Raw genomic sequence first — 57178 nt, 5'->3', positions numbered from 1 at the left:
ATTACCGGAGAAGCAGATGGACTCATGCCTTCGGGCAGGGGCGGATCCGTTGAGTTGCAAACCACACAGGCCCGTCCTTTTCTTTTCGGGACAACCACCGGCTGTCCACGCTGTGATGTTTTGCCACGTGACTTATAGCATTTCTATGGCATCTCTCTAAGTGTTGGACGACACTTAGACAAACGCCATAGAAAGGTTAAGAGCCGGGTCCCAAAAGCTGCCCCTGATACCATGAACGTATCCGGAATCAGCCTCACTATCCTGATCTGCATGGCACTGCTCGTATCAGGCGTTTCTGCACTGAATGTCGAAAAAACAAGAGATTATTCCGTGACCCCTGCAGGGAATCTTCATATACCCTCACTAAAACCCCTTGTCACCTCAACAATCACTCAGGGGCAGGTCGTTGCATATTCCCGGGTTGTTTCCCCGGGTACATCTTCAATGATCACTGATCTCAACTGGGGAAATCCGGCGAACTCGCTTTCCCTCACCATTGTCGCACCGGATGGAGTGCTCGGCCCGTTTTATGATTCCTCGGACGGGACAATTAACGGGAGAATTGCACTGAGTATTTCAAGTCCCACCGGACTGGCACCGGGGACCTGGACGTTTTACATTGAAGGGTACCACGTAACCGGGTCTCAGACATACAGTTTCGTTACGTATTGATTGAAGAGTATAACACAATCTTAATCTCTATTTGCATATAAAATAATGGTGATGGAAACGCGGAAGATCCGGTTTATCCTCATAGCCGGCACCCTTATTTTACTTGTTCTGAATTCGCCCTGTGTCGCAGCCGGAAAATATATTGTCACACCGGTCGCGGACCCGGTTCAGGTAACTGCAGTTCCCGTGGATCCCGTTCCGGTTTCATTCTGGAATCTTTCTCTCTATGAAATGATCATTTTTCTCATATTGATGATCTCTCCGGCTCTTCTTTTCCCGGTGGAACTTCTCCTTTTTTTAAAGGCTTTCACCATTCTGGGCTACCGGAAGATCGAACGCGATGCGATCTTGCACAACGAAAACCGGCGGAGGGTCTTTGATGCCGTGAAAGCGAACCCGGGCATTTATTTCAATGTTCTTTCCCGCTTAACCGGCGTCAACCGGGGTACCCTGAAATATCATCTCGTGATATTGAAACTTAATAAAAAAATTTCTACGCTGAATACCTGTGGATCCGAACGATATTTTGAAAATAACGGGTACTATACCGATCTCGAAAGAATATTATTCCGGCGTTTGCGTGAGGAAACAACCAGGAAGATCCTTGAACTTGTATTTGAGAAACCCGATATTTCACAGAAAGAAATTGCCGAATGGATTGGAATATCTGTTCCTTCTGTCTCATGGCATATGGCAGCGCTCAACCGTGAAGGAATTATCATAGCACGGAAGATCGGGAGACAGGTACAATACCGACTTAGTACAACTGCAGATCCGGTTTTACGGAAGTACTGTGAGAAGTCGGCTTTGTGAGCCCTCTTACGATTACCGGCTGGTCCTAAACACTCTGCGATTTCTTTGGACCCCGGTTGCGTTCACAAGTACAAGCCTAGGCGGTCCGCCCGCCACCAGACACCCGGCCTGCTCTTTCCGATCAAAGAGGGTCCGCCCCCTCATCAAAAAAATTCAGCGAGTCCCTCACAGAAATTTTTTTCCAAAAAATTTTCCGGCAATGAAAAAAAACCTAAAACTTTTTTCCAAACTTTTTTCCGCGCCAAAAATAATTTTCAAAAAACTTTTCAGAAAAATTTCACAAAAAATTTCCCGGCCCGGCCACAACAAAACCCGGCACCGGAATCCCCATCACTCACGCCGAAACCCCCTCCAGAACCCCCTTTTTCCCGATCCACACCACCCCCAATCCAGCCCCTATACGCGCCCCGATTCCCGGAAATATCCAAACGGAGCCCTATACGCGCCCGGATTGGGATCCGCCAACCCCCTGTTTGGTGCGAAACTCCTGGAAGTTTTTCATAAACACGGGGTCCGGATGATCTTTTCACGTCGGCAAACGACGAACTGTTGATAGTTATCCGACGTAAATCTGCAATCCTGCGGCCGTACCCGGAAGGTCCAAAACAGGGGTTCTTTTCATTTTCATGTGCCCAAGTCCAGCTGAAATGGAGATCGGCCTCCAAAATGCGTCTGTGAAGGTTTTTATAACTCGATGGAAAATGCCCGGTTTGGCTTAAATCATGGGTTATACACGTTTTCCGGAAAAACTTGTACAACATGGGGTGCTTTTTGCACATAATTCCGGAAATGTCCCTCCCGGAAGGGTAATCCGGGGCCGTAACGAGCCCGGATTAGGGGGTGGGGAGGTATGCAGTTTTCAGGGAGGCGAATAGTTCCACACCCCTCACTTCATGGGCGGGAGGTTTTGATGTGCTCCCGCAAAACCCGGGTAGCATAGCACTTCGTAGTACCGTCCGGTATATTTGAATTCCTGGGATGTATTCAAAGGATCGCACTTCGGGCCGGGACTGTGTTTACAGGATAAGTTCCGGAATTCGTAATACTGGTTCTGGTCGGTGAAGCCTCCAACATACCGGTGGCCATTGTACCAGTCAATTATTTTCGGCCCGTATCGATCACCGGCAGGAAGCGTTGCGGTGCTCTGTAATACTTTTTCAATTTCCGGGAAATCCGCGAGCTCGTCAGGAGTAAGATGGACCATCGTGGCGTTTGGCATGAAGTAATCCGGCTGGACTTCGTCGACAACATAACCGGAACATTCTGGTTGAGCCGGTGCCGGGATAACAGGTGTTGGCTGAAGGGTGAGCTGAAGGTCTTGCGATTGATTCTGGCGAAGATCTTCTGGCGGAAGATACGCATGGTATACAAAATAACTTCCGGCAATTACCAGGATAACCAGGCAGACCAGGACCACCGGATAATAAGCGTTCATTTTTAATTTTTCCATCGAATGACACACTCCTTCATTCCCGGATTAAAAAATACTTTTCCGGGGATATTTACCGGGGTATCTGTTCGTTAATGAACCCGGGCAACCACCGGTGTCATGTTAACCACACCTGCCGGAATTCTTTCGCTGACCGTGACCTGATAGCTGGCACCATCCATGGAATGTTGCATACCTTCGAAGGCATACAGTTCCAGATTGAACGTAAGCGCATCCGTTCCCGGATGGAGGGGTCGGATCGTATCCGGGATGTACACGATAGTTGAATAATCCCGGGAGGGGTTATCTCCCTTATCCGGTTGCGAATAGGGCGATGCAACGTAAGGAAGTACCGGTGAGAGTGATTCGCGGGTGATATTTTCTATCTTCGTTCCGTACGGATATTTCTGGTCAAATACTGCGTGAATGTCCGTCAGGTTCCGCCCAACGCTTTCGAACGCCAGCATCTTCCCGAACCTTGTCATAACGAGAACGGTCTTCCAGCTGCCAAATGTCTGGTACTGAAGATCATCGTCCGCGAATACCTGTTGATTGTCCCGTACCGGAAGCGGAACGATCACATCGGTGATCAGACCCGGCTGATAATTATTCAGGCCTTCGATGTCTACAGAATACTTATAGAGGCCCGGGCTGTTGTTGATATAGGCTATAGCGCCAATCCAGACAATGCCAAAAAAAACAAAAATACCAATAATTCCAAAAAAGATCGTTTTCATGTTGATGTCTTTCATTTTTTTCACACATTGTTGCCTGCAGTTATCAGGATGAGCTGGATTATTGGTGTCTCTCTGTTTATCAAACTGGTATAGATCATTGTTTGGATGTCCTGTCGGGGTTTTCCCGGTAAACATATTGGCGATGCATCGGTTGTCAATGACCTTATTTCGGTTTACAGGATTTTCCGTACCCAGAGAATTCCGAAGAGAAGTGAAACCAGAATAACGGAAACCGGAACCGGAGCAGGTCGTGTCCGGGTCAGCACATCGGAATTACTCTTCACATCCGGTATAGTCAGATTGTGGGATCGCTGATAATCATAATTGTTCAACGATTGGATCCGTTCCAGCACCTGGTTTTCTGTCTCATTCAGTTTCGTGCCGGGGCTGCCATTCATGAATTGAATTTTAATTTCAGATCCCCCGTAATAGGGATAGCCGGAAGATCCCGGTAACGTGATACGCTCAACAGGGTATTTCTCCCAGATATCCGCCAACGCGGATTTCAGACGTTTTTTTTCATCCACCGTGATGTTCGTACCATCTGTATCATATCGTAAAGCATCCAGAGATCCCAGCAGGTTCTGTTTTCCTTCGTCGGTCAAAATCAGAATATCAAATGACGATGTAGCACTCTTGATTGCAGGATCAATCGAGATAACATCCACAGGAACGAAACCATTGGTATCATTTTCAGGAAATGCCCGTTCTGCATCCTGAATTGCAGCATGGGAGAATGGGATTATCATAATACTGAGGAATACCAGGAAAACCAGGATTATTTTCTTTTGATGGAGTTTGATCATTAGATTAATTCACCCCAATATAAAAATTAATATTTTTTAATATATTGGCCTATCCCTTAATAAAATACCCGACACGATGACAGCGAAAACTACAAACGCTATCGGGAGTGATGACTGCGTCGGGACCTCTGCAGGCGCTGTAACATTTACGAAAAACACTCGTGAATAGGGGGATTCTATGCCGCTTGCCCCGGCGGCATCAAGGGTAAATGAATAATTGCCCGGTGTGAGACTGCGATCTGCATGAACGCTGAGTTGTGCAGGATAACTCTGGGCACTCCTGGAAACAAATTCCGCAGGGGTTACGGTCACATTGAGGGAGGTATCCGAGATGTTATACGATACATTGCCTATTCCCTGGCCCCGGGAGAACTCTAACGGAATACTATAACTCTCGCCGGTCTGGAGATCGAATGCCGTATCATTTTCCGGGATTGTCAGACGATCGCTTTCAACGGCAGGCAACCCGGGTATGAACGCACCGCCTCTGATACTCACGGAATCATCGCCATAATTGAACGTGTCGTTCTGCAGGGTAATATTCAGGTCGATATTAATCTGATATGTCGAAATTCTGTATATGGGAGAATTGAGTTTTTTCGGCGATGCAAATGCCTGGCCGGTAACTACGTGCAGCCGGGAATGGTAGACATGGCCCGGTTCGACCGTGAATACTGACGGAACCATGCTGGCCGTTAGTTCGTCATCGGGAACGTAGCCGAAAAAATCATAGGCTGAAACATTGCAGGTTACCGTTCCCGGGCCATATCCCCGGCTGTAAAAGAGGTAATCAATATCGTAGGTTGTGTTCGGCTCCGCGTATACGTCAGAAGTAGTGAACGCTCCGATCGGAGCGGTATACACATCGCTGGTTGAAACGGCAGGGGTTGTATTACTCACCGGAGTGGAGGTCACAGGTGAAGATGCAAGCGGAGAAGCGACTCCTGCACTACCCATTCCGAAAAAAAAGAAGATTGCCAGTACCAGGCAGATTCCCACCGTGTATTTTTCTACCATTGTCCTCATTTTCCCCCCATTAATTCTGGGTTATCAACTGGACGTCTGAGGGATTAGTCACAATAACGACATTTACGTGTGAGCTAATTGCAGCAGGCATACCGGTAGCAATCCATTTTTGCAAATTGATCGAAACCGGATTACCGTTTAACGTATATGTCATACCGTAAAATTCACTATTGTGGATCATGGTATCTTTACTGGAAATATTGTATGCTTCATATGCCCCACCATAGACACTTAACCCGGAATCTTTAGGGACGAGATCAGTACTCAGTGATGATGAAGCGCCATGCGTCGCATCACTCGTGATTATCGTCCACGAGCTGGATGCGGAATTCCATGAGATGATACCTTTTATGATATCACCCTCCTGTACCACAGACCGGCTTCCTGTGAGGTAATTGCCATTCGTATTATAGGGGCCAGCCCACGAGGCAATTGTCCATGTATTGAGGTATCCTCCCTGACTCCATTCAAGAACTGGCTGAAGAATGGCATTATAATTAGCATTTTTCCTCTGTCCCTGGAATGCATTAAATAAAAACTGGGTGCGATATTTGGCTGAGGTTCCTTTTGTTGCTGGAGCTGCCGGGACTTTCCAGTATGCGGTAAAGGAATCCATTTGAGTGTTATAATCTTCCTTTTTCGCGGATTCAATCCATCCATTAAACTCTCCAGGAAGGTTTCCTGCAGGAATAACTTTTGCATTTATTCCAAGGGAATTCGCATTAGCAGGATTGCTATATGTTTGAGAATTACTTTGTACCGTTAATATTTTTTGATTATTCTGATATGCAGTAAAATTATTCCCACCATTGATGACATCGGTGTTTGAGGGTACATTAAAGATATGTGTCGCTGGGACAACTCCCCCGGCGGGAACGGGAAGATTTGCGGCCTTTCGATCATCAGCCCAATACCGGGGTTGTCCATCAGCGCCATACACTACAGTTACTGGGATATCACCGTTCATATCCTGTTCAACCTTACCCCCCCAAGGAATAGAACTGTCAGTACCTGCTACAGCATTCGTTGTGCTCTGGTGAACCAGATTGAGGGAATTCGTTATCACAATCTCTTTTACCGGTACGACGTCATTACTCGGTTGCGATCCAAGAGCAATCTGCCCGGTGGCTGTTTTGGCAAAATAATTCCCGGACTGCAATGAACTTACCACGGTGGCATTTACGAAGTAGGACGCTGTAACATTTTTGACATTCCAAAGAGGAATGAATGTTCCTTCAGCTTTGCATTCCATTGTATCCGTACATGTAGTCGGTTTTCCGATGTAGACAAGAGCACCACTGCCTGACCCATGTCTCCAGATACTGGGAGTAAGTGTGACCGATAAAGTATCTGTTGATGACGTTACAACAACGGAGTATCGCAGTACTGCATCTTTACTCGTTAAGTTCGTCGATATCTGCAGGTTCGAATTTACTTCACTCCCAGCGGATGTCTGATTATTTTCATTATTAATGGATTTGTCGGCATTTGTCGCGCTCACCATCGGTACCATCGCCATCGCTGCCAGCAGCAATGCCAGCAGGACGACGCTCCATGTGCGTAGTTGCATTTTTTCATTCCTCCTATTTTCATACGCTACGCTCGCAAGGCACGGGAAAACCTTCATAGGAATGGAAGATAATGATCTCATGCCTACGGGCGGGACCGGGTCCAACGAAGTTAGTCGCTTGGTGGACCCGTCCTTTACTTTTCGGGACAACCACCGGCTGTCCACAATGAGCGATTTATATTCGTGGTATTTATTCTTTCTAACGCAGTCATCTACCTGTCAGGTTCCGGAAAAAACGGAAAAGCGCCGGCCTGCAAAACACGAATTGAATTATCTGAATTTGTTGAATTCCTGCGATCGCCGGCCAGGCTCTCATCATCGTTTGAAAAAAGAGATCTAATACACTTCTTCGTGCGAACCGATATCGATCAATACCACCCGGGTCTGGTACGTCCCTCCTCTGGAGTCACCGGCCCGGCCACTACTTTCCAGAAATCCAGAGTGGGTATTTCCCTTGTTTTAAGAAAAACGCGGGGTATTGGGAAACTCCTCTTCCCGTACACAAACGATATAATAATTCCCCACAAAGATCGCATATCACGCGAGGATAAATGGGCAAAGAAACCGGAATTATTGCTGAAGAAACCGTCCCTGATCCGGTGGATCTGTTTTCGCGAAACAATGGAGAACCGATTCCTGCGACGGTTAGTACCCCACTCACTATCGAACCTATCCGGTTGAAAAAGAAACCAACCTCCAGGCAAATCAAATCTATCCGGGAAGATCTCCACGATCGTGCCCTGATTTCTGATCTACGGAATGAAGGCACCGTGAGCCTCACAGAACTGAAAAAACGACTGATGTAAATTTATTATTATTCATTCAAGTCGATAAGTAGATCCTGAGCTGTTCCCTGTCGGCAATAATTTTCCCGGACATTCTTCTTTGCCTCATGTGCCCGGACAACAAGAATTGAACGTTTGCTTTCAATTTGTTCCCGGACATGCATCCCGATTGCTTCATGCATCCGCTCTTCTGTCTCCTCGCGGGTCTTTCCGGTTGCGATACAGCCTGGGAAATCCGGAGAATATGCTGAAAAATTCTTTCCCGCTTTTTCAATTATTATCACGTAGTTGTGCATGCCCTGTTTCTCAAACATTCCGGTAAAATTCATCGACACCGACTTTTGCCAGCCGGAGCACGCCCCGGAGTGTCCCCGGTTTCAGCTCGTCATGAAGGGGAACTACGGTACCGGTCTTCCCGGCAGGTGTCATCTTTGATAGCCTCACGTAACTGCCCGCTCTTCCGGAAACAGAAAAACCGAATATATTGCATAAAATTCTGATTGTCAATTCGCCGGAAACCGGCTTATGATGAGGCAACCGATGACACCTCAAAAGTTGTGAGGATTGCCCGCTTCTTTTTCGTTAAAGGAAACTCTTCCAGATAGAGTTCGGTTGCTTCTTTCAGGTTACTGACCGCCTCTTCCACGGTTATTCCCTGGCTGACCGTACCTGCCTCGGGGCATTCTGCCACGTACATATCATCTTCTTTGTGAAGTACGGCGGTGAATGTGGACATAATCTCTCTCAAATCTCATTGGGTTATCTGATCCTAAAATCTTTGTTGAAGCAGATGGACTTGCGGCGTGTATCAAGCGGCAATCGATCTCCGGCCCTGGCTCCGCAAAATATTTCGTGACCCCCCTCACCCCACCACCACCAGCCACCCGGCAAAGATCAGAATCTGGATCACGGTCAGCGGGACCCCGACCTTCATGAATTCAAAGAAGGTCAGCGTCTCACCCTGCTTCTCCGCGTTCTGGATGATGATCACGTTGCTCGCCGCACCAAGAATCGTGAGGTTGCCGGCAAGCGTGCTGCCGGCCGCAAGTGCCATCAGCTGTGCCGTGCCGCTTCCGGCCTGCATCACGAGCGGCTGGAAGAGCGCAACGAACGGGACATTGGAGATGAACTGGCTGACGATCACGCTCGTGCCAAGGAGCAGCGGGACGGACGAGAGCATCGCGCCGCTGACGAGCGACTGGAAGTAACCGGTCTGCCAGACGCTCTCCATCAGGACAAACATCGCGGCAAAGAAGACGAGCGTGCACCAGTCGATGGCCCGGAGGATAGCAAACCGTTTCTCCGAGAAGAGGAGGATGGGGAGAGCAGCACCGATCGCGATCAGCGGCAGGGTCACGAGCATTGAGCCGGAGACGAGCGATGCAATGATATTGACGGCCGCGAGCAGCAGGATGATCGCAAGGGAGATCTTTACAAGACGTGTGAGCCGTTCGTCACCGGGAGTTGCGGGCATGATCGCGTACTCCTGTGCCGGGAATTCCGTACGGTAAAACAACCGCAGGATCGCGTACGCAGCGATGAGGCTGAGGATGGTCGGCACCGCGAGATAAAGCGCGAACGTGACGAACGGCGAGGCCATGTGGCTGTTGATCGCAACGAGCAGGTTCTGCGGGTTCCCGATCGGGCTCATCACGCTACCGGTGGTGATCGCAATTGCGAGTGCGAGCAGGAGAAGTTTTGGGGAGATCTTCCGGTCAGCAGCAAGCGCAAGCACCAGCGGTGTCCCGATCACGGCAAGCGTATCGTTCATCAGCACTGCCGAACCGATCCCCATGCCAAAGAGAACGAACAATACCACCTGGCCGGGGTTTTTTGCCCGGGAAAAAAAACTACGGGAGATTTCCGCTAAGTAGCCGCTCTTCACCAGCGCCTCCCCGACAATGAACATGCCAAAGAGGAAGATCATCACGTCCGCATCGACTGCGTGGAATGCCTGGGTGGGTGAGATCTGCCCGGTCAGGAGTACCGCCAGTGCTCCTCCAAGCATGATCTGCCATATTTTCAGGTGGAACCTGCCGATCTGCCGGACCGCGATAAGGAGGAAGACCGCAGCAAGTACGATAACGGGAAGATACGTATATCCGGATTCTCATTCCGGGGAGAAGAGTATTGGCATTCACGTGCAGATGGTGGCGGATCACGACTCATCGCCGTACGTTTGAACCGGCAAAAAAGACAGACTATCCTGATCCGTCACTGCGGGTGATCCACGCTCCAGTGCAGGAGCATCCCGGTCTCGATCTTCCGGGCTTCCAGCAGGGTGAGCCTGCAGAACTGGGACTCGTGGAGGAACCCCTCCCCGTCAGTAAGGGTGGGGGCATCTTTACCGCCAATGATGATATTACCGATATAGGAGTAAATCTCATCGACGAGATCGGCAGCGATCAACCCCGCAATCAGGGTTCCGCCGCCTTCGACCATGATGCGCTGGATGCCCATTGTTCCCAGTTCCTCCATGAGCTGCGGCAAGTCCACTTCCTCATCTCCCGCGATGATCACGGTGGCCAGTTTTTTAAGATGTTCGAGCTTTTTTGGATCTGCTTTCCGGGAGACCGCGATCACACGCTTCCCGGTGCCCTTGCGGAAGATCGCTGCATCCGGGGATATCCGAGCCCTGCTGTCCACAACAATGCGGATCGGATGCTCGTCCGCCCCCCGTTTTATCCGGTTATTCCGGCATTCCTCCGCCTTGACCGTCAAAGACGGATCATCGGCAAGAACCGTACCGATTCCCACCATGACCGCATCGCTCCCGGCCTTGAGCCGGTCGACACGGTTGAAATCCTGGATTCCGGATATCTTCACCTGCCTGCGTTCCCGGGTCGAAAGCTTACCGTCAGCGCTCATCGCAACATTGACAATAATATGGGGCCGCATGTCAGATCGATTTTTGCTGTGCCTGTTATATCAAACCACTGGTATCTTTCAGAAATCCTCTGAAGTCAACCGGGCTCCGCTCATGGAGACCTGAATCTGTTATCTCATTCCTGAACCGGTATCCCTCATCTCCTCTGGTTCATAGTGTATCTTCAAATAAAAAGAACGCCAAATGCGTCAAACACTGTTATGGCCGAGAAAATAATCCGGATCTTTCGCTACTCTATCACCGAGACGGACCTGGTGCGGATCTGTGTCATTACCTCACTTGCTATCTCGTGCATGCTGATCACGGCCATCTCGTTCTCCCGATCATTCAGCATGATCAACTACCAGCTCTTTTTCATACCCATCGTCTACGCCGCCTATTGCTACCCGAAGCGGGGGCTCTTCGTTGCCGGGATCTGCGGCATATCATTCCAGGCGATCGGCTATTATTACAGTTATCCGGATTCTGTTGCCATGGTGGGTGTCACCATGGAGGCGATCCTCTTTGTCCTGATCGCAGTTATTATCGCATATTTCATCGATCTGATCCAGGCCGGTGAAGCCCGATACAGGACAGTCTTTGAGTACTCCCAGCTGGGGATTGTCCTGTTCGACAGCTCCAGCTTCTCTATTCGCCAGATCAATGACAAATTTGCCGCCATGCTCAACTATACCCCGGATGAAATTGCAAAAAAATCATTCCTTGACCTCCTGCTGACATCCCGGGAGAAAGAACGGTTTTCTGAACGGATCGCAAAAGATGATGCCGCATCGGATTTTGAAACACGGTTTGCATCAAAAGAAGGTGATGCCTGCTGGGTCAACCTGTCCTGGAGCAGCATCGATGAAAAGACCGTCAGTTGTTCTGTTATGAATATCAATGCCCGGAAACTCGCGGAAAAACTGAACAATGATAACATGATGAAATACCGGCAACTGACGGAACATTCCCCGACGGGCATTCTCATCATCCAGAACGGCTTCATCCGGTATGCAAATCCCTCATTTATTACTTTTTCCGGGTACGAACTTTCGGAAATCACGGGCAGGTCGCTTGACCTGTTTATAGATCCTCTCGACCGGGAACTCTTCATTTCCTTCTCAACCAGATGGAACCAGAAGATGCCAGTATCAGACGATGAGGAGTTCCGGTTCGTGGCAAAAAACGGCGGGATGCGTATCGGCGCACTCTACACTACGCCCATCCGGCATATGGATTCCCAGGCCACGCTCATCAATATCGTTGATATCTCGGAAAAGCAGCGCCTTGAGGATAAGATTCACCAGGACAATGAACGTCGCAGGGGAATTATCATAACCGTAGCCCACGAGTTGCGTACGCCTCTCCAGCCTATCCTGGGATATCTCAACCTGCTCATCTCCGATCCGGCCGGGTTTGGCATCATTGATGATACCAAAAAAATCCTTGAACGGTGCCTTGTCAGCGTGGACCGGGAACGCCAGATCATCAACCAGATGCTCGATCTCTCGGTGCTGGAGAGCGGGAAACTGCAGCTGAGCTGTTCGACTTTTTCCCTTGCGACCCTTGTGAAAAAAGTGATCGATGCAGGCGGATATACGACAAAAGCGGAATTAACTGTTGACCTCGATGAGTCTGTGGAACTGACCGCCGATGCCGGACGGATTTTCGGTGTTATGGATTCCATCATTTCCAATGCAGTCAACTATTCCAAGCCGCCGAGAAAAATCGGAATATTTTACCGTTCCGGAGTCAATGACAAAGAACACCGGATATCTGTGCAGGACAATGGTATCGGCATTCCCCAGATCCAGATGAGCTCAATATTCGAGCCGTTCCAGCTTGCGGATGCGGCTGTCCTCTCCCGCAAATATGACCGTCTCGGGATTTCCCTGTCCATTGCCAAAAAGGTGGTCCAGATGCACGGGGGAGATATCACGGTGGAGAGTACGGTGAACGTTGGGAGCACGTTTACCATTCACCTGCCAAAGGAGCTGCCTCATGACCTATAAGATCATGCTTGTTGAAGATGATCAGCCGATCCTCGAGATGATGGAGATCCTTCTCCGCCGTATCGGGTATGAGCCAATCCTGATCCCGGATGTCATGGACGCACTTGAGCGTGTGCAGCACGACCCCCCCTCTCTTGTCCTCCTCGATATTATGATGACTCCTATAAATGGATGGGAATTCCTGGAAAAACTCCGGTCGGAATATAATATCCGTGAATTGCCGGTGATACTATTTACTGCATCACCTGCGGTTGAGGAGAAGATCGCCCTGTTGCGGGATCCTTATCTCGGGGTCCTGCAGAAACCGGTCTCGATCGTGGAGCTCAAAACCGGTATCGAAAAATTCCTCAAAAAATAAGCCCGAACCAGGGAACAGAGACATTTTTTTTATCGGGGAATTCGTGAGATATACGTCAACGGCTCCCTTTTGCATACTCCCCAAAACCGGCTATGCCTCGTGCGCAGCGCCAGGATCAAAAATCTGGCAATATTACGGAAATCGCACCGCACCTTTATACCTGTATCATGGGTGATTCAAAAGCAATTTCGAATAATATATTATAAATTATCATACAGTATTCTGAAATGATACCTATATTAGAGCCCGCCCAGTTTCCCGGGATACTTGTCTATGCGCTCTATCTCATGGCCATGTTCGGGATCCCAACAACACTCCTCTCTCTTGTCATCTTTTTCGTACTCGAAAAAGTCCCCTATCGCAGGGTCCGGCTTCTGTTACCGGCTATCGGGGCACTCGTGCTGCTGGTTGTCACTCTGGCTTTTTTCAGCAGCGAACCCCGATCACCGGAAGAATACGAGCGGACATGGGCCCTGATGATGACGACCGGTTTTCTGCTGAATGCCCTGGTGATACTGGCCCCCTTCCCCTTCATTCGCCGGTACACACGGGCGTTTTCTCCGTACCTTGTGATCTCGTTCACCGTGCTCACCACGTTTTTTCTTCTTACCTGCGTCGGGTTAATGGGTGGTGACGCACAGCGCCCGCCGGAAACTGAACCCGGGCGGATGCTGCAGATTGTGTATGTATATGCCGGGGAGATCCTTATCGCCGCTATCGTCTACGGGGGAATTGCTGTGCCTGGGAGGAAGGTATTTCCCCCTCAGGACAAACAGGAATCGTGAATGGATTGGAAAATGGCTGACGATAATGCAGCATCACGGGATCCCGAACACCTCCGGAAGATCCTCATCGCGCGGGAACATGCCCGGACAGATGCCTGGCTCCGGAAAGACCGGAAGGCGCTTGAGGCCCTGCTCGCGCCGGACTTCGTGGAGATCAACAGTCTTGGCAGATTTGGCAAAGAGGAGCTGCTCGACACGCTCTTCCCAATACTAACCCTGTACGAGTTTACCATGGAAGAGCCGCTCATCCATAAATTTGCAAACAATACTGCGACCATCAGCTACCGGTGTCATGAAGTGCTGACCGTGAACGGGACGAAGACCGAAGGCACATTCCGCGTTACTGCAACCTATACTATCAATAATAACCAGTACCGTCTCTCCGTATGGCAGATCAGTCCCGCAACGTGACAGGGTGCAGATACCGGCAGGAAACAACGATCGGGCTTACGGACAAAAACCCGGGGTCGTTCAGACCGGCAGGATGATCTTTTCCAGCAGTGCGACTACCGAATCCCCTTCCAGCAGCACGATCCCCCACTTCCCGTCCTCGCCAATGAGAAGCGCCAGCGGCCGGACAGAACACATCATTCCCTGTTCATGGCAAAGTGACACGTCACTGACAACCGGGATAATAATGCGATTCCCCATCACCCGTGGCTCCTGCATCCGGACCTCCGCGGTCATAGGGCAGGCACCCCCCCGGGTTGCCGCTTCAAAGCTTTCATGGCATCGTGTATCGCGGGATGCCGGGCCAGCTGCAGACCGGCGATCAGGATGAGAAGGGGGTGGCGGACTTTCATCCTCGCCGTAATGTCAAGTTCAAGGATCTGGCGGTCGAAGACCGGTTCCAGTTCGAGGTATATCCGGGATGCTTCGAGAATAAACCGGGATGCCCAGTACAGCCCGCAGCATTCACCGGTCAGCACCGGGTCACCAAGACCCAGGGTCACCCGGCCGCGGGCTTCCTCAAACCGGCACTCACGCCAGAAAGCAGAACCAAACGATCCGACCGGTCCAACGAGTGCCTGCACACTATGAACGATCTCCGCAGCATCCAGGGTCCCCACCGGTACGGCAGGTTGATCCAGGGTATGCCCTTTCTCATCGCTCTTTACAGGTCCGGCATGGGAAAGCACCGTATGATTCGCTACGAGTACTTCCGTTGCCACCCCGGCACAGGTATGGGATGTCCGGATGGCAAAAATGCTCCACGAAATCACCAGCGTCTGTTCCGGGGGGCCATCCTTAAGGACCAGCCTTACTGAAGCCCTCACGGGAAATGCGTAGAGGAGGAGTGCCAGGGCAAGGAGAGAGCCGATAATAGAGATGAGAACAAAGACCGGGATGAGGAGTTCGTCCATAAAAGAGAGGAAAAAGATTAGAGATCTTCCTTTTTATCAGACGCTTCCGCGGACTTGTTCTGGGTCATGGTCTTGATCGCATCGATGATCTGCGGCGCCATCGATTCGCTGAGTGCCGATATCACCTGCGCGATCTGGCTGTCCTTCTTGAGGGACATCACCTGGACACCTTCCGGTCCCCTGACATCCTTGTGGAGGATGATGAGTGCCACGGGTTCAATCCCGCCACCGGCGCCGGCTCCCTGGCCACCGCCCTCTTTGGTGTGGTTGCCGCCGGCCCCGAATCCGAACCCGTACCGTGCAACAGGGACAACCAGTTTGTCCCCGAAATCTATCGGGTCACCCATCACATTCTTTGTGGAAAGAAACGCTTTCAGCTCGGATGCAGTCTCTTTGAGCATCTGTTCGTTTGACACGAGAATTCACCGGTCAACATATCGCGTTTCCCCTATTTTAATCCGGCCATAAGAAAAAAGGGCACCCGGCTCCATCGTTGCTGTGACGGAAAAATTACATGTGCATACGGGAGGCGGGACCGGGTTGAGAGTCAGAGAAGGCATCTGATCGTATCATGGATAGATCATTTGAACGGATGATATTGTGTGTTTGGACATCCCTCCTCACACAACTGATGTGATGCAGGATCCTCAAAAACAATAGTGGTTCTTTTCCATGGGGAACCGGTAATAACGTTCCCCTTCTTCTTCGTTTATAGCAGAAGATCAGAATACGTTTGGACGTTTTTTTCCTATACCGTGCCTAGACTTCCACGTTCCCTGAAAAGACGGGTGAGAGTTCCCTCGCAGTCTGGTCCGTTGTGAAGATGATGAGGGCGTCCCCTGCGCGCAGGCAAATGTTCCCCTCTGGCTTGAAAATCGTCGTGTTTTCCCGGCGGAGGCCGTAATCTGCAATACCAAAGTTCTCTTTCAGGCACAGGTCGGCGATGGCCTTTCCTTCCGCCGCGGACCCCGGCTCAACAGTGAGCATATGGATGCGCAGGGAGAGGAGGACGGTATCCATACCCGGTATGGTCCGGCCGGTATCGCCATTTTTTACGAACTTTGCATACCCCCAGTTCTGGAGTTTGCCCACGATTTTCGCAATCTCGGTCTCCGGCAGGTGATATTTTTTGAGGGCACGGGTGAAGATCTCTCTTGCCGCCTCGAATTCCTCGGAAACGACTTCATCTGCTCCGAGGTCCAGCAGGTACTGGGCATGGCGGATATGCTGTGTCCGCGCGATGATATAGATATCCGGTGCGAGCCGTCGGGCCTTGCGGACAATACGGGGAATCGCTTCCTGCTCGGAGACCACAACGACAAGGGCCCGGGCATTCCGGATCCCGGCATACTCAAGGACCTCTTCCTGGACCGCATCCCCGAATATGAAGTATGGCATCCGGGCCGTCTTTTCCCGGCGGATAATATCCGGGTTCAGTTCGATCACCTTGTAGGGAATGCCGGTAATCTCGGCCGCTCTTGCCACGCTCCTGCCGGTGATCCCGTAGCCGGCGATGATAATATGATCGACAAGCGCCTGCCCCGGTTCTGTACCGGTAGTGTTTCCCGGGGTATCTTTTGGAGCCCGGCGCGGCATCACCCGGTAGAATGCTTCAACTGCCCGCGGTGCGGCATTCATGGCAAACGGTGTCAGCGCCATCGTAATGATCGCCGACGCAAGGAAGATCTGGTACACCTGGTCCGGGATGAAACCGGAGTCCAGGCCGTTCTTTGCAAGCACGAACGAGAACTCCCCCACCTGGCAGAGGGCAAACCCGGTGAAAATGCAGATCCGTGCCGGCATGCCCAGTACAGAGGCAGCAAATATACCGGTCAGGATCTTGGTGCCGAGGATGAGGATGACGATCATCAGGATAAGTATGATGAACGAGGAGTCCGAAAGGATGCTCTTCGTATTGAGCAGCATGCCAATCGAGAGGAAGAAGACACTCGCAAACAGGTCCCGGAACGGGATGATGTGGCTGAGCGCGTCAATATTGTAATCGGACTCCCCGATGATCAGGCCGGCGACAAAGGCGCCGAGGGTGAGTGAGAGTCCCGCCTGGCTGGTGAGCCATGCAACGATGATGCAGATGCCCGCTATTGTTACAAAGAAGAGCTCGCGGCTCTTCTGGCGGGTCACCCGGTAAAGGAGTGCCGGGATGACCCAGCGGGCAAGGATGATAATGACCAGCAGGATTGCGGCCACTTTCCCGATCTGGAGGGGAAGATCGTTCAGGTCCGGGCCGCTGCTGCCCATGAAGAGCGGGGTGATGAGGATCATGGGAATGATTGCCAGGTCCTGGAAGAGCAGGATACCGAGCAGCGTCCGTCCCTGTATGGTGTCGACTTCCCTGCGTTCCTGCAGGATCTTCATCACAATCGCTGTGCTGGAGAGGGAGATGACAAACCCGAAGAAGACCGCGCCACGGAACGGGACCTGGAGTGCATAGGCAACGAACGTGATGGCGACGATCGTAGTACAGAGCTGGAGCAGGCCCCCGACAATCACGATCCGCCATGACCTGAGCAGTTTCTCAAACGAGAACTCGAGCCCGATCGTGAAGAGCAGGAGAATAATTCCTACTTCACCGAATGTATCGATCGACGTCTGGTTGGTGATGATGGCAAAACCGTAGGGTCCTGCCAGCATTCCTATGACAAGAAAACTTACAATGCTGGGAATTTTGAAGAGCTGGCAGATATAGAGGAGCACTATTGAAAGGGTAACGATACTGACGAGTGCAAGCATCAAGTCCATTATGAATTTCCTCCCGGTGGCCGGCCCGGGTAAACGTTCCGGTTCCTCATGGACATGTTATCCCGTGCGGGAAAAAAATGATCCGTCAAATCAGGGATACACTCCGGAATGCTATGATACATTTTCTGACCTGTTGGTTCTGTCCTGGTACTGTACCAGTGTACGGAGCGGGTAAAAGAAAACGAGAGTGCCCCAGGCCTGATTTGAACAGGCGACAACTAGATCTTCAGTCTAGCGCTCTCCCAAGCTGAGCTACTAGGGCAGGAGTACAAATGTTGTCACTTTTGACTAATAAATGATCTGTTCCATGGCCCGGCACCCGGGGGCACGACCGCTCTTTTTGGTTCTGGTGAAAATCATCTAAAGAAATACGTGATCGCTCTTGGGGGCTCCAGCACATTGTGCTTCCGCCCCCGCCGCTCGGGCATCCCCCATATTACGATAACCCTCAGAAGGTTGATGAAAATCTCCTCCTGAAAAATAAGGGGGTCAAGGGGATGCTCCCCTTGGGTTGCCTCCCCCTCTGGGGGAGTGAGGGGGTCATCCTCGTACCTGCCGCAGAGAATAACCGGGTGATGGGAAAATAAGGATTTCTCCAGAGCACTCTTTTTTATACGCCGGGAATGACAGTATTAACCAATGTCGCTCCCGGCTACCAGCAGTGAGGATTCAGGACTTGCCAGTGCAGTGAAGAGCCGCACAGCGCATGTTGTCCACCTGACCCATAATGACCTGGATGCCGTGGGAGCAGATGCGATCCACCGCATGAAATACGGTACCGACGGGGTCTTTACTATCTGGAGTTCCGTGGGAAAATTCTCCATGCTTTTCGCCCTCGTTGCAGCGTGCGAGGGCAAGGGTGATCTGCTCTCGATCTCGGACCTTGGTTACCACCACGATCTGGAAGCCGTGGCACGCAAGGCCCGGGCAAACGGCTGGGTTGTGGAGTGGCGGGATCACCACCGCTGGCGGGACGAAGAGCTCCGGAAGATTGAGAGCGAAGTCTCGCTTCTCCGGGTTGACACCGCATCCTGCGGTACCGGCATCGTAGCCCGCGATCTCCTGCCGGATAATCCCGTTGCCGTGGAAGTTGCGCGTGTTGTCTGCGATTACGATCTCTGGAAACATGCGGACCCCCGCTCCGCCGTTCTCGGGCAGGTGCTCCAGCGCAAGAAGAACCGGGACCATGTCAGGGACTGCCTGGTGCGGGGCATATTCAGCGATGAGCTGATCGAAAAGGAGAATGCGGAGATTAAATCCGAGATGGATGCGATGATGCGCCGGAGCCTGAAGCATGCGACCCTCTCCGGGAAGAAATACCGTATCGCCTTTGCCCCGCTCTACGGCTACCCGAGCGAGACGGCGCATTTCATCCGCAATGAGAAGAAGACCGATATCGAGGTCATCATTGGTAAGGACGGGAAATTCTCCCTGCGTTCGGTCCCCCCGATCAGCCATCTCATTGCCCGGGAATTCGGCGGCGGGGGCCACCCGAATGCTGCAGGGGGTTCATTCAGTTTTTCCGTAGTGGAGCGGTTCACGTGGTGGCTTTTCAAGAAGAGCCGGCATTTCGATGAATTCGTCAAACTTGCTGAAGAGCATTAATACGGATTCTTTTCAGACGTTTTTCCCTGCCCGTGATCCCTGTGGGGAAACAGGTTTTTCAGAAGTACCTGCATGCCACATTGTTTCATGGAGGATGCCTGCAACGGATTATTATAACTCAGCCCATCCAACGATTTTTTATCCCCTTCATCCAACATCGATCTCCATGAAAAAAATATTCCTTGTTATAACCGGTCTCATCGTCATGGCGTGTGCAGTGATGCCTGCATCTGCCTTCACCATGAAATCCCTCAGTATCACGGTTTCCGGCAACGGTGATGCACAGGTAGATATGAACTATGATCTCTCGTTTGTGGAGCAGAGTGCGGTATTCTTCCGGATCGCCGATCCCGTTGAGGAACTCAAATCGGCATTCGATTCAGAATCCCGTCAGCCGGTAACGGTCACACAGGCCACCAGCTCATCGGCTCATGTTGTGATCCCCTCGTTTGCATCCGTCACAACTACCGGTGGAAAATCCACGATAACAACTCCGTCGTTATCATTTGAACGTGCCCAGGACGTGCTCAACTCCTACTGGTTCGCCCCGCTGGTATCCCCGGATTTCTCCCCGGCAGTGACAACCGTCACATTCCCGGACGGGTACGTGGCCGCCTGGTATGACCAGATCACTATCCCCTCGGTCTCCCATACGTTGTCGTGATACCAGGACCAGTCTCTTTTTTAATCTCGTGCTGCAGTCCGGCATGGGGCAGCTTCGAAGATAAACGAAAATCGATCCGCGGGACAACAGTACCCGGTATCATTGAATCACTGTAGGCTGTTGTGATACTGAAATAATATTTTTCCCTTGGCTTGAGATATCCGCCAAAATCTCCCTCTCGTTATATTGCATTATGGTATCAAGGAGTAAGGAATTTATTTCCCGGTCCGTGATCCGGAACAAATAGCCATCATCGGGATACTTCGGGCTATTATAATTCGGAAATACACAACTGCACGCCTTATTATTGTTAAAAATTTGGGTATAGTCAGTCTTTTCGACAATTAATGATTAATACATCTTTCTATGATAATAATCCGTATTTCCTTAAAATATTACTAAGTTATCGATAGTAAATTTCGGAGATAACCCATAATACGTTTAGATATATGGAAAAAAATGTTTTTGGTGATAAATAATTGCTAAAATCATTAAACAATTCATAAATAATACCAAAAGAAACTTACTTGATTGAAGGACCGGCTTACCTGATTTTGACGACCCGATGAGCCCGATCCTGCCCGAAGGCATGACATAATCAACTTCTTTTAACTTGAAGTTTCCGGTCGTGCCACGAGTGAAATATTTTGACAAACTAAGGTGGCAGCTGCATGAAGATATCCGGAATTTTAATAATAATCTGTATGGTGATGCTGGTTTTCACGGGATTTTTACCGACGGTGAGTGCTGATAACAGCCAGAACCAGTCAATATCCGAAACCTCTGGTACGGCTCAGCTGATCCCGCTCCGAAGTGATATTTCTGTATCTCCTGAACCGGCAAACAGTACAGCAGAGGTAAAAACGAGTAGATCCGCGATGGTTGGCCCGGTCATTAGCCCAGAGCGATACTTCCTCCGTGCCTGTTGATATGACTGGTATTGAATGGTCGAGAATGCTGGGTGGCAGTATGGGGGATGTTCTCTTTGATATCCAGCCGACAAATGGCGGAAATTATATCGCGGCCGGTGGCAGCGGTTCGTGGGATATGCTGGATGATAATGGGAATGTTGTTCCTGGGTATGTAAACCAAGCCGAAGCATGGATTGTAAAAATTGATCCGACCGGGAAAATCCTGTGGGATAAACTAATCGGGGGTTATGGATATGACCAAGCCATGAGTATCCGGCCGACCTCAGACGGAGGATATGTTTTTGCAGGATATTCCAATTCCAATGATGGTGATTTTGCCGGTAAAAATCACGGGGGTTATGATGGCTGGGTAGTGAAACTTGACCAGTATGGCAATAAACAATGGCAGACTCTGCTCGGTGGAAGCGGAGAGGATGAACTGTATAGTATACGCGAAACTGCGGAAAAGGATGGATATATTGTTACCGGCTATACAAAATCAGTATCAATACAGAATGCCAGCATGATAGGGCCGTGTGGTAACACGGATATCTTCGTTGCAAAGCTGAATCTGGATGGCAGTATTGCATGGCAGGATGTTATTGGTGGTTCGGATTTTGATTCCGGAAGCAGCATAGTTCCCGCTTCAGACGGGGGGTATATCCTCACAGGGTACACAGAATCAACTGATCTTCCCGATGCCATTAATGCAAACCACGGCTCTTATGATATTTTTCTGATGAAACTTGATGAGTCCGGGAATCTCCAATGGACAAAATACCTCGGGGGAGAAGGCGGTGAGGCGACTGCATATGGTAACGCGCTCCAGCCTACCCAGGATGGCGGATATATTCTCATCGGCCAATCACTCTCATCAAATTCCGACGATGTAACTGAAACCACACATGGTTCTGCGGATGTCTGGGTTGTCAAACTTGACCAAGCCGGTGATATCCAGTGGCAGAACCTGCTGGGAGGTACCGGCTATGATGATGGGACTGCAATCCAGCAGACTCCGGACGGGGAATATATTCTGACAGCAAGGACAACTTCCGATTCCAGTGGGGATGTTGGTCCGAATCACGGGGGCGGGGATATCTGGGTTGTAAAACTTGATCCGACCGGTAATCTTCTCTGGCAGACTGTGCTCGGTGGCAGTGCATACGAACAGTCAACCGCGATACAACCGACTTCCGATGAGGGTTTTATCCTGGCTGCACGTACTGATTCCAACATGACCGGGAATATCGGTCTCAACAAAGGATTCGAAGATACGTGGCTGGCCAAGCTGAAGCCCCGACTTGTGGTGGATGTGCTCGATTCGGATACTTCGGCCCCGGTTCCGAGTGCAAATGTTTTCCTCCATGATTTCTCCGACAATGAAGACCGGAATATTACAACCGTAAATGGCCGGGCGGTCTTTTCCGATCTCGGGGCTTCGAACCAGGACAAATTTGTGAACGGAAGCGTGTTTTCAGTGGATGCAACCGCAACGGGTTATCGTGATAGCACTCCGCTGAATGTCACATTTTCCCAGGATGGGCAGCGGGTTATTCTGAACCTGACGCCACTTATTGCGTCATACGATAAATCATATTCAATTACCTGTATAGAAAACTATGATAATGTCTGTGGGGGGCCGGGGAAAACAAATTGTTCTATCAATGGTTCTATTCAGGAATGCAATAATTTTGCGAATGATCTGAATATTGCCGGATACAAACAGAATTTTTACGATAAAGACGGGGATGTTGTTGCAGAGGATTTTAACACAAATCCTTCGTATTCGGGACATACAATAACTGAATCGGCATTCCATTATCATTCAGGACATGGTTCTGCTATCCCATCGGATGCGGGACTTGGGATTAAATCAATTCTCCTGTTGAAAGGATTTTCAATTATTGATTATCTCACTAACAATAATCAAGTCAGTGCCAGCGATGTCGAGGGGAAATGGGGTGGAAGCCTTAAATGGGTGATGCTCGATAGCTGTAAAATATTTCAAGATGATAGTTGGCACAATGCTCTAGGAACAACGCATGGAATTCTAGGTTTCTACACAAATTCTGAGGTTAAAACGACATTTCCGGATACATTTATGAAATATGCATTAAATAAGAGCTGGACGATTGTTTCAGCTTATAAACAAGCGAGTATCGATACATATCATGATCCTAATACAATTGCTACAGTGATTACAAAAACATCGGATCAATATAATCTAGACCAATTCCCCGGTGTAGGCTATCTGGCACCGGATAGTGATTCAAATAATAATACTTATTATATTAAACACTGGGATTGCAGGAGTGGAATTGAATTGTGATTAATAGACAAAAGATTTTATTCCTGATTGGAGCCCTGATAATTGCCGGTATATTTTTTCTTGGTATTATAGGTCCTTTCCAATCGATAATCACTCCCCATATTTCTTATTCCACTCCATATGGAGCCATAATTGTCCCTGCTGCTTTGCCGGAAACCCCAGACAATCTGACACTCTATAAGATAACTCCCGAGCCATACGACATGGCTTTTTTTTCAGTAATTCACGTTGAGCAGACTCGATCGAATGTTACTTCAGAAACAGATGCACCTACGGTAATTCAGAAAATCCTGAAACAATATGGTGGATTACCCCATGATGCCAAAATGACTTTAGACAAAACACAGTATTTAGAAGAGAAAAGTGGATCGACGGGTCAAACCATAGCAAAATTTCCTACTTACACTGATGTCCAGTACGGTCGCATCATCAATGGAATTCCAATTTCAGGAGATGGCGGGTATATTAGTATCGAACTGGGAACTAACGGGGAGCTGCTCTATCTTGATAAGATCTGGAGAACCGTAATCCCCTCTGGAACCGTCCATGTCATCTCGGCACCCCAGGCGATAGAGAGACTGCAACACGGCGAGATACTTGGCAATCCCCCACAATGCGGATGCGGTCTCGGGGGATGTCCGTGCGATCTTACTGTCACAAAAATTGTTCCGACGTATTATGAACAAGGGCGGAATATATCACAGGAATACCTAGATCCTGTCTGGGTATTTGCTGGGACGCTATCTGATGGTAATATCTGGTATTACTCGGTATATGCATGGCAATTTGCGAATTTTACTGAGGCACCGATATCTAGCACAAATCCGCTGAGTGTCCAGTTCACTGACACTTCTGAGGCCTCACCTACGCGATGGCTCTGGGATTTCGGTGACGGGACGAACACATCCGTGCAAAACCCGGTGCATTCCTATGAATCGGCGGGGGTGTATAACGTTACACTCACAGCCTGGAATGATCTGGGAAGCGATACGGTGATGAAGAACATTTTCGTTCAGAATAGTCCCGTCGAAACACCGGCTCTGAATTCTCCTTTGAATACGACTCCTGGTACCCAAGGTACCAGTAATATCTAAAATTAAGTGGCGAGAAAATGAAATTAATAACATTACTTGTAGTGGTAGTTATTTTCAGCCTCGGAATTACCGGCATCACAACGCCCGTGTATGGCCTTCCTGTTCAGGGGACCTATGATTATCCGATCGGTACCGTAAATATCTCGGCAACCGTTCCTGATTCACCTTCAACGGTTACGGCATATCAGGTAGTCCCCGGTCCCAACGATATAGCGTATTATTCAACACCGGACCTGGAAAAAGTGCGACTCAATGTTACTTCAGAAGCTGATGCTCCACAGGTTGCTCAAAACATATTGAATAATTATGGAGGCCTTCCATCAGATGCAGTCTTGACACTATCCTCCACTGAGTATCTCATTGAAATGAATGGGACAACGAATCAGGAGATTGCTCGTTATCCTGTAAGCACAAATGTCCAATACGGCCGGAAAATCAATGATGTCCCCGTTGTTGGAGACGGTGCGTATATCAACATGGAACTTGGCGATAATGGGGAACTGCTTTACCTGAATAAAGTCTGGAGAACCGTTACTCCAGATGGAAATCTATCTGTTGAACCGGTTTCTGTTGCAATAGACAAATTAACAAACGGGGAAGTACTAAACCCTAAAAAAGATTTATCTGATGTAAATATTACGAAAATCCGATTGGGATATTTTGAAAAAGGGATGAACCAATCCGAGGATTATCTTGAACCGGCATGGCTTTTCAAGGGAACGACGGACACTGGTGATCCAATCCAATATTATGTCTATGCCCGGCACTTCGCCAACTTCACCGCATCTCAGACAAATATCTCCACATACCAGGCGGTTCAATTCACCGATACCTCAGATACAACTCCGACAAAATGGTACTGGGACTTCGGCGACGGTACCAACTCGACTGAACAAAATCCTTCGCACATGTACATGACTGCGGGGAATTTCACCGTCAACCTTACCGCATGGAATGACTTGGGTAGCGACACGGAGACCAAGACCGATTACATCGTGGTTAACTTCAACAAACCATTGAACGCGAATTTCAATGCAACGCCCACGGTGGGATCCTACCCGCTTGACGTCCAGTTCACCGATCTTACCGATAAAACACCAAACCAGTGGTTCTGGGACTTCGGTGACGGGACGAACTCCACGGAACAGAATCCTCTTCATACATACCAGTCCGGCGGGAATTACACTGTCAACCTGACCGCGTGGAATACATTGGGAAGCGATACGGTCTCACAGTCGAATTATATTTATGTTTACCCGTATCCGGCACCGGTGGCGGGTTTCACGACTAATTATACCTCCGAGAACATTATTGTCCCACTTGCAGTGGCATTCAACGATACATCCAGTGGGAACATTACGAATTGGTCCTGGGATTTCGGCGACGGTATGAATTCCACTCAACAGAACCCGGTTCACACGTACCCGGTGGCGGGAAAATACACGGTATCCATGACCGCTTCGAATGCCGGCGGCAGCGATACGAAAACCCGAAATCAATACATCACCATTACGGGTCCAGAGCCAACTCCTACACCTACACTTACAATAAAACCAACGGAGACCTGCACCCCAAGACCGACTGAAACGCGCACAATAAAACCGACAGCAACCACAACTCATGAGCCCCCCTGCGAAAGCCCGCATGTCACCGGCATTGCAGGGAATTCCACGATTCGTCTTGACTGGGACGTTATTCCGGATTCCCGTCTGCAGGGCTACAAGGTTGTTATTTCAAAGAATAATCCGAATCCGAAATACCCGGATGACGGGTATATGTACTGGATTACTGACCTGTACCAGAATTACTCGGTCATCGATACCAGGACTTCTTACAATGGTGGCGACTTCGGAGGGTACCTGAAACCCGGCCAAACCTATTATTTCAGTATCACCGCCGTCTATACGAACGCGGAGGTCCCGGGCAATGCCATATCTTTGACAGTGCCGGAATCGGCGAAGTCCATGACTGAACTGATGGACATAACACCGGAATTTACTATTTTGCCCCAAGAATCCGAAGTCGTGGCGAATGACCCGACATATTAGTCAAATCCTTTTTTCTGGTTGGATTAGTTCACCGTTGGGAACCGTTTTCTTTCTTTATTAATAATCAATCGTCGACTTATCAAATCCCATTGATAAATTCGATGACACAGACAGTTGAAAATTTTAAATTCGCGCCCATAAAAAATACACACTAAACATAGTGTAATTTAAAAAAAAAAGTTCAACGCTCGTATACTGCTGACGCGACAAGCCATTTCCAGTACTCCCCGCAGTCCTGCGTACAATATCCCCCGGCACTGATCTGATCCGGATCAAGATGAGAGAGGGCGAGATGTACCGATCCACGGTCCGGGTCCATGAGAAATATCCTTGAAAAATCATATTCGCCCCTCAGTTCGAAGAGTGTGGGGAGCATCTCACGGGTGACCGCAACCTGTCGCTGGCGCTCGAGGAGGATTGCGAGATCCTTCCGGGTGGGAGATGGCTGGAAGAAGAACACATTTTTCCGGGCGAGTGCCTGCACTTCCAGTTCATGCATCGATTCCACGATAAGGACGTGCCCGGCTACGCCGGTATCCCGCATGGAACGCATGAGCTCGCAGTACACCGAGTTGATGGCGTCGGCGTGTTCGTCCGCATCCTGGTAATAGTTATCAGTAAGGCCAAGAGCCTGGGGTGCGGGGAGGGCACACCATGCCCCTTTCTTCTGCACGACAATGCCCGCGGCATCCTCGATTACCGGTGCCGTATCGAGACTGAGTTCTTCCATGATCCGGTTCCCGCGAAGCCCGCGGAGGCAGTCACGGACGCGCCCGGCATAAAATTTTCCCCCGGCACAGGGGATCTGGATCACCGCTGAAACCTGCGGGGCAAGCGACTCTTCCATGAGGTAAGTGGTGATATCCGCCATGTGCCCCCGGTGCGTAGCGATCCACGGTGCCAGCTTCTCCACATCCGGCCTTCCCGGCTCAGCCCCGAATCCCCGTGTTGCCAGTTTCAGCCGTTTAACCATAATAGAGATCTTATTACTCATAAGCATCTAAAAAGTACTGATGAATACACCACCGCTGCTGGTTACCTGCGGGCTGCCGTATACGAACGGCCCCTGCCATCTGGGTCATTTGCGAACGTACGTCCCTGCTGATGCGTACGTCCGCTACATGCGGCGGGCGGGCGAAGAGGTGGTCTTCGTCTGCGGTTCGGACAATCACGGTACACCGATCGTGGTCTCTGCCGAAGAGTCGGGCATCTCCCCCCGTACCCTGTCGGAACGTTATCACAAACATTTTGACGAGACCTTCAAACGGATGGGTGTCCTGTTCGACCGGTTCGGTATGACTGACGACCCGGCTACCCATCACCGGACCCGGGCAATTGTTGCCGAACTGGAGAAGAACGGCTACATCTACAAGCAGATCGTGCACCAGGCCTACTGCACGAAGTGCAAACGGTTCCTGCCGGACCGGTATGTCGAAGGAGTCTGTCCCCACTGCGGCAAGCCGGCCCGGGGAGACGAGTGCGACCAGGGGTGCGGCAAGCACCTCGAACCCGGTGAGATCAAGGACCCGGTCTGCAAAGTCTGCGGTACGAAGGCGGAGTTCCGGGACCAGGAACATTACTTCTTCAGGCTCTCCGAGTTCAAGGACTTCCTCCTGCCATTCCTCGACAAAGTGCGGGGCACGAGCAATGCGAAGAATTATGCAATCGGGTGGATCAAGGACGAGCTCCATGACTGGTGTATCACCCGCACGCTTGAATGGGGCGTGAAATTCCCGGGCCGTGACGATCTCGTGGTCTATGTCTGGGTCGATGCCCCGATCGGGTACATCGCGTTCACCGAGGAATGGGCGAAGGCGAACGGTAAAGACTGGAAGCGCTACTGGTGCGGCGAGAACCGGGTCACCCATTTTATCGGGGGCGACATCATCTATCATCACTCCATCTTCTGGCCGGCACTTCTCAAAGGGGCGGGCTATGGTGTCCCGCATGCGATCGTTGCGAGCGGGATGGTGAAGGTCGACGATCACAAATTCTCCAAGTCGCGGGGCTATGTGGTCTGGACCAATGACGATTATCTCGACAAAGGCCTGCCCGCCGATTACCTGCGATATTACCTGCTTGCCTACACAAGCCACACCAAGGAACTGAACTTCTCGTGGAAGGTCTTTGGCGAGCGGATCAACAACGAGGTGGTCAACATCTTCGGCAACTTCGTGTACCGCACGCTCTTCTTTGCCCAGAAGGAGTTCGAAGGTATCCCGCCCGGCCCGGTTGATCCCGCGATCACTGCCGAGATCGAGAAGAGCCTCGCGACCGTGGACCAGCTGATGCGGGACTACGAGTTCAAGGGCGCAGTCGACGCGATCATGGCACTTGCGGCGTTCGGCAACTCCTACATCCAGACCAATGCGCCGTGGAAACTGATCAAGACAGATCGTGCGGCAGCGGCGCAGGTCATCAAAAACAGCGTCCAGATCGTCAAGGCCCTTGCACTGCTCATCGAGCCGGTGATGCCCGATACCGCCGAACGGTGCTGGAAACAGCTCGGGTACTATGACAGCGTGGCAAAGCACCCGATCAGCGATGCCACGCACCCGGTCCCCGAGGCGTGCATCAAGGCTCCCACCCCGCTCTTTACTAAAATGGAAGACACCCAGATTGCAGAGCTCGAGGCCCTGCTCAATAAACGCGTTGCCGAGGCGAACAAAAAAATGGAAAAGACTCCCTTAATAACAATCGAGGAATTTGCAAAAGTTGAGATGAAGACAGGAATTGTGCTTGCTGCCGAAGCAATCCCGAAGTCGGGCAAGCTCCTGAAGTTACAGGTAGATATCGGCGGCGAGACCCGCCAGATTGTCAGCGGCATTTCCCAGTTCTACAAACCGGATGAACTCGTGGGCCAGAATGTTGTCGTACTCACGAACCTTGCGCCGGCAAAGATCTTTGGCGTGGAGAGTAACGGCATGATCCTTGCGGCCGGGGATGCGGCCTCGCTGCTCACCCCCCTGAAGATGGTGGAGCCGGGAACAAAGATCCGGTAACCTTCTTTTTTTTAATAACACACTTTTGACTGTGGAATAATCGAAAAAGAAAATTTGGTTGTTAAGGTCTGAATCCCCAGACTTGAATCTCTAAACCAATTGAAATTAATTCAAAGTATCTTCTTACCGGCATCGGCGCCGGGCTTCACGGAATAGGCCTCGGAGATCTTCATGATTACCGCGGACTTCGGTGCGAGGTGGGGCCTGACTTCCTTCATCCACGCCACATCCTGCCGGAAGATCTCGTCGTTCGTGTGAAGGGTCACCGGCCCCTTGATCTGGAAGCCGCCCTTCTCTCCCCACCAGGAGAGGGCCACCACCGGGTTCTCTGCCATATTCTTCAGGGTCTTGTGGAAGTACTGGTCCGATATAAGCAGGGTTTCATCGTCAAGGAGCTTGAATGCCCCGATCGGGACGACGTTTGGCACGCTGTTCTTCGATGATGTCGCCAGGAATACGGTCCTTGTACCGGTCAGCGACTCACTGATCTCCGTTGTCAGTGCTACCATTGCTGTCTTCTCCGGATAAGTTTTACTCGACAAAGGACATTAAAGATAGAGTATCCTTTATGAAACTAACTATATATTTGTGGATAAACAGTTCTAACTTTTTTTTTAATTCCCAGCCAGGATCTGTGAGAAGAACAAATGGGTTTTTCCTGAACAGAATAGCATGCCGGGATCTTCACCCGGCATGTGCGGTGATGGGGAGCGGGCTCCCTTGTGGATGGAACAGTTTTAATGAGAGGATGGGGCGGCTGCCCGGTCGCGGTGGCGCTGAACGATCGTTGTCGTGCGCCAGTTCTCGCTCGTGGCAACCTCCCTTAGCCATCCCCCTGCCGGCATCAGGCACGGGCGGGAACGCGTGCTGTTGTGCGATCCGTCGCGGGCGTGATGCGGGGCATGACCGGCATCTGTTCCGGGTATGTGGTTGTTGGTCGTTGTCATGGCATGGTCTCCTGGCCGCTGGACGCAATGCCCTCTTTGTCGGGAGTCATTGCATAGCGGTCTGTTTGTTCCTGCATATCCGAACGTGCAACATCCGGTTTTCGGGAGGATCTTTGCGGGGAAAGTGGGCCGCAAAAAAGGCCTCCTTTTCCGGAATGCGGGTACTTACGGATATGATACGAGTGTTATCCATCCCGCCATCAGCGGAATGAACACTCTGATCAGTAAGTTTTCAGGCCCCTGCACTTATATTCCTCAAATCGTCCGGGTGTTTTCCCCACACCTGCAGGTTCAATGAAAGAACCTGCTGAACGGGAAGGATATTCAGGAGCCGCACATCCAGCGGCCCTTTTTAGATTCTGGTGCTTTCCGGGCCGGAAGAATCATGACACGCAGGTGGATGTGCCGGCCCGGAACCCCGACGTGATTCACTCATAGATCTGCCGGCTCGTGCAGTAGCCCAGAGCGCACTTTTCATAGAAGTGCTGGTGGCACTCTTCAGCCGGCCAGAACGTGGACGCGGGCAGGATCTCCGTGACAAGGTAACGGTCCCTGTACTTTTCTGATGCCGCGAGCCGGTCGCGGGATACGAATGCCGCCATCTTCTGGGTTTCATCATAGTAAAAGATCACGGAGCGGTACTGCGGTCCGGTATAGTCTCCCTGCCCATCCGCCCGGGCAGGGTCGTGTATTGTCCAGAAAATGTCGAGCAGCTGCTCGTATGAAATGATTGCGGGATCGTACATGACCCCCACCGCTTCAACATGGCCGGTTGTGCCTTTACTGACTTGCCCGTAGGTCGGATCAGGGAGCGTTCCGCTTATGTAACCGACCACGGTTTCTGCAATCCCGCCGGGTCTTCGGAATACCGCCTCCGCATCCCAGAAACTGCCGGCAGCAAATGTTGCTTTCCTGTACTGGCCGGTATTTTCCATGCGTCGTTATGTTGCGTCCGGGCTTGAATAATGGTTGCGATTGTGCTGCAACGACTTTGCATCAGGAATATAACGTTACTTTTTCACACCTTCTTCCGGTGGGTAAAACAGATAGTTCAGGAAATATGGTTTAACCCGCAGGTTCAACGTTTCGCCACGTATTTTTACACAGAACACTGCCTCTATTTTACGAATACATAAACTCCTCCGGACAACTGGTGATCAGGGTGGGAATTACCCCCAGGAAGACAGGTGAAAGAGATGACAAACACCAGAATGACAATGCTCTGCGGCTTCTGCATGATCTGCCTCATTGCAGCGATCATGCCGGTCGCAAGCGCTCTCGGGAATGGGACTGCATGGAACAACAACCCTGAACATATCACTGCGATGAAAGCCAACGTGGCGTATACCGGGGCAATCGGGCAGGCACAGATGGACGGGGCGATCAGCTATATCGGTACCGTCAGCAATGGTGCCGGGACAAGTCAGCTCTCATCCATTGAATCGCAGTTCACCGGAACAGAGTCCTCTGCCGGGTCGATGACCGCCGCTGATCAAATCAAAGCTGCAGAAACGCAGATGAGTTCGGACCGGAAGGAGTTCATGACCACGGCGAAAGGCTCGCTCAAGGAGTACAACGGCACCGCAAAGGCCCTCCGGGAGAGCATCAATGCCTCGGTCATGGCGCAGTCCGGTACGATCCAGAACCTCAGGAACACGTGGTGGACGGACCGCGAGACCGCCCGTATGGACGAGTTCGCACAGAACGACCAGAACCGGAACAACGTGCTTGCGAAACTGACAGCAAAAGGTGTCGATGTCTCGCAGGCACAAGCGATCGAAAACCAGATCCAGCAGGAAGGTACGGCCCTGAAGGCCGGATTCGACAGCCAGGATGGGAATGCAGTCAAGGCCGCAAACCAGCAGCTCGCAACGCTGTGCAACCAGTTCCGCGATATCGTGAAGGGCTACCGGACCGCGCACCCTGCAAAGGCAACCGTGACTCCTGCCGCTGCCGTTCCGGCAACCGTGTAATCTTTAAAACACACACCTCGTGTGTATAGCCCCGTTCAGGTCCCAATCCTGCTTGTAATCTTCTAAAAAAACAAGTCAATCCGGGCACTCACCGGGCTTCGATATAGTTAATTTCGAAAAGACGGGATGAGAAAAATCCACAGGGATCTTCGAATGAGTGCCTCTCTCCCCATATCGCAATACCCCCGCGTAATGTATTTGTCGAAAACCAGTTCACCACAGGTCTCTGGTAATGATATGAGATCCGGGATCTCACCAGGGCCCAAAAAAATTGTTGCGAACTTCAGAAAGCTGTTTATTCACATCACGCGAAAATTTTCCGGAATTTTACCGGGTGTCGGGAAAAATTCCGGTGCGGTTACCGTTCTTCCGGTACCTTACGGGTCATCTGAACGTCCTGAAGGGTGACGAGCCCATGGACGATCATGGCCTCGACTTCCGGGAGCACTGCCATAATACGCTCGCGTGTTCCCACAACATCAATAACTACAGGCAGGTCAAGCGAGAGCTGGAAGACATCAACGGTTTTGAGGAGATGCTCATGTCCGAATCCTGCCATCCCGCTTACTACCGTGCACCCGGGGAATCCCTTACGAAGAAAGAACCCGACCAGGTACTTGTAGCCCGGCTCTTTGTTGATCAGCGCCGATTCAGCCATATAAATCCGCAACAGCACACCTTCGTCCATTCTGTTTCACCCGTGAATACCAGGGACCATGCAGATTCCCAGCGCGATCACCACACCGAGAATGCTGCCGCCCCCGTTTGTGAGGATATTGAGAAGCATCGTATAATAATCCCGATCCTCCAGCATGCGGAAGGTCTCGTAACTGAACGTTGAAAACGTGGTGAATCCTCCCATGGCGCCTACGCCGGCAAAGTAAAAAATATCCGACGGCGCCCGGGAAAAGACGATGAGTCCCAGCAGAAAGCTCCCGAGCACATTGACAAGGAGCGTACCTGCGGGAAGTCCCCGGTATGGCTGAAGCTTCGAGCACAGGTACCGGGCAACCGAACCGGCTCCCCCGCCAACCCCAATCAGGATCACGGGCTCCATTCAGGGCCTCCTTACCAGGATGATAAATGAGCGGCCGGCAAAAATTCCTCCAAGGCCGCACGCAAGGGTCAGGAAAAAGTATGCCGCTGATACCGCAGGTGGCTGCTGGACCGAGATGACGGCAAGCGTGGAGAACGTGGTGAATCCCCCGAGGAACCCGACACCTGCCAGCATACGCGCCTGACGGCTGAAACGGCCGATATAGATCGATTCGTACATGAAGATGCCCATGCAGAACGACCCGAGCGTATTGACAAAGAGCGTGCCGGGCAGGGACGAGAACATCTCCCCGGCAATAAATCTGAGAATTGACCCCGTCATCCCGCCAAGAAAAATGAGCGTGCAGCTGAAAAGTTCTGTCGTGTGGGCCGGTTTCCAGGACATGGCAGACTCTCGCTTGAGTACTTGTTGTTTGCGATGACAGATAATGCTCGTGAAAAATCCCCCCAACGGGAGGAATAATCAGTGACGGATTCCGGCCATCTGTTTTGCCATGAGAAGCCAGTGGAGTTCCCCGGAGGGGTGTTCCGTGCAGGAGAAATCGCGGATCTTTGCCAGCGCCCCTTTCATCATGACGATGCCGGCTCCGGCATCGCCCGAGATGATCCGGCCGATGAGCGATGAGAGGAGCGGCTCGTGGCCGACAAGCAGGATTGCAAAATCTTCCGGGTGCTTACCGATTTCCCGGCACACCGTATCCGGGTCCCCTCCGGGTACCAGCACCTTCCATGTCTCCGGTTTTTCCGGTGTACCAAGTATATCCGCAACAATCGCTGCGGTCTCCTGCGCCCGGTCAAGCGGGCTTGCAGCGATGAGATCGAACTGTATTCCCTGCGCGGCCATCCATTCCGCAACGGCTGCGATCTCCTCACGCCCTTTCTTTGTGAGTTTCCGGTGGGCATCCGTCAGGTTATGCCCGGCGTCCTCTGCCTTCCCATGCCGCAGGATGAAAATATCCACAAAAGCACTGAAGCCCCGGAAAGGATAAGGATTGTGCTAAAAAAGAACCGGATTATTCGAAGAGCCGGTAGTTCGGCGCTTCGTCCGTGATCATGATATTGTGCGGGTGGCTCTCGGTCATGCCGGCATTGGTGATCCGGACGAACCGGGCCTTGATATGCATTTCAGGAATAGTCTTTGAACCGGTATATCCCATCGCTGACTTGAGCCCGCCCACGAGCTGGTAGATCACTTCCCCGACGTGGCCGACATACGGGGTGACACCTTCCACGCCCTCAGGTACAAACTTGGTGCTGCCAATATCCTTCTTCTGGAAGTACCGGTCGCTGGACTGCCCCGTGCTCATGACACCCAGAGATCCCATGCCGCGGTACTGCTTGTACCGCCGGCCCTTCATCGTGATTACCTTGCCCGGGGATTCATCCGTGCCGGCAAACATGCTGCCCATCATGACCGTGTCAGCCCCGGCGGCAATGGCTTTTGCCACATCGCCGCTGAACCTGACGCCACCATCCGAGATGATAGGGATATCTGCGCCCCGTGCCACATCCGCTACCTGCGAAACTGCCGTGATCTGAGGGACCCCCGTTCCTGCAACAATGCGTGTCGTGCAGATCGAGCCCGGGCCAATCCCTACCTTGATGCCATCGACACCGGCATCGAGGAGTGCTTCGGCCGCTTCCCGGGTTGCAATGTTCCCCGCTATCACATCGGCTTTGACACTTCCCTTGATCTCCTTCACCGCCGCCACGACCTTCATGTTATGACCGTGGGCGCAGTCCACGACAATCGCGTCGACACCATTCTGGTCCAGAAGTTCTGCACGGGCAAAATCGAACGGGCCGACTGCCGCTGCCACGCGGAGGTTCCCCTTTGAATCCCGGGACGCGAGCGGGTACTGACGTTTTTCCAGGATATCCTGCATCGTGATGATGCCGAGCAGTTTTCCTTTCCTGTTCACCACGGGAAGACGTTCGACTTTATTGGTATACATGATCTCAAGCGCTTTTTCCGCGGTGATATCCTCGTTAGCCACGATCGGTTTTTTCGTCATGATCGTGGTGATCTTCTCGTCGCCGCGCTTCTGTACGATCGCCCGTACATCACGTCTGCTGACAATCCCGATGATCTTTCCCTTGTCCACAACCGGCAACCCGCCAATACTGTACTGCTGCATCAGTCGCTCCGCATCCGAGACCGTTGCGGTATCTTCGACATAGAGCACATCGCGCTCGATAAGCTCTTCGGCCTGTTTGACGGCAATGACTTCCTGCAGTTCCCGCTCGGGTGTCATATTCCGGTGAATAACCCCGATGCCTCCCTCGCGGGCGAGGGCAATCGCCATATTAGCTTCGGTCACGGTGTCCATTGCGGCCGAAACGATGGGGATATTGACCCGGATATTCCTGGAAAAGAGGGAACGGGTATCAGCCTCCGAAGGTTCGATCCAGGATGCCAGCGGTTCCAGCAGGACATCGTCAAAGGTTAATGAGAGTGGTACATCCAGTTTTTCGACAAACATTTCAATCACCTGATCATCGCAAGCGCTGTCTTGATCAAATCTTCCCGCACCGTCGCGTTCCGGTCGCCGCCACAGACCATGCCCCGCACACCGATGATCTCCGGGTTAATCCTCTTGAGCGCATCAATGTCCTCGAATTTCAGCGAGCCGGCAAGAGCGGTCCCAAGACCCAGATCCCTGTTCGTTTCCGTAAACGAGCGGAGTGTTTTCTCATCCATGAACGCAAAGGTGCTCTGGCGGTCCTTGATGCCGGTGTCAACCATGGCAAAGTCCGCCCCGCAGTCAGCGGCAACCGGAGCCATGTCGAAAGGAGATATCGAGTGCATACGCTCGTAATCGGAATATGCAGCGATAACAACGTATTTCTTCGGGAACTCCTCTTTGACTGCCCTGACTACGGCACTGATCACTTCCCGTGCCTGTTCGCGGCCTTCGAATGCGAGCCCGATCTTCACATAATCAGCCCCGGCACAGGCAGCACCGTAGGCAGCGAGAGATGCACAACCCGGCCGGAAGTCAAAATCACCAATCGCAGCGCTTACCGGTTTATGGGAAAACGATTTGATCTCCCGTATGACCCACGGGAAATTGGCGCCCAGCGAGCCCTCGGAGGGTTTCTTAACATCGATTATGTCAGCAGCAGAGGAGTGTTTTGCCTCAGAGATAGAGCTTGGGCTGACCAACAATTGCATAAAGTTTAATGATCTTTTATCCTAATAGTGATTGCGTTCGCCTATGGAACTGGTTCTTGCAATGGATTTGCGGCATAATCTGGTTGTACACGGTAAATCCGGGCACCGTGCAAGCTACAAACCGCTCGATTGGGGGTATTCCCCGACGGCTGAACCGGTCGGTTTTGTAAAAGCCATTGCACCCAGAAATATCTACATCGCAGATCTCGACCGGATCGAAGGCACCGGTTCGCACGATCGCGTTGTCCGGGAATGTGCCAGGAATGTCTCGGCATGTTATGTGGACCGGGGATGCCGGTCCCCGCAGGATCTGCTGAGCGGGTACCATATCAGGAATATTGTCGGTACAGAGACGGGCGGGGATGACCTCGCGCGGTATGGGGGTGGTCTTTTGAGTATCGATATCAGGGCCGGAAAAGTCATCCCGTCGGGGAGTGATCCGGTGGAAGTTCTCCGGAAAGCAAACGGCTGGAAATTCGACGGCTGCATCATCCTCAACATTGGTGCTGTGGGCACGGAAACCGGGCTGAACCGGGAAATACTGGAGACACTGCGGGCAGCATATCACCGGAAATTATTCTGGGGCGGGGGCGTTGCATCGGTTGCAGACCTGCATATGCTCGGCGATGCCGGGTTTGACGGGGCAATTATCGCGACTGCCCTGCACCACGGGAAGATCCCGCTGGCATGGATACGGAGGGGACGAATGTGTTAATCACGCTGGAAGGTATTGACGGGAGCGGCAAGAGCTCACTTCATACAGCGCTCAAAGAACTGCTTGCCGATCTCGACCCGGTATTTACCCGGGAACCGGGAGCAACGTGGGTAGGAGATTCTGTCCGCCGGGCAATCGCAGAGCAGATTGATCCAGTGACGGAAGCGACACTATTCGTCGCGGACCATGCTGCGCATCTCGCCAAGGTTGTCCGGCCTGCGCTTGCGGAAGGAAAGATCGTCATCTCCGACCGGTACAGCGACAGCCGGTACGCATACCAGTCCGTGACCCTCCAGGGGATTATCTCCGAACCGGAGAAATGGCTGCGGGCCATGCACAACGGCTGGACAATTGTCCCGGACCGGACATTCCTCTGTGTGCTGCCGATCGACGATGCGCTGACAAGGCTCAAGCCTGCTAGCGAGCGGGAGCATTTCGAGAAACGCGAGGTGCTTGAGAAGGTCCAGAACAATTATCTTGCGTATGCCCGGGCTGAGCCGGGGCGGTTTGTGATCGTTGATGCTCTGAAAGACCGGGAAGAGATTGCGCGGTTTGTGGCTGAGGCGATCCGGCAGATGTGGGAAGCCGGGAAAAAGAAAAAAAGGAAGAAGTGAAGCGTTTTCTCTCTCCGGAGAATTGCATTTAGATCTTTTCTTGTTTTATTGTCCGCAGTGGAGTTGCGAGTGAGCCCACCCCCTGAGGGGGGTCTCTCGGCCGCCTCGTCGGGGCCTCGCTGGGCAGATTACCGGTTTTGTTGATTGCTGGTAATTGAGCCGCCGCGGGGGCGCCCCGTCGGGGGCGGCGGCAGGCATCGCAATAATCATTAAAATATACAGTCGAAATTAATGAAAAATGATTGAATGATTTTCTATTCCTTCTTCGCAATCGTCACAATAACATCCCCGACCGTGATCACATCCACCTTCGCCCCCTCCTCCATGTAGGAGTACTTTGGCGTGAAGACATTCTCCGGGATGGCGACTTCCGTACCTTCAAGAACAATAGTCTTCGGCGGATTAGCCAGCTGATCCGGCGAGAGCGCGCGGACTGCGGTCATGAAGGCCTGCGCCTGCTTCCGGAACGTGGGGCCTACGATGCTGCGGTTGAAGTCGATGTCGGTGATGACCCGGTCGAGTTTCGCCACATCCGTGCGCCAGTGGACATCGGCGTTGAGCGTGCGGCCGGTGTCTCCCTCATCGTTGACCGTGTGCGGGGCGTAGATCGTGACCTTCCCGAGCGGGGCGTTAAGGGCAAGGCCGGCATCGTGCTTGTACTTCCGCACTTCCGCTACAACCTGCACGAGAAGGTTTCCCTCTTTCCGTGCCGCCTCGTCCTCGTACGTGAACGAGACCCACGGCTGCTTATGGACGCTGTGTCCCGGGTTGAGATACGAGTAGCATTCCTCTGCAAAATACGGTGTGAACGGGGCGAGCATACGGCACAGCGCATCGAATGCGGTATGGAGCACGAGGCATGCGCTCGCGCGGGAGGCATCCTGCTGGTAGAGGCGGCCCTTGACAAGCTCGATGTAGTTGTCGGCAAGTACGTCCCACGCAAATTCGCGGATCGCCTTGAGTGCATCATCGAACTCATAGGCCTCCATCGCCGCGCTTACCTGTTGGATTGTGTCCGAGAGCCGGACGAGAAGCCACCGGTCGGCAAGCGCCGTGACCGGCGTGTCCTTGTCAAACCCTCCTTTTTCGAGTTGGATCAGGGCGAACTTGGTGATGTTCCACATCTTTGTCTGGAACCGGGACGCAGAGACCACGTCGTTCCAGTTGAACATAATATCGGAACCGGTCGCAGCGCCCATTGCGCCCCACTGCCGGAGTGCGTCGGCACCATACTTGACCATGATCTCCTCCGGGACGATAATGTTACCCCGGCTCTTGCTCATCTTGAAGCCGTCCTCGCCCAGTACCATACCGTTGACAAGGATCTCCTCCCACGGTTTTCCTCCGGTGAGTGCGACCGACCTGAGGATCGTGTAGAAGGCCCAGGTGCGGATGATGTCGTGGCCCTGAGGGCGTATCTGGGCAGGGAAGAATGGCGGCTTCCCGCTGCCATCCCATCCGGTCACGTTCAGGACCGAGATGGAGGAGTCCATCCATGTATCGAGCACATCTACTTCGCCATCGAATGATGTGCCACCGCATTTTTTGCAGGGGTGATCCGGTTTTACGAGCGTGGGATCGACCGGGAGATCCAACTCATCCGGCACCGCCATCTCGCCGCACTTTTTACAGAACCAGACCGGGATCGGGGTGGCGAAGATACGCTGCCGGGAGATGCACCAGTCCCACTCCATCTGGTCCACCCAGTTCTCCATCCTGCGCAGCATGTGCTCGGGATACCAGGTGATCTGGTGTGCCGCTTTCTGGATCTCGTCCGGTTTGATCTTCACGAACCACTGGCGCTCTGAGAGGATCTCGATCGGTGTCTTGCAGCGCCAGCAGGTGCCCACGCGCTGTGCGAGTTTCTCCTGCCTCTTCAGGATTCCCTGCTCTTTCATATCTGCAAGAATCGCTGCGCGGCAGTCTGTGGTGTTCATGCCCCGGTACTTCCCGGCGATAGCGGTCATCTTTCCCTGCCGGTCGATCGCCTTCCTCAGCGCGAGGTTGTGCTGTTTCCACCAGTGGACATCCTGCTTGTCCCCAAAGGTACAGACCATGACCGCGCCGGACCCGAATGCCGGATCCACGGCCTCATCCTGTACGACCGGAACATCGTGGCCGAAGAGCGGAACCTTCATGGATTTTCCCCTGAGCTTGTGGTAACGCTCATCAGTCGGGTGGACCGCGACTGCCACACAGGCCGCCAGCAGCTCGGGACGTGTGGTTGCGATCTCTACACCATCAAAATTGAAGTAGTTGAGCTGGGTTTCCCGGTCATCGTAGGAAACTTCCGCAAACGCGATCGCGGTCTCGCACCGGGTGCAGTAGTTTACCGGGTGCTCGCTCTGGTAGATGTAACCGGAGGCCAGCATGCGCAGGAATGAGAGTTGCGTCTTGCCGAAGTACTTCGGCGTCATCGTGATGTATTCATTGCTCCAGTCCGTGGAGAAGGCCATCTTCCGCAGAGTGATGCGCATTGCCGCGATGTTCTTCTCGGTCAGTTCGCGGCACATCCGCCGGAACTCCTCGCGGGACACATCGTTCTTCGTGATGTGGTTGAGTTCCTCTACCTTCACTTCCGTGGGAAGGCCGTGGCAGTCCCAGCCCTGCGGAAACATCACGTTAAAACCCTTCATGCGCTTGTAGCGGGCAAAGAAGTCGATGTAACACCAGTTCAGTGCATTGCCGATATGGAAATTCCCTGTCGGGTAAGGAGGCGGGGTATCGATGACGAACTGCGGCTTCTTCGAGTTCCGGTCAAAATAATGATCCTCATCGCGCCAGGTTTTCCGCCAGCGCTCTTCCACTTCGGCGAAATCATAGTTTTTCGGCAGTTGATCAGATGACACCATTTGTGCAGAAGGTTGGTTGTGAAATAAAATATAGTGATCGTATCCAGCCCGGGATAATCCTCCCGTTTCACCGTAACCGGGTAGTTCCGGTCCCATGGTGCATAATAAAACTCTTTTTGCTTGAAAACAAATGACTGTCCAATGCAGCGACAACGGGGTCTTGGTTTTGCATCGGCATTCGTCGGTGGGGCGATCCTCATCGGCCCCTATATGAAACCCACCTGGCTGATGGGGCTCGTTGTCATATTCTTCGCCCTGCTCCTCTGGCGCTTTTTCGATACCAGGTACCTGACCTATACCATGTGCGTTCTTGCCGCGCTCTACGGTATCGGTCTCCTTCCGTTTTTTGTCTTTTCCACAACACTTGCAATGCTTGTGCTGGGGGAACTCGTATTCCAGACCGGTGCGGATGACCTGAACACGTACCTGTATTATGTGATCTCCACCGCATGGGCCGGCGTACTGGTCATGGCATACCTCCACGAGACTGCGATCCTGACCGTTATCTTTGGCATTATCGCTGCGGTCCTCCTCAAGGTGATCCTCCTGAAATATGAGGATTCCCTGGTTATCGAAGGTGTTGGTATCGCGATGACCATGTGGCTGATCCAGGAACTCAATTACCAGGCCGATCTCCAGATGGTGGTGGCGGCAGTCATTGTCGGGTTCACGTTTGCCTATTTTGCTTTCCGCTCAAAAACAGCGGATCTCTCGGGGCTGTTCTCTTCCGCACTTGTCGGGATCGTTCTGCTGGTATTTGCCGGCCCCCGCTGGTTCCTGATTATGCTGGTCTTTTTCATCGTGGGATCGGCAGCCACCAAATACAAGTTCGAGTACAAGAAGCGGATTGGGGTGGAACAGGGGCAGAGCGGGGCGCGGGGGTACCGGAATGTCTTTGCAAACGGGATCGTGGCTACGGCTGCAGCCGTTCTCTTCGGCGTGTTCCAGCAACCGATCTTCATTGTGATGTATGTCGGCAGTGTGGCAACGGCTGCGGCGGATACACTGGCAAGCGAGATCGGTGTGACCGGAGGGATCCCCTACATGATCACAACTCTCAAAAAAGTTCCCATCGGTACGAATGGCGGGGTGACGCTTGTCGGTGAATCGGTTGCCATGATAGGCGGCCTGATCGTCTCACTTGCAGCGTTTTTCCTGGGTGTGATCACTCTTCCGATGGTTCTTGTCTGCACGCTCGCCGGGTTTGTCGGTACCAATATTGACAGCCTTGTCGGGGCCACGCTCGAGAACCGCGGGTTCCTCGGTAATGCGGGAACAAACCTGCTGGCTACCATTGGCGGAGGGCTGTTCTCAATGGCCTTGTTCATCCTCATGAAATTGTAGAAAAAACCAAAAATAAAAATAAACATGGTTGCGTCCGGGGTTTTGGTACCCCGCCTGCCCTGTCTGTTTTCCCTACCGTATTTTACAGCAATCTTTCAGCTGGTTTTGCCCGGTTCTCATTCAGTATTTATACCAGCGCCCCTTGCTGTCGAATTCACCCGTCACTTGCTGGACGGGAACACCCGTCTGCGCCAGGGTCTTGAAAAAGCACGCTTTGTACGTGAAAAGCACAGGCACGAGGATAAGGCAGGCAATAAAGAGCATACCTGCGGTGATCCACATGCCGTCAGGGCCGATCATGGCGATTATTTGATCCGGGGTGAATGCCTGGATCTGCGCTTCGGTGTAATGGGTGAGGGGTTCGAGCTTGTCGTAGAGTGCCGCTTCCCAGAGAACCATGAGGCTGAACAGGATTCCCATCATAATTACGGCAGAGATCGCCAGGAAGGCGATGACCTCCTGCAGGTGGTTTCCTACCAGGTCGATACTGCGCCGGATAGCATCGAATACACCGCGATCTTCAAATACTGCTGCCGTGTCGCAAAAGAACGAGAGGATGATGCTTGGGATCATGATCCCTATGGAAACCGATGCCATGAGCACGGGATCCGGGGTGGTCCCGGCCAGCGTCAGGGTAATGATGATCAGAACAAAGATGAGCATCACGGTAAAGAGGATGACCAGCAGGGGGAGAAGAACCCTGAAATAATACCTGGCGCCACCTTCGAGCAGAGTCCGGATATCCCCGCTCCCGTTCCTGACACTCCAGAAAATGCCGGTAATAAAAAGGAGCGCGGCAAGGGTGGCAACGATCAGCAGCCTGCTGGTAAAAAAATCCCCGCTTATATTAAGTATCAGCCAAAGCGCTGCGGCAAATAATCCGCAGATTATCCCCGGGATCCAGAGGAACGGCATCCGGGAAAGGAGCCCGAGGGCATTTTTGAGCTCAGGGATCGCCATTGTTACCGGACCCTTGGCATGGCAACGATCTCCCGCACCTGGAGATCGAAGAAGCTGGCGGTGTGGGCAGGCCTGATCACGCAGACCGTATCCGCGCCGGTTGCCGTACCCCCGACTGCAATCACCTCGTCATCCACCCCGATTGCACCCTGGTCGGCCGCAATCAGGACGCATTCGACGGCAACTTTCAGCCCGACCGCAACAATTCTCCTGAGTGCTTCGGCAATTGCCTCGGTCCGTGAGCCGCCACCGATTCGTGGAGACCGGGAGATCGCCCTTTCGAGCCCAGACAGCGCGTGGGTGCCGGTGACGATGGTGACCCCCTGCTTCCGCAGTTCCGCAGCAATCTCTTTTGAAAATTCCCATTCTCCGGGTTTTGTGAACCCCATAACATGCGTGACAACGACCAGCTGGATTCCAGAGCCTTTGAGGGCTTCAGAAAAAACCTGCGCGGTCTTGCCGGAAGAACTCGCGACTACTACCGTTTTTACCCCGATCTCCGCTGCCCGCTCACGGGAAAAGCGCGCCGCATCGGCAGTGTTCCCTGCCCCGGGCGCATCAAAAAAGTAGCATTTTCTCTCAACAAATGTCATAAGTACCTTTTAATAAGCCGTAGTGGAAAAACTTTGTCAGATTCATGCCGGTACCTCCGGACATCATTTTACCCATTCTCAATCCAGACCCGATGAGGAACAGATCATGCTCACGCTTGCCCTTGCAGGAAAACCAAACTGCGGAAAATCCACGTTTTTCAAGGCTGCCACTATGGCGAATGCCGAGATTGCCAACTACCCGTTCACGACCATCAACCCGAACTTTGGCGTGGCATATGTACGAACGAAGTGCGCCTGCACGGAACTGAATGTCAAATGCAGCCATTGTGTTGACGGCAGCCGGTTTGTTGCCGTGAACCTGATCGATGTGGCGGGCCTCGTGCCCGATGCGCACAAAGGAAAAGGACTGGGCAACCAGTTCCTCGACAACCTCCGGCAGGCCGATGCCATCCTGCATATCATCGATGCGAGCGGGGGCACGGACAGCGAAGGGAACCCGGTCGGTGTCGGTAACCATGATCCCGCGGAGGATGTGAAGTTCCTCGGTTTTGAGATGACCATGTGGGTCTACGGCATCCTGGACAAACACTGGACCCGGATCAGCCGACAGTCCCAGGGAAAAGGCGCGGCGATCCAGCAGGGCATTGCCGAGTCCTTCACCGGCCTTGGTATCACGACAGAAGATGTGCGGGACATCGAACTGAAACTCAAGCTCGATCTCGTCCATGCGACCATGGATGATCTCGTCCCGCTCTGCGCGGAGATCGTGAAGATCTCAAAACCGATGCTCGTTGTCGGGAACAAGTTCGATGAGACACCGGAAGCACTCCGCACGAAACTCGCAGGGGAGCAGGTCTTCTTTGCAAGCGCGGCATCGGAACTGGCCCTGCGCAATGCCGCGGCTGCCCACGTGATCCAGTACCTGCCGGGCGACGAGATGTTCAAAATTGCAAATGAGAGCACGCTCTCACCGGCCCAGAAGGCCGGCCTTGCAAAGATTGCTGACGTGATGAAGCAGTGCAAAGGCACCGGTGTACAGCAGGTAATCAACAAGGCAGTCTTCGAGCTGCTCGATATGATCGTGGTCTACCCGGTCGAGGATGAGAACCATTACTGCAACAAGCAGGGCGATGTGCTGCCCGACGCCTTCCTGATGAAGAAAGGATCCACGCCGCACGATCTCGCGTACCAGGTCCATACGGAGATCGGCAAGGGTTTCCTGTACGCCATCGACGCCCGCACCAAGATGCGGATTAAGGAGACCCATATACTGAAGAATGGCGACGTGATCAAGATCGTGAGTGCCGCCAAGTAAGTGCGGGGCCCTGCGGCGGCTGTATGACGTTTGTCATGCAATTGTCAGACAATGCAGCCGCACTTTGTAAAAATACCGGCAAATTTCCGTTTTTTTGCGACAAAAAAGACATTTTCCCCGCAAGGTTTATAAGCGGGCAAAAGGTAAAGTGAAATTACCGAAGAAAGAACCAGGAGGTGGATGAGAATGAGTGGAGAAATTTACCAGGCACAGGTGATCAGGAACTTCTTTGACTGCATCACCGGTACTGACCGGAACTTAACAAGGATCTACATGTGTGTCATGAGCCTTGCAAAACTCCGCATGGAGCCTCCTGAGAAGATGTCGGCGCTGGTGGACCAGCTGCGCAAGAGCAAGATCCAGAAGGAACTCTCGGTTGATATCCTCGATTACATGTGCGATGCGGCAAATCAGCTGGAACTCACGCAGGTCCAGACCGCGTTTGGTGTCAAGGATATCCGGGAAGTTGCCCAGGACTTCAGCGGGATTAGTATGGACAGCCTGTAAGTGGGCTGTCCGACATTTTTTTATGATTATTTCCTGATTTCGTGTACGTTGTTGCACCTGTTACGATTAACACTGCCGCCCCCGCGGCGGATCAGTAACTAAACACCAATCTAAAAAACCTCCCTGCCCCGCCATGCCTCGAAGTTCGTACGAACTTCTTGAATTCGCGGTTCTGCGACCCACTCATTCCACGGAGAGGCCCTGTGGCGGGGATCCCTCGAAAATTTGATCAACCAGGATTTTTTTAATTTCAGCAGGGAGTTTGATTGTTCCTGTCCGTTTTTACCATGTTGTACGAGGGTGATGGGGGGTCGGGCACCATAAAATCGATCTTCCATCAGGCCGAATCTGCTTATGGACAATGCCCGCATTTCCATGGAATTGTTGACGGTAATTCCTGCTCCGGGATCGCGGTCCGGGCCCGGGTCGCCCGGGTTTCAGGGTCGTTACGTTTTGAAAAAAAGTGGTCCGACCCCCCAGCCCCATCCATATTCCGGCCTGATTTTGGTGCGGAATTGTTGTGAATTTACGACGTGAACTTTTCCTGCAGAAGAGGGTCGGAATGAACAACGTGTGTTGGGGGGGTCGGGCAGTGTATTTTGTGTGACCCCCCTGCCCCTCATGGATCTTGCGGGTTTGCCTGCCACATGAGGGGGGCTCCAGACCCCCTGCCCCCGACGGGGCACCCCCGCGGCGGCCCGCTAAAACGCATTGCGGGGCTCTGGAGGATATTATATGGGCTTCATTTTTGGACTTTTTCGCAAAATAGGGCGATTTTGGCAGATTTTTACACGAGGATACCAATATTATGGGTTTTTTGGGATCAGTGGCTGTGCTGGTCAGGCCATTTAGCATGGGGTGTCGTGCTGACAGATATCCGGAATTTTTTAAATTGTTTTCAAAAAATTCAGCGCGAAGGTTACACTCAATCGATTCCCATCGCTTTCTTATAATCCGTCAGGAGCCGGACGATCAGCCTCCGGTGCTCCTCCAGTGCATCCTCATCGTCTTCTGAGGTGATCAGCGCCACGACATAAACGAGGATGATGGCATTGTCGAGTTCATAGGTGCCAGGATCCTCGATCTTCTCCTCTGGCAGATTGATTGCCGTAAACCTGCGTTCTTCCGGGGAGAATGCAACCGTGAGATCGGCTGTAACCTGCGAATTGTTGCGATCCTGTGCATTTGCCCTGACAATGGAAAGTGCTTTTTTAAGTGCTGCATTGGAAGCGCTGTCCGGAATGAGAGAGATCGCATGAGTGCATTCCCGGACTGCATTTGCATAGATCCCGAATTTGAAGGCAAGGAACGCAGAAGCGATCTCATGGGCAGTGGTTGGTGGGAACCCGGGATAGGATGCTCTCATGCGCTCGATATAGGTGTCAAGAAACTGTTCCATAATGTACGATCCTCACATGAGTGTGTTTATCATATCCAGTTGTCAGGAAATCCCGGATGGTATTATCGTCATCGTGGTGGTATCCTGCGTTTGGTCTGATAGTAGTTTTATGATCCTTATCTCATGAACGTATCTTAATCCGGTTTTCCTGATATGTTGAACTCCCGGTATCAATGGTTTATATGAGAATGAAGCACTAATATTTCCCACCGGTATGGGTGCAGTAATTTTTTCTGATGTACACGCCGATGCAGTTGCTATCGGATCACTTGCGACCTGCATCCGTTCACCCTCATTTAAGAAGGACTTCGGATCTGTTGACATACTTGTAAATCTCGGAGATCTCCTCCACCGCGGGAGCCGTCCCCAGGAAACCCTTGAGAAGATCCATACCCTTTCACGGGAATTCCGCCTTGTATCTGTACTTGGCAACCACGATCACGCCTTTCTTCACGGTATCCTTGTCAGCGGGAGCGATGCGGCAAGTACTTACCGGCATGAACAGCTCCGCGATTCCCCGCTTCTGTCGGTATTCGATGCGATGCCCATGGAATGGGCCGATAAGGGAATGCTTTTCGTGCATGGCGGCCCCCTGGATCTCGGAACCCAGACCCTCCGGCTGAAGTGCTGGCAACGGCTTTCCCACCAGAGCGGGGATTTTTTTACCGGATACCATTACACCGCTTCGATGGCATTCGATGCGCTCGAGCAGCGTGGCCTGACCCATATGTGCTGCGGTCACCAGCACCAGCATATCTGCTGCAGGAAAACGATGGATGGTATTGTGGAACAGCGGCTTGATTTCACACCGCTTGAACTGAAACAGAATGACACGGTCATACCTCTTGAAGTGGCCCGGATTCCCCTTGACTGCCCGACACTGCTGCGAGTCGGGGGGTGCCACGGGGATGTACCGGAATTTGCCTACACGGATTTCTCTACGTTCTCGTTCATCCGTATACTCCCGGACTCCTGAGAAAATCTGTGGACTATCATTTTTTTGGGATTTTTTCTTACCGGACATTTAAGCAGATCTCGCCATTTCAGGTTCCCCGGGTCGACTTTATTTAAAGTCAGACGCGTATTTTTCCATTTTATCAGAAATATTTATATATTGTGACCACAAAGTGGTAATTATGCCTCGTGCAGGAGAGGGGCGGTCGATCCGGATTGACCCTGACGTGTATGAGGCGCTTCTCACACTCAAACGTGGGAATATGACGTTCTCAAACGTTATAGCCAAAATGCTTCAGGACTGCTATGGCTGGTCGGATTATCCTCCGGCAAGCCAGAGAGAACTGGAAGATTTCATCGAGATAAAATCCCGGTGAATCAAAACAAATCTCCCAGGATCATTCCGGCACACCCGCTGGAATTGGAGTATTGGATCCCATGAAAATAATGTTGACTGAAGACCTGAATCAGGAAAAGCTCAACTGGCTCATAGAGCATGTCGATGAGATGGTCTCGGATCTGGAAGAATATGAGAATGAAACCTGATCACCGGAACACCCTGCCGGCCTGTCACCCTCATGACGGCATCTGGTCATTAATCTGAATTTGCACGTTCTCTTCCACTCTCTCTATTTTTTTACGCAGATCTTCTGTTAACGCCGGAATTCTCTCCTGGGTTTTTACGCGCCACTCTGCAAGATCGCGCTGTGCATGCTGCTCTTTTTCCAGCATGGATTTCAGTTGCGCTTTTTCACGCCCAAGCGAACCGATCTTCATGAGCAGCGGATCGGTGACCAGTGCCTCCTCTGTTTTCCGGTACTCCTCTTCCCGGGTGACCAGTTCCCGGCAGGTTCTGCGTATTGTAGTGCAGAACTGTGGTATATCGGAAAAAATTGTCCGCTCCTCCTTGTTTTTCAGGGCAATATCCCCGGCTGCTATCATCTTCTCTGCGATTGGACAAGCCTCAAAAAGGATCTCATAAAGTTGATCAGCGTCCGGGACCTCATGGCTTGAGAGAAGATCCATTGCGCTATTTATCAGAGCAATCTCCTGTGTGTGGTGCTGACGGGTTGCAATCTTTTCCGCTTTCCGGAAGACATGCGATGCGGTCATGGAAAGTGCGGAATATGATCGTGCAACTTCATCACGTGCCTTTGTAATGCCGGCAAGCTCATTTTTCTTTGCCGCCACGCCGGCCTGCCGCTCATCGTCCGCAAGTGCCAGTTCTTCGTTCCCTATTGTCTCGATACGGCTGGTAATTTCTGTAATTCTCAGAGCTATGCGCCGGTCTTTATCAGCTGATTTGTGGAAATCTGATTTCAGGTCCTTAACCGTCGCAAATACCGAGCGTACTACTGCAATATCCTGCATCTCTCTCTTGTACTTTACGAGAAATCCCGTGACAATATTGATCTCCCGGCCCATCGCATCGATGCCCATCTTGATGCTTTTCATCTCTTCCGGAAAGACAACCTGGAGATACCTGCCCTGTCCCCGCGCACTGTTGAGGCAGCCTTTCACGCATTCGACAGCCGCCGTGTAGAACTCCTCGGGATCTTCGGGGAGTTCCTTTGCCAGGGAAGCGTTCATGGCTTTTACAAAGAGTGGGAGGGAGTTCTTCGCTATACTTTTGAGTTTTGGGTGGAGTTCGGAGTCGTGTTCAGCGTTTTCTACACTGTTGACAATAAGCTGGAGCTGGGCAGCGGCATTCCTGATAGTGCGGATCGGCTCACCCGTATCTGAAAGAAGAATGGTCCGGTTTTTTGTCTCACGCTCAGCTATCCAGACGGGGATTGAATCAAATGCAATGGTCTTTATCGCTGATCGGTTCCCGCCAAAGATCTTTCGTATGAACTCATGCATGGGTTGTCACCGCTATTTTCACTGCGTGCCTCTCAACCGTCATCTGCAAACGGCGATCAATCGTCCCGGGCAATCTGGCACAGCCGCGCAGTCCCCTCAATTTCATCGAGAACCTGGACAACAGCGCGCGGGACCAGTTCTTTCCATGGCTCTCCTGCAAGCATGCGCCTCCGGATCTCGGTACCGCTGAGGAGTTCTCTCTCGTACATTGCCGGAGACTGCACGTCAACACCAGACTCTTTGAAAAGCTGGACTACAAGAGGGTTTGACGAATAGCAGGTATCAAATGGCGGGGTCATAGACCGGACATGGGCCACCCAGAGCGCATTGCGCTGGATATCCTCAATCGGGATCACATAGAATGGGCAGTCGAGTGATGAGAGTGCACGGGTGATCATCAGTACGCGTTCGCCGGAGGTGAACGGATTGGCTACGTTATGGGAGAGCTGCGCGCTCCCGACGCCGATGATGATCTCATCCACATGCTTCGCGATGTGTTCAAGCACAGACTGGTGTCCGTTGTGGTACGGCTGGAATCTGCCGATATAAAACCCGCGCTTCATGGTGATACCCCGTTGTTTGCTATCCGTGCTGCAAATGCCCCGGCAGTAAACCCGGCGTCAATATTTACTACGGCCACGACCGAACAGGACTGGAGCATACTGGCAAGCGCGGCCTGCCCCAAACCCATGTAGCCATACCCGACGCTGACCGGTACTCCGATAACCGGCTTATCGATAAGCCCCGCGACCACCGCAGGGAGCGTCCCCTCGCGCCCGGCACAGACAATAAATGCATGTGCTCCAAGCAAAGGCTTGAGTGCCGGGAACAACCGGTGAATGCCTGCTGCACCTACATCGTATGCGGTCCTGACAACACAACCCATCTCCTCTGCAATCACACGTGCCTCTTCCGCTACCCGGATATCGGAAGTGCCCGCAGTAATTATTGCCACGATCCCCCCGGTGGGTTTCGGTGCGGAGGCCTTCCCGACCACCAGCACGCGCCCGGCTTCCCGGTATTCTGCAGGAATACCTGCATGACCCGCACGTTCGCAGATCAGCGATGCCTGCGCCGGGTCAACGCGCGTAACTACACATCGGCCGGCAGTTTCCGCAAGACGGATCGTAATCTCTGCCAGGTGGTGAGGATCCTTTCCTTCGGCAAGAATGACTTCAGGCATGCCGCACCGCACGTTCCTGCCGAGATCAAGGCAGGCAAAGTCACCGATCCTCTCGAGCCGGAGCCCCTCAATCGCCTCAGCTGCAGCCTCGAGGGAGATCTTCCCGTCCCGGTACCGGGCAAGAAGATCCTGTAACGTCGGGTTTGTTGGCATGGTTCAATAATACAGATATGGAACGGCGCATAATAAGTTAGTTCATTGCCATGTCGTACCTGGTCTATGTTGCGATCTTCGGGACCGTCTCGGTCATCTTCCTCTGGCTGCGGGATGCCAGGATCTTTTTACGGACCGGCCTGCCCGGCTACCGGAAGGCCGCGTACTGGGGTGTGGCATATGGCGCGCTCGCATCCCTTGGCTTCCAGGTCACGTGGTTCATGCCGGATTACGAGATTCTCGGGCTCGGACTGATCCTTGGCGCTCTCTACCTGCAGGTCAACCGCAAAAAAGAGAAGATCTGGAGTGGCGAGGGAACACCCGAGCGCTTCCTTGGCAGCGTGCAGAGAAAACGGGCGAACAAGAGATAATAGTTTGCGAACAAAATGAGGATAGGGATTTTATATCATGCTCCAGAAACCGCGAGGGACAAGGGACTTTTTACCGGATGAGATGGAAGCCCGCCGGGCTGTCGAATGGCGCCTGCGGGAAGTGGCGCGTTGCTGGGGATACCGCGAGGTCTGCACACCGGAGTTCGAGGATCTGGAACTCTTCACGATGCGGTCCGGAGAAGGGATCATAGAGGAGATGTATGTCTTCGAGGACAAGGGCGGCCGGAAGATGGCCCTTCGTCCCGAGATCACTGCCGCAGTCATCCGGATGTACATCAACGAAGCGAAAGTAGCTCCCAAACCCCTCCGGTGGTGCTACTATGCGGACTGTTTCCGGTACGAGCGGCCCCAGAAAGGCCGGTACCGCCAGTTCTGGCAGTTCGGGGTCGAACTCATAGGTGCGGATACCGCAGCTGCTGATGCGGAAACGATCATGCTGGCTTCCGATATGCTGAACGCAACCGGCGTCACGTATGATCTGAAAGTCGGGCACCTCTCCTTCATGAAGAACCTGGTAAAGGATCTCGAACCTGCAATGCAGCGAAGGGTGCGGGTGCACCTCGACAAAAAGGACTTTGACGGGCTCAATGCGACCCTCGAATCGCTGAACAAGGTGGATCTTGCTGCCTCCCTCACTGCACTTGTGGCGACCCGGGATCTTGCGGAAGCTTTCGAGATCGCCGGTACGATCCCTGAGAAGGAACGGGTGGAGCAGACAATTGACTCTCTTGATGCGGCAGGTGTAAAATATTCCCTGAATTTTGGGATCGCCCGCGGGCTTGACTACTATACCGGGATCGTGTTCGAAGGATTCGCGGAGAACCTCGGGGCAGAGAACCAGATCCTTGGCGGCGGGGCGTACCGTCTCGCCCATCTCTTCGGTGGTGATGATGTAGCATCCTGCGGGTTTGCAATCGGCTTTGATCGCGTTATGGTCTCCCTTGGCGAGACCCGGGCCAGGAAGGATACGGTGGTTGGTCTGGTCTGCACAAGTGAGGGCCGGAAACGGGCTCTTGAAGTGGGTCGCGCTCTCCGCGATGCCGGTATCCGCACCGAGATGGATCTGATGGAGCGGGGACTCGGTGCCCAGCTTGCGCATGCCGCGAAAACCGCGGACTTTGCCGTTGTCATCGGCCAGCGGGAAGCGGAATCGGGCGAAGTCACCTTAAAGAACCTGAAGACCGGCGAGCAGAAAACGGTCGGCCTCGGGGAAGCCATAGCTGAGGTGGGGGGGGCCCGTGGTTCTTGCTGACGAACTGGCAAAACAGCAGCGCAGTATCAGTGTAGCGGAATTCTTCGAGAAGAACAAGCACCTGCTCGGGTTCGACTCCCCGACGCGCGGCGTCATCACCACGATCAAGGAAGCGGTGGACAATGCGCTGGATGCCTGCGAGGAAGCGCAGGTACTTCCTGATATATTCATCAGCATCAAAAAGACCGGCAACGATATCTTCCGGATCATTGTCGAGGACAATGGTCCCGGCATCGTGCCGGCGCAGGTGCCGTTTGTTTTTGGCAAGCTTCTCTACGGCTCGCGGTTCCACCAGATCCGGCAGACCCGCGGCCAGCAGGGTATCGGCATCTCGGCCGCTGTTCTCTATGCCCAGCTCACGAGCGGTCTTCCCACGGTCATCATCTCCCGTACCGGGCATAAGGAATCTGCGCACCGGTTCGAGATCCAGATAAAGATCGAGACTAATGAGCCGGATATCATCTCCGAGGGGCCGTTCGAATGGGACCGGATCCACGGTACCCGTGTACAGATTGAGTTCAGGAGCACAATGGCGGCAAAGAAGAAGCTGCTCGAATACCTCCGGTACACTTCCATCGTCAATCCGCATGCCCGCTTCCGCGTGGAACTGGACGATGAAGCATTTACGTTCGAGCGCGTCAGCCAGGAAGTGATTGCCTGCCCGGTTGCCATCCAGCCGCACCCGCACGGGATCGAGTTCGGGCAGCTCAAACGGATGGCGGCAGCCAGTGAGGAAAACCTTCTCGATTTTCTCGTGAACGGGTTCAGCCGGGTCGGAAAGAAGTCTGCCCAGGATATGTGCGACAGGGCCGGCCTGAAATCTACAATCACGGTAAACGGGCTGAACCCCGAGCAGCTCAAGGCGCTGCTTGCAGCCATGCAGGCAGTTGTCGTTCCCGCACCCCCGTCATCCCAGTGCCTCTCCCCGATTGGTGAGGAACTGATCCGGCGCGGGCTCGATAAGGAGTTCCAGATGGATTTTGTTGCCGCCCGCACCCGACCGAGCGCGGTCTTCTCGGGCCACTCATTCATGGTAGAAGCAGCGATCGGGTATGGCGGCAAGCTTCCTGCCGAAGGAAATGCGATCATCCTCCGGTTTGCCAACCGCGTCCCTCTCATGTACCAGCAGGGTGCCTGTGCGATCACGGAATGCATCTCGCGGGTGAACTGGAAATCCTATAACATCTCGCAACAGGGATTGCCTACCGGTTCCATCCTGATTCTGGTCCACGTCGCATCCACCAACGTTCCGTTTACGAGTGAAAGCAAGGACGCGATCGCAAGCATACCGGAGATTGAGAAGGAGATTGTGCTCGCGCTTCAGGATCTCGGCCGCGATCTCAAGCTCTTCGTCTCCCGCCGGGACAAGGGCAAGCTGGCCGAGGACCGGGCCCGCGCCGTTTGTGCGATCATCCCCGAGATCGCGGAGAAGGTGAGCGAGATCGTGGAAAAACCGCTTGTCGACACTTCCCCGATCGAAGGCAAGCTCATGCGGAAACTGATCGTCAAGAGATGGACCCGCGACGGGAAGGTCACGATCGAGCTCTCCAACTACAGTGGCTCTGATGGCGAGATCTCGGTTTACGATATCTCGGGCGACAATGCGGCCGACGCAAGTCCGAAAGCGGATTTTGTGAGTGAGATGGACGGGCAGTTCACGAAAGTATGGAAGATTGTCGTGCCTCCCAAGGAAGTCTCGCGCATCTCCTATTCAGGGAAAGGCGGGGGAATCCTCGAGATCCGCGGTATAGATGACGCGAAGAAAATGGTGGTGGATCTCGATGTCTAAGGAAGAACTGGAGAAGAAATCGCTGGCAGCCCTGCTCCGGATCGCGACTGCATGGTACGACCAGATGAAGTCGGGGGAGATCCCGTCCATTTCCCTCCCGACCCGTACGAAGTACAATATCGAGTTCGATGATGCGAGCGAGGTCTGGAAGTACGGGGACAAGGAGAGCATGCGCACCGCCGCCTCGGCAAAGAGCGCAACGCACCTGCTGAAGATGGCCTACGTGATCGGGTTCATCAAGCAGCAGCTCAAAGAGAACCGGTCCTCGACATTAAGAGAAATGTATTACATCTCCGAGGGATGGAAACGCGCGAAGTTCGGCGCACAGGATGAAAGCAACTTCTTAATCGAGGACCTTGAGATCCTCTCGGATGTCCCCCGCGAAGGATTCCACCTCCATCCCGAAGAGAACGGTGCTTCCATCTACGGTCCGATGCGGATCCGGGAGGAGACCCGGCGGGGGATGAAGACGATCCATTGCCAGGATGATGTCGGTCAGGCCGGGTACACCATCCCCAACAACGTGGAAAATATCGAGTTCGTGGATCACGATGCAAAGTTCGTCATCGCCATAGAAACAGGTGGTATGTACGACCGTCTGATCGAGAACGGGTTTGACGAGGAGCACAATGCGATCCTCGTCCACCTCAAGGGCCAGCCGGCGCGTTCGACGCGGCGGATGCTCAACAAGATCAGTTCGAACTGGGATCTCCCGGTGATGGTCTTTACCGATGGCGACCCGTGGTCGTACCGCATCTTTGCATCGGTCGCATACGGTGCAATCAAGAGCGCCCACATGTCCGAGTTGCTCGCAACCCCGAAGTCCCAGTTCCTCGGACTGCAGCCAAGCGATATCCGGGACTACAACCTGCCTTCGGACAAACTGACTGACAAGGATGTCGAGGCGCTCAAGGCCGAGCTCACCGATCCACGATTTGCCACGGACTACTGGAGAAAACAGATAAACCTGCAGATCGAGATGAACCTGAAGTCAGAACAGCAGGCATTTGCTGCACGGGGGCTGGACTTTGTCACGAAAAAATATTTGCCGGCACGACTGAGCGAGATGGGAATTATTTAGGTAGCCATGGAATCGTATACTCTCGGCCTGTTTGCCAATATGTATCCTGCGTATGAGGGGGACTATCGCGGAATCTTCATACAGCAGATGGTCAGGGATCTCGAATCCTGTGGTGTTATGGTAAAAAAGGCGGTGAATTCACATAACTCTCCTGTCGGTTACATCCCCTTTTATTATGAGTCGCTTCGTCTCGCACGAAATAAGGATCTTGACCTGATGCAGGCGGAATATATCCCCCACAGCAGTATCATTCCGGCAGTGTTTGGGCGCAAGGATGTCCCTCTCATACTAAAATTTCATGGTGATGATGCCCGCATTTTCCCGTTTAAAAACCGGCTTTACGGGCATATCACCCGCTCGATGATCCGCCAGGCCGCATACGTGATTACTGCAAGCGAGGAAATGAAAACGCCTCTCCTGCGTTTCGGTCTTGATCCAGAACGTTCTGCAGCTGTTCATACCGGCGTTGACACACGGTTCTTCACTCCCGGATCCAAAGAGGAGGCACGCCGGATCCTTGGATTGTCAATGGAAAAGACAATATTCCTTTTTGTAGGAAGACTTCACCGGTGGAAAGGGATCTTTGAAATTATCCAGGTTGCGAGAATCTGCCCGGACTTCCTTTTTATCTTCGTGGGGCCGGGACAGGTACCGGATCATCCCCAAAATTGCATATTTACAGGGCCGAAAAATCCCGGGGAAATCCGCCAATGGCTGAATGCAGCGGACTGCCTCCTTCTCCCTACGTATACTGAGGCGGTACCCGCTGTTGTCATGGAAGCATTTGCCTGTGGTATCCCTGCAATAACCTCTGACGTGGGAGGATGCCCGGAGATTATCGAGCAGGGGAAAAACGGGCTCCTTGTGCCATCCCGGGATGTAATCTCCCTGAAAAGTGCTGTGGAATGGATGAATAATAATCCCGATGATCGCCGTCGTATGGGAAATGAGGCAAGGATTACCGTATGCGAGCGGTACGATCATGAAATCCTGACAAAGAAACTCATAGCGATTCATATCGCACTCATTCATCCGTAACCTGTTGTCAGGATGTGCCTGCCCTCCCGGAGATTAATGGAGGAAAAGATTTTATCGACTTCCAAGAAATATATAGAAAATTACTTCGCGGGTTTACGATGAAGAGCTTTTATCAGGACAAGAACCTCTTAATAACCGGCGGAGCCGGCAGCATAGGTCAGGCCCTCTGTGAAAAACTGCTGGAATACCATCCAAAAACAATAGCACTTTTTGACATCAATGAAAACGGTCTGTTCAATCTTCGCCAGAAGTATGGAAAAAATTTTGGTGATACGATCCGGTTTCTTCTGGGTGATATCAAGAACCTTGATCGGCTCCAGTATGCTTTCAAGAATGTAGATATCGTCATCCATGCGGCATCCTACAAGCATGTTCTTGAATGTGAATACAACCCTCTCGATGCAGTTGAAACCAATATCAATGGAA

59 protein-coding genes and 1 tRNA gene (1 of these 60 only partly in view) are annotated in these 57178 nt (G+C 52.4%); 28 read left to right on the top strand and 32 right to left on the bottom strand.

The genetic code is table 11. The features are described 5' to 3' along the window. The first annotated feature begins 231 nt into the window (after positions 1 to 231). Both ABSE13_RS01370 and ABSE13_RS01365 read left to right on the top strand, forming a co-directional pair. The gene (locus ABSE13_RS01370; RefSeq protein WP_424026680.1) at positions 232 to 672 is read left to right on the top strand and encodes a peptidase domain-containing protein; all 441 of its coding nucleotides are present in this window, start codon (positions 232 to 234) and stop codon (positions 670 to 672) included. A gap of 51 nt (positions 673 to 723) precedes the next feature. Next, positions 724 to 1485 (top strand): winged helix-turn-helix transcriptional regulator, encoded by a 762-nt coding sequence (locus ABSE13_RS01365; RefSeq protein WP_424026679.1) that lies wholly within the window; start codon positions 724 to 726, stop codon positions 1483 to 1485. Positions 1486 to 2371: 886 nt separating this feature from the next. Here the strand turns inward: ABSE13_RS01365 and ABSE13_RS01360 are convergent. From ABSE13_RS01360 to ABSE13_RS01340, 5 genes are all read right to left on the bottom strand, one after another. Then, a complete protein-coding gene (locus ABSE13_RS01360) occupies positions 2372 to 2935 on the bottom strand; it encodes a hypothetical protein (protein WP_424026678.1) in 564 nt (187 codons plus the stop codon). Positions 2936 to 3006: 71 nt separating this feature from the next. After that, entirely contained in the window at positions 3007 to 3666 is a 660-nt protein-coding gene (locus ABSE13_RS01355; protein WP_424026677.1) for a hypothetical protein, read from the bottom strand. Positions 3667 to 3824: 158 nt separating this feature from the next. Then, complete coding sequence (locus tag ABSE13_RS01350; protein WP_424026676.1) at positions 3825 to 4400, bottom strand: hypothetical protein; 576 nt, start codon at positions 4398 to 4400, stop codon at positions 3825 to 3827. 93 nt (positions 4401 to 4493) lie between these two features. After that, positions 4494 to 5474 carry a hypothetical protein gene (locus ABSE13_RS01345; protein ID WP_424026675.1) on the bottom strand — a complete coding sequence of 327 codons (981 nt, stop codon included), beginning with the start codon at positions 5472 to 5474 and terminating at the stop codon, positions 4494 to 4496. A 19-nt stretch (positions 5475 to 5493) separates the two neighbouring features. Beyond that, complete coding sequence (locus tag ABSE13_RS01340; protein ID WP_424026674.1) at positions 5494 to 7053, bottom strand: hypothetical protein; 1560 nt, start codon at positions 7051 to 7053, stop codon at positions 5494 to 5496. Positions 7054 to 7604: 551 nt separating this feature from the next. Between ABSE13_RS01340 and ABSE13_RS01335 the strand changes: the two genes are divergently transcribed. Further along, positions 7605 to 7859 carry a hypothetical protein gene (locus tag ABSE13_RS01335; protein ID WP_424026673.1) on the top strand — a complete coding sequence of 85 codons (255 nt, stop codon included), beginning with the start codon at positions 7605 to 7607 and terminating at the stop codon, positions 7857 to 7859. An 8-nt stretch (positions 7860 to 7867) separates the two neighbouring features. Here the strand turns inward: ABSE13_RS01335 and ABSE13_RS01330 are convergent, their stop codons facing one another. The 5 genes from ABSE13_RS01330 to ABSE13_RS01310 form a co-directional block, all read right to left on the bottom strand. Then, the gene (locus ABSE13_RS01330) at positions 7868 to 8152 is read right to left on the bottom strand and encodes a type II toxin-antitoxin system HicB family antitoxin (protein ID WP_424026672.1); all 285 of its coding nucleotides are present in this window, start codon (positions 8150 to 8152) and stop codon (positions 7868 to 7870) included. Continuing rightward, complete coding sequence (locus ABSE13_RS01325) at positions 8145 to 8345, bottom strand: type II toxin-antitoxin system HicA family toxin (RefSeq protein ID WP_424026671.1); 201 nt, start codon at positions 8343 to 8345, stop codon at positions 8145 to 8147. The genes ABSE13_RS01330 and ABSE13_RS01325 overlap by 8 nt, the downstream gene beginning before the upstream one ends. Positions 8346 to 8361: 16 nt before the next feature. Then, positions 8362 to 8574: a type II toxin-antitoxin system HicB family antitoxin gene (locus ABSE13_RS01320; protein ID WP_424026670.1), complete on the bottom strand. Its 213-nt coding sequence runs from the start codon at positions 8572 to 8574 to the stop codon at positions 8362 to 8364. Between the two features lie 126 nt (positions 8575 to 8700). Next, positions 8701 to 9879, bottom strand: a complete 1179-nt coding sequence (locus ABSE13_RS01315) for an ArsB/NhaD family transporter (protein WP_424026795.1) — start codon at positions 9877 to 9879, stop codon at positions 8701 to 8703. A gap of 173 nt (positions 9880 to 10052) precedes the next feature. Next, entirely contained in the window at positions 10053 to 10736 is a 684-nt protein-coding gene (locus tag ABSE13_RS01310; protein WP_424026669.1) for a 2,5-diamino-6-(ribosylamino)-4(3H)-pyrimidinone 5'-phosphate reductase, read from the bottom strand. 189 nt (positions 10737 to 10925) lie between these two features. Here ABSE13_RS01310 and ABSE13_RS01305 point away from each other — a divergent pair, with 189 nt between their 5' ends. The 4 genes from ABSE13_RS01305 to ABSE13_RS01290 all read left to right on the top strand — a co-directional run bounded on the left by ABSE13_RS01305 (position 10926) and on the right by ABSE13_RS01290 (position 14270). Beyond that, positions 10926 to 12716, top strand: a complete 1791-nt coding sequence (locus tag ABSE13_RS01305; RefSeq protein WP_424026668.1) for a sensor histidine kinase — start codon at positions 10926 to 10928, stop codon at positions 12714 to 12716. After that, positions 12706 to 13074, top strand: coding sequence for a response regulator (locus tag ABSE13_RS01300; protein WP_424026667.1), 369 nt, complete (start codon positions 12706 to 12708; stop codon positions 13072 to 13074). The genes ABSE13_RS01305 and ABSE13_RS01300 overlap by 11 nt, the downstream gene beginning before the upstream one ends. A gap of 227 nt (positions 13075 to 13301) precedes the next feature. Next, positions 13302 to 13859, top strand: a complete 558-nt coding sequence (locus ABSE13_RS01295) for a hypothetical protein (RefSeq protein ID WP_424026666.1) — start codon at positions 13302 to 13304, stop codon at positions 13857 to 13859. Positions 13860 to 13871: 12 nt separating this feature from the next. Next, positions 13872 to 14270: a nuclear transport factor 2 family protein gene (locus tag ABSE13_RS01290; RefSeq protein ID WP_424026665.1), complete on the top strand. Its 399-nt coding sequence runs from the start codon at positions 13872 to 13874 to the stop codon at positions 14268 to 14270. Positions 14271 to 14330: 60 nt separating this feature from the next. On the opposite strand, the gene ABSE13_RS01285 is transcribed toward ABSE13_RS01290, so the two are convergent. The 5 genes from ABSE13_RS01285 to ABSE13_RS01265 all read right to left on the bottom strand — a co-directional run bounded on the left by ABSE13_RS01285 (position 14331) and on the right by ABSE13_RS01265 (position 18245). Then, positions 14331 to 14546, bottom strand: coding sequence for a hypothetical protein (locus ABSE13_RS01285; protein ID WP_424026664.1), 216 nt, complete (start codon positions 14544 to 14546; stop codon positions 14331 to 14333). Then, a complete protein-coding gene (locus ABSE13_RS01280) occupies positions 14543 to 15223 on the bottom strand; it encodes a DUF2953 domain-containing protein (RefSeq protein ID WP_424026663.1) in 681 nt (226 codons plus the stop codon). The genes ABSE13_RS01285 and ABSE13_RS01280 overlap by 4 nt, the downstream gene beginning before the upstream one ends. 17 nt (positions 15224 to 15240) lie before the next feature. Further along, positions 15241 to 15639, bottom strand: a complete 399-nt coding sequence (locus ABSE13_RS01275) for a GerW family sporulation protein (RefSeq protein ID WP_424026662.1) — start codon at positions 15637 to 15639, stop codon at positions 15241 to 15243. A 343-nt stretch (positions 15640 to 15982) separates the two neighbouring features. Next, positions 15983 to 17983, bottom strand: coding sequence for a cation:proton antiporter (locus ABSE13_RS01270; protein WP_424026661.1), 2001 nt, complete (start codon positions 17981 to 17983; stop codon positions 15983 to 15985). 188 nt (positions 17984 to 18171) lie between these two features. After that, a tRNA-Phe gene (locus tag ABSE13_RS01265) sits at positions 18172 to 18245 on the bottom strand. Positions 18246 to 18622: 377 nt separating this feature from the next. Here ABSE13_RS01265 and ABSE13_RS01260 point away from each other — a divergent pair. The 6 genes from ABSE13_RS01260 (at position 18623) to ABSE13_RS01235 (ending at position 26634) form a co-directional block, all read left to right on the top strand. Continuing rightward, entirely contained in the window at positions 18623 to 19588 is a 966-nt protein-coding gene (locus tag ABSE13_RS01260) for a DHH family phosphoesterase (protein WP_424026660.1), read from the top strand. 166 nt (positions 19589 to 19754) lie between these two features. After that, complete coding sequence (locus ABSE13_RS01255) at positions 19755 to 20252, top strand: hypothetical protein (RefSeq protein ID WP_424026659.1); 498 nt, start codon at positions 19755 to 19757, stop codon at positions 20250 to 20252. 671 nt (positions 20253 to 20923) lie between these two features. Further along, positions 20924 to 21181 carry a hypothetical protein gene (locus ABSE13_RS01250; RefSeq protein WP_424026658.1) on the top strand — a complete coding sequence of 86 codons (258 nt, stop codon included), beginning with the start codon at positions 20924 to 20926 and terminating at the stop codon, positions 21179 to 21181. A 1-nt stretch (position 21182) separates the two neighbouring features. Then, positions 21183 to 23492: a DUF6345 domain-containing protein gene (locus ABSE13_RS01245; protein ID WP_424026657.1), complete on the top strand. Its 2310-nt coding sequence runs from the start codon at positions 21183 to 21185 to the stop codon at positions 23490 to 23492. After that, positions 23489 to 24586, top strand: coding sequence for a PKD domain-containing protein (locus ABSE13_RS01240; protein ID WP_424026656.1), 1098 nt, complete (start codon positions 23489 to 23491; stop codon positions 24584 to 24586). Before ABSE13_RS01245 ends, ABSE13_RS01240 begins: the two co-directional genes overlap by 4 nt. Before the next feature lie 17 nt (positions 24587 to 24603). Beyond that, positions 24604 to 26634, top strand: a complete 2031-nt coding sequence (locus tag ABSE13_RS01235; RefSeq protein ID WP_424026655.1) for a PKD domain-containing protein — start codon at positions 24604 to 24606, stop codon at positions 26632 to 26634. Positions 26635 to 26815: 181 nt separating this feature from the next. Here ABSE13_RS01235 and ABSE13_RS01230 read toward each other — a convergent pair whose 3' ends face one another. Beyond that, positions 26816 to 27607, bottom strand: coding sequence for a hypothetical protein (locus ABSE13_RS01230; protein WP_424026654.1), 792 nt, complete (start codon positions 27605 to 27607; stop codon positions 26816 to 26818). Between the two features lie 40 nt (positions 27608 to 27647). On the opposite strand from ABSE13_RS01230, the gene metG reads away from it, so the two are divergent. Beyond that, positions 27648 to 29636 (top strand): methionine--tRNA ligase, encoded by a 1989-nt coding sequence (gene metG / locus ABSE13_RS01225; RefSeq protein WP_424026653.1) that lies wholly within the window; start codon positions 27648 to 27650, stop codon positions 29634 to 29636. Positions 29637 to 29746: 110 nt separating this feature from the next. Here metG and ABSE13_RS01220 read toward each other — a convergent pair whose 3' ends face one another. The 3 genes from ABSE13_RS01220 to msrA form a co-directional block, all read right to left on the bottom strand. Then, on the bottom strand, positions 29747 to 30145 hold the full coding sequence (locus ABSE13_RS01220) for a pyridoxamine 5'-phosphate oxidase family protein (protein ID WP_424026652.1): 399 nt from the start codon (positions 30143 to 30145) through the stop codon (positions 29747 to 29749). A gap of 228 nt (positions 30146 to 30373) precedes the next feature. Then, positions 30374 to 30583 (bottom strand): hypothetical protein, encoded by a 210-nt coding sequence (locus ABSE13_RS01215; protein ID WP_424026651.1) that lies wholly within the window; start codon positions 30581 to 30583, stop codon positions 30374 to 30376. Positions 30584 to 31011: 428 nt separating this feature from the next. Further along, on the bottom strand, positions 31012 to 31518 hold the full coding sequence (gene msrA / locus ABSE13_RS01210) for a peptide-methionine (S)-S-oxide reductase MsrA (RefSeq protein ID WP_424026650.1): 507 nt from the start codon (positions 31516 to 31518) through the stop codon (positions 31012 to 31014). Positions 31519 to 31779: 261 nt separating this feature from the next. Between msrA and ABSE13_RS01205 the strand changes: the two genes are divergently transcribed. Beyond that, positions 31780 to 32556: a hypothetical protein gene (locus ABSE13_RS01205; RefSeq protein WP_424026649.1), complete on the top strand. Its 777-nt coding sequence runs from the start codon at positions 31780 to 31782 to the stop codon at positions 32554 to 32556. Between the two features lie 358 nt (positions 32557 to 32914). On the opposite strand, the gene ABSE13_RS01200 is transcribed toward ABSE13_RS01205, so the two are convergent. The 6 genes from ABSE13_RS01200 to ABSE13_RS01175 all read right to left on the bottom strand — a co-directional run bounded on the left by ABSE13_RS01200 (position 32915) and on the right by ABSE13_RS01175 (position 36787). Next, positions 32915 to 33244: a DUF190 domain-containing protein gene (locus tag ABSE13_RS01200; RefSeq protein WP_424026648.1), complete on the bottom strand. Its 330-nt coding sequence runs from the start codon at positions 33242 to 33244 to the stop codon at positions 32915 to 32917. A 6-nt stretch (positions 33245 to 33250) separates the two neighbouring features. Beyond that, the gene (gene crcB, locus ABSE13_RS01195; RefSeq protein WP_424026647.1) at positions 33251 to 33613 is read right to left on the bottom strand and encodes a fluoride efflux transporter CrcB; all 363 of its coding nucleotides are present in this window, start codon (positions 33611 to 33613) and stop codon (positions 33251 to 33253) included. Then, positions 33614 to 33997: a CrcB family protein gene (locus ABSE13_RS01190; RefSeq protein WP_424026646.1), complete on the bottom strand. Its 384-nt coding sequence runs from the start codon at positions 33995 to 33997 to the stop codon at positions 33614 to 33616. A gap of 78 nt (positions 33998 to 34075) precedes the next feature. Continuing rightward, positions 34076 to 34573, bottom strand: coding sequence for a phosphohistidine phosphatase SixA (gene sixA / locus ABSE13_RS01185; protein WP_424026645.1), 498 nt, complete (start codon positions 34571 to 34573; stop codon positions 34076 to 34078). Between the two features lie 52 nt (positions 34574 to 34625). Then, on the bottom strand, positions 34626 to 36095 hold the full coding sequence (gene guaB, locus ABSE13_RS01180) for an IMP dehydrogenase (protein ID WP_424026644.1): 1470 nt from the start codon (positions 36093 to 36095) through the stop codon (positions 34626 to 34628). A gap of 5 nt (positions 36096 to 36100) precedes the next feature. After that, positions 36101 to 36787, bottom strand: a complete 687-nt coding sequence (locus ABSE13_RS01175; protein ID WP_424026643.1) for a (5-formylfuran-3-yl)methyl phosphate synthase — start codon at positions 36785 to 36787, stop codon at positions 36101 to 36103. A gap of 43 nt (positions 36788 to 36830) precedes the next feature. Between ABSE13_RS01175 and ABSE13_RS01170 the strand changes: the two genes are divergently transcribed. Together ABSE13_RS01170 and tmk are read left to right on the top strand one after the other, a co-directional pair. Next, positions 36831 to 37502, top strand: a complete 672-nt coding sequence (locus ABSE13_RS01170; protein WP_424026642.1) for a HisA/HisF-related TIM barrel protein — start codon at positions 36831 to 36833, stop codon at positions 37500 to 37502. Then, positions 37496 to 38116 carry a dTMP kinase gene (gene tmk / locus ABSE13_RS01165; protein ID WP_424026794.1) on the top strand — a complete coding sequence of 207 codons (621 nt, stop codon included), beginning with the start codon at positions 37496 to 37498 and terminating at the stop codon, positions 38114 to 38116. Before ABSE13_RS01170 ends, tmk begins: the two co-directional genes overlap by 7 nt. 254 nt (positions 38117 to 38370) lie before the next feature. Here the strand turns inward: tmk and ABSE13_RS01160 are convergent, their stop codons facing one another. Continuing rightward, positions 38371 to 40968: a valine--tRNA ligase gene (locus tag ABSE13_RS01160; RefSeq protein ID WP_424026641.1), complete on the bottom strand. Its 2598-nt coding sequence runs from the start codon at positions 40966 to 40968 to the stop codon at positions 38371 to 38373. 141 nt (positions 40969 to 41109) lie between these two features. Between ABSE13_RS01160 and ABSE13_RS01155 the strand changes: the two genes are divergently transcribed. Further along, positions 41110 to 42312: a TIGR00297 family protein gene (locus ABSE13_RS01155; RefSeq protein WP_424026640.1), complete on the top strand. Its 1203-nt coding sequence runs from the start codon at positions 41110 to 41112 to the stop codon at positions 42310 to 42312. A 120-nt stretch (positions 42313 to 42432) separates the two neighbouring features. On the opposite strand, the gene ABSE13_RS01150 is transcribed toward ABSE13_RS01155, so the two are convergent. Further along, positions 42433 to 43272 (bottom strand): DUF7847 domain-containing protein, encoded by an 840-nt coding sequence (locus ABSE13_RS01150; RefSeq protein ID WP_424026639.1) that lies wholly within the window; start codon positions 43270 to 43272, stop codon positions 42433 to 42435. A 2-nt stretch (positions 43273 to 43274) separates the two neighbouring features. After that, positions 43275 to 43865, bottom strand: coding sequence for a pyruvate kinase alpha/beta domain-containing protein (locus ABSE13_RS01145; protein WP_424026638.1), 591 nt, complete (start codon positions 43863 to 43865; stop codon positions 43275 to 43277). A gap of 106 nt (positions 43866 to 43971) precedes the next feature. Between ABSE13_RS01145 and ABSE13_RS01140 the strand changes: the two genes are divergently transcribed. Beyond that, the gene (locus tag ABSE13_RS01140; protein ID WP_424026637.1) at positions 43972 to 45141 is read left to right on the top strand and encodes a redox-regulated ATPase YchF; all 1170 of its coding nucleotides are present in this window, start codon (positions 43972 to 43974) and stop codon (positions 45139 to 45141) included. A 186-nt stretch (positions 45142 to 45327) separates the two neighbouring features. Then, on the top strand, positions 45328 to 45648 hold the full coding sequence (locus ABSE13_RS01135; protein WP_424026636.1) for a hypothetical protein: 321 nt from the start codon (positions 45328 to 45330) through the stop codon (positions 45646 to 45648). Between the two features lie 925 nt (positions 45649 to 46573). On the opposite strand, the gene ABSE13_RS01130 is transcribed toward ABSE13_RS01135, so the two are convergent. After that, complete coding sequence (locus ABSE13_RS01130; RefSeq protein WP_424026635.1) at positions 46574 to 47047, bottom strand: hypothetical protein; 474 nt, start codon at positions 47045 to 47047, stop codon at positions 46574 to 46576. 214 nt (positions 47048 to 47261) lie between these two features. On the opposite strand from ABSE13_RS01130, the gene ABSE13_RS01125 reads away from it, so the two are divergent. Together ABSE13_RS01125 and ABSE13_RS01120 are read left to right on the top strand one after the other, a co-directional pair. Further along, a complete protein-coding gene (locus tag ABSE13_RS01125) occupies positions 47262 to 48023 on the top strand; it encodes a metallophosphoesterase family protein (RefSeq protein WP_424026634.1) in 762 nt (253 codons plus the stop codon). 160 nt (positions 48024 to 48183) lie between these two features. Beyond that, positions 48184 to 48378 (top strand): antitoxin VapB family protein, encoded by a 195-nt coding sequence (locus ABSE13_RS01120; protein ID WP_424026633.1) that lies wholly within the window; start codon positions 48184 to 48186, stop codon positions 48376 to 48378. Between the two features lie 199 nt (positions 48379 to 48577). On the opposite strand, the gene ABSE13_RS01115 is transcribed toward ABSE13_RS01120, so the two are convergent. Genes ABSE13_RS01115 through larB form a run of 3 tightly spaced genes read right to left on the bottom strand, consistent with a single transcriptional unit; the run spans position 48578 to position 51200 of the window. Next, on the bottom strand, positions 48578 to 49864 hold the full coding sequence (locus ABSE13_RS01115) for a hypothetical protein (RefSeq protein ID WP_424026632.1): 1287 nt from the start codon (positions 49862 to 49864) through the stop codon (positions 48578 to 48580). A 56-nt stretch (positions 49865 to 49920) separates the two neighbouring features. Beyond that, positions 49921 to 50427, bottom strand: coding sequence for a nicotinamide-nucleotide adenylyltransferase (locus tag ABSE13_RS01110; RefSeq protein ID WP_424026631.1), 507 nt, complete (start codon positions 50425 to 50427; stop codon positions 49921 to 49923). Further along, complete coding sequence (gene larB / locus ABSE13_RS01105; protein WP_424026630.1) at positions 50424 to 51200, bottom strand: nickel pincer cofactor biosynthesis protein LarB; 777 nt, start codon at positions 51198 to 51200, stop codon at positions 50424 to 50426. The genes ABSE13_RS01110 and larB overlap by 4 nt, the downstream gene beginning before the upstream one ends. A gap of 50 nt (positions 51201 to 51250) precedes the next feature. Here larB and ABSE13_RS01100 point away from each other — a divergent pair, with 50 nt between their 5' ends. The 6 genes from ABSE13_RS01100 to ABSE13_RS01075 all read left to right on the top strand — a co-directional run. Further along, the gene (locus ABSE13_RS01100; protein ID WP_424026629.1) at positions 51251 to 51571 is read left to right on the top strand and encodes an ABC transporter permease; all 321 of its coding nucleotides are present in this window, start codon (positions 51251 to 51253) and stop codon (positions 51569 to 51571) included. Between the two features lie 37 nt (positions 51572 to 51608). Beyond that, on the top strand, positions 51609 to 52844 hold the full coding sequence (gene hisS, locus ABSE13_RS01095; RefSeq protein WP_424026628.1) for a histidine--tRNA ligase: 1236 nt from the start codon (positions 51609 to 51611) through the stop codon (positions 52842 to 52844). Continuing rightward, the gene (locus ABSE13_RS01090) at positions 52831 to 54633 is read left to right on the top strand and encodes a DNA topoisomerase VI subunit B (RefSeq protein ID WP_424026627.1); all 1803 of its coding nucleotides are present in this window, start codon (positions 52831 to 52833) and stop codon (positions 54631 to 54633) included. Before hisS ends, ABSE13_RS01090 begins: the two co-directional genes overlap by 14 nt. Beyond that, complete coding sequence (locus ABSE13_RS01085; RefSeq protein ID WP_424026626.1) at positions 54626 to 55714, top strand: DNA topoisomerase IV subunit A; 1089 nt, start codon at positions 54626 to 54628, stop codon at positions 55712 to 55714. Before ABSE13_RS01090 ends, ABSE13_RS01085 begins: the two co-directional genes overlap by 8 nt. A gap of 6 nt (positions 55715 to 55720) precedes the next feature. After that, positions 55721 to 56752 carry a glycosyltransferase family 4 protein gene (locus ABSE13_RS01080; RefSeq protein WP_424026625.1) on the top strand — a complete coding sequence of 344 codons (1032 nt, stop codon included), beginning with the start codon at positions 55721 to 55723 and terminating at the stop codon, positions 56750 to 56752. Positions 56753 to 56850: 98 nt separating this feature from the next. Beyond that, positions 56851 to 57178, top strand: the 5' portion of a protein-coding gene (locus tag ABSE13_RS01075; RefSeq protein WP_424026624.1) for an SDR family NAD(P)-dependent oxidoreductase. The gene runs 662 nt beyond the window's last position; only the first 328 of its 990 coding nucleotides appear in the window; it begins with the start codon at positions 56851 to 56853; its stop codon lies off the right edge, out of view.

The sequence above is a fragment of the Methanoregula sp. genome (assembly GCF_049518935.1).
Taxonomy (GTDB): domain Archaea; phylum Halobacteriota; class Methanomicrobia; order Methanomicrobiales; family Methanospirillaceae; genus Methanoregula.
The sequence above is the reverse complement of the archived record's forward strand: the minus strand, read 5'-3'. Positions and strand labels throughout refer to the sequence as shown.

Coding starts and splice junctions, on each gene's coding strand:
- ABSE13_RS01370 (WP_424026680.1), top strand. CDS start 232: ATGAACGTATCCGGAATCAGCCTCACTATCCTGATCTGCATGGCACTG.
- ABSE13_RS01365 (WP_424026679.1), top strand. CDS start 724: ATGGAAACGCGGAAGATCCGGTTTATCCTCATAGCCGGCACCCTTATT.
- ABSE13_RS01360 (WP_424026678.1), bottom strand. CDS start 2,935: ATGGAAAAATTAAAAATGAACGCTTATTATCCGGTGGTCCTGGTCTGC.
- ABSE13_RS01355 (WP_424026677.1), bottom strand. CDS start 3,666: ATGAAAGACATCAACATGAAAACGATCTTTTTTGGAATTATTGGTATT.
- ABSE13_RS01350 (WP_424026676.1), bottom strand. CDS start 4,400: ATGATAATCCCATTCTCCCATGCTGCAATTCAGGATGCAGAACGGGCA.
- ABSE13_RS01345 (WP_424026675.1), bottom strand. CDS start 5,474: ATGGTAGAAAAATACACGGTGGGAATCTGCCTGGTACTGGCAATCTTC.
- ABSE13_RS01340 (WP_424026674.1), bottom strand. CDS start 7,053: ATGCAACTACGCACATGGAGCGTCGTCCTGCTGGCATTGCTGCTGGCA.
- ABSE13_RS01335 (WP_424026673.1), top strand. CDS start 7,605: ATGGGCAAAGAAACCGGAATTATTGCTGAAGAAACCGTCCCTGATCCG.
- ABSE13_RS01330 (WP_424026672.1), bottom strand. CDS start 8,152: ATGTTTGAGAAACAGGGCATGCACAACTACGTGATAATAATTGAAAAA.
- ABSE13_RS01320 (WP_424026670.1), bottom strand. CDS start 8,574: ATGTCCACATTCACCGCCGTACTTCACAAAGAAGATGATATGTACGTG.
- ABSE13_RS01310 (WP_424026669.1), bottom strand. CDS start 10,736: ATGCGGCCCCATATTATTGTCAATGTTGCGATGAGCGCTGACGGTAAG.
- ABSE13_RS01305 (WP_424026668.1), top strand. CDS start 10,926: ATGGCCGAGAAAATAATCCGGATCTTTCGCTACTCTATCACCGAGACG.
- ABSE13_RS01300 (WP_424026667.1), top strand. CDS start 12,706: ATGACCTATAAGATCATGCTTGTTGAAGATGATCAGCCGATCCTCGAG.
- ABSE13_RS01295 (WP_424026666.1), top strand. CDS start 13,302: ATGATACCTATATTAGAGCCCGCCCAGTTTCCCGGGATACTTGTCTAT.
- ABSE13_RS01290 (WP_424026665.1), top strand. CDS start 13,872: ATGGCTGACGATAATGCAGCATCACGGGATCCCGAACACCTCCGGAAG.
- ABSE13_RS01285 (WP_424026664.1), bottom strand. CDS start 14,546: ATGACCGCGGAGGTCCGGATGCAGGAGCCACGGGTGATGGGGAATCGC.
- ABSE13_RS01280 (WP_424026663.1), bottom strand. CDS start 15,223: ATGGACGAACTCCTCATCCCGGTCTTTGTTCTCATCTCTATTATCGGC.
- ABSE13_RS01270 (WP_424026661.1), bottom strand. CDS start 17,983: ATGGACTTGATGCTTGCACTCGTCAGTATCGTTACCCTTTCAATAGTG.
- ABSE13_RS01260 (WP_424026660.1), top strand. CDS start 18,623: ATGTCGCTCCCGGCTACCAGCAGTGAGGATTCAGGACTTGCCAGTGCA.
- ABSE13_RS01255 (WP_424026659.1), top strand. CDS start 19,755: ATGAAAAAAATATTCCTTGTTATAACCGGTCTCATCGTCATGGCGTGT.
- ABSE13_RS01250 (WP_424026658.1), top strand. CDS start 20,924: ATGAAGATATCCGGAATTTTAATAATAATCTGTATGGTGATGCTGGTT.
- ABSE13_RS01245 (WP_424026657.1), top strand. CDS start 21,183: ATGACTGGTATTGAATGGTCGAGAATGCTGGGTGGCAGTATGGGGGAT.
- ABSE13_RS01235 (WP_424026655.1), top strand. CDS start 24,604: ATGAAATTAATAACATTACTTGTAGTGGTAGTTATTTTCAGCCTCGGA.
- ABSE13_RS01230 (WP_424026654.1), bottom strand. CDS start 27,607: ATGGTTAAACGGCTGAAACTGGCAACACGGGGATTCGGGGCTGAGCCG.
- metG (WP_424026653.1), top strand. CDS start 27,648: ATGAATACACCACCGCTGCTGGTTACCTGCGGGCTGCCGTATACGAAC.
- ABSE13_RS01220 (WP_424026652.1), bottom strand. CDS start 30,145: ATGGTAGCACTGACAACGGAGATCAGTGAGTCGCTGACCGGTACAAGG.
- ABSE13_RS01215 (WP_424026651.1), bottom strand. CDS start 30,583: ATGACAACGACCAACAACCACATACCCGGAACAGATGCCGGTCATGCC.
- msrA (WP_424026650.1), bottom strand. CDS start 31,518: ATGGAAAATACCGGCCAGTACAGGAAAGCAACATTTGCTGCCGGCAGT.
- ABSE13_RS01205 (WP_424026649.1), top strand. CDS start 31,780: ATGACAAACACCAGAATGACAATGCTCTGCGGCTTCTGCATGATCTGC.
- ABSE13_RS01200 (WP_424026648.1), bottom strand. CDS start 33,244: ATGGACGAAGGTGTGCTGTTGCGGATTTATATGGCTGAATCGGCGCTG.
- crcB (WP_424026647.1), bottom strand. CDS start 33,613: ATGGAGCCCGTGATCCTGATTGGGGTTGGCGGGGGAGCCGGTTCGGTT.
- ABSE13_RS01190 (WP_424026646.1), bottom strand. CDS start 33,997: ATGTCCTGGAAACCGGCCCACACGACAGAACTTTTCAGCTGCACGCTC.
- guaB (WP_424026644.1), bottom strand. CDS start 36,095: ATGTTTGTCGAAAAACTGGATGTACCACTCTCATTAACCTTTGACGAT.
- ABSE13_RS01175 (WP_424026643.1), bottom strand. CDS start 36,787: ATGCAATTGTTGGTCAGCCCAAGCTCTATCTCTGAGGCAAAACACTCC.
- ABSE13_RS01170 (WP_424026642.1), top strand. CDS start 36,831: ATGGAACTGGTTCTTGCAATGGATTTGCGGCATAATCTGGTTGTACAC.
- ABSE13_RS01160 (WP_424026641.1), bottom strand. CDS start 40,968: ATGGTGTCATCTGATCAACTGCCGAAAAACTATGATTTCGCCGAAGTG.
- ABSE13_RS01155 (WP_424026640.1), top strand. CDS start 41,110: ATGCAGCGACAACGGGGTCTTGGTTTTGCATCGGCATTCGTCGGTGGG.
- ABSE13_RS01150 (WP_424026639.1), bottom strand. CDS start 43,272: ATGGCGATCCCTGAGCTCAAAAATGCCCTCGGGCTCCTTTCCCGGATG.
- ABSE13_RS01145 (WP_424026638.1), bottom strand. CDS start 43,865: ATGACATTTGTTGAGAGAAAATGCTACTTTTTTGATGCGCCCGGGGCA.
- ABSE13_RS01140 (WP_424026637.1), top strand. CDS start 43,972: ATGCTCACGCTTGCCCTTGCAGGAAAACCAAACTGCGGAAAATCCACG.
- ABSE13_RS01135 (WP_424026636.1), top strand. CDS start 45,328: ATGAGTGGAGAAATTTACCAGGCACAGGTGATCAGGAACTTCTTTGAC.
- ABSE13_RS01130 (WP_424026635.1), bottom strand. CDS start 47,047: ATGGAACAGTTTCTTGACACCTATATCGAGCGCATGAGAGCATCCTAT.
- ABSE13_RS01125 (WP_424026634.1), top strand. CDS start 47,262: ATGGGTGCAGTAATTTTTTCTGATGTACACGCCGATGCAGTTGCTATC.
- ABSE13_RS01120 (WP_424026633.1), top strand. CDS start 48,184: ATGCCTCGTGCAGGAGAGGGGCGGTCGATCCGGATTGACCCTGACGTG.
- ABSE13_RS01115 (WP_424026632.1), bottom strand. CDS start 49,864: ATGCATGAGTTCATACGAAAGATCTTTGGCGGGAACCGATCAGCGATA.
- ABSE13_RS01110 (WP_424026631.1), bottom strand. CDS start 50,427: ATGAAGCGCGGGTTTTATATCGGCAGATTCCAGCCGTACCACAACGGA.
- larB (WP_424026630.1), bottom strand. CDS start 51,200: ATGCCAACAAACCCGACGTTACAGGATCTTCTTGCCCGGTACCGGGAC.
- ABSE13_RS01100 (WP_424026629.1), top strand. CDS start 51,251: ATGTCGTACCTGGTCTATGTTGCGATCTTCGGGACCGTCTCGGTCATC.
- hisS (WP_424026628.1), top strand. CDS start 51,609: ATGCTCCAGAAACCGCGAGGGACAAGGGACTTTTTACCGGATGAGATG.
- ABSE13_RS01085 (WP_424026626.1), top strand. CDS start 54,626: ATGTCTAAGGAAGAACTGGAGAAGAAATCGCTGGCAGCCCTGCTCCGG.
- ABSE13_RS01080 (WP_424026625.1), top strand. CDS start 55,721: ATGGAATCGTATACTCTCGGCCTGTTTGCCAATATGTATCCTGCGTAT.